General features: G+C 39.0%; 53 protein-coding genes, 1 tRNA gene, 1 rRNA gene and 2 pseudogenes (1 of these 57 running past the window's edge). 22 read left to right on the plus strand and 35 right to left on the minus strand.

Annotated features, from left to right (window positions below):
* Window positions 1–21: 21 nt before the first annotated feature.
* Window positions 22–98, minus strand: a tRNA-Ile gene (locus F985_RS04970).
* 59 nt (window positions 99–157) lie between these two features.
* A 16S ribosomal RNA gene (locus F985_RS04975) occupies window positions 158–1695 on the minus strand.
* Between the two features lie 572 nt (window positions 1696–2267).
* On the opposite strand from F985_RS04975, the gene F985_RS04980 reads away from it, so the two are divergent.
* From F985_RS04980 to F985_RS05010, 7 genes are all read left to right on the plus strand, one after another.
* Window positions 2268–3167 (plus strand): MlaA family lipoprotein, encoded by a 900-nt coding sequence (locus tag F985_RS04980; RefSeq protein WP_004698532.1) that lies wholly within the window; start codon window positions 2268–2270, stop codon window positions 3165–3167.
* Between the two features lie 115 nt (window positions 3168–3282).
* Window positions 3283–4251, plus strand: coding sequence for an RsbU family protein phosphatase GigA (gigA, locus tag F985_RS04985; RefSeq protein WP_004698533.1), 969 nt, complete (start codon window positions 3283–3285; stop codon window positions 4249–4251).
* 102 nt (window positions 4252–4353) lie between these two features.
* Window positions 4354–4875 (plus strand): anti-anti-sigma factor GigB, encoded by a 522-nt coding sequence (gene gigB / locus F985_RS04990; RefSeq protein WP_000103065.1) that lies wholly within the window; start codon window positions 4354–4356, stop codon window positions 4873–4875.
* Between the two features lie 26 nt (window positions 4876–4901).
* Complete coding sequence (locus F985_RS04995) at window positions 4902–5726, plus strand: carbon-nitrogen hydrolase family protein (protein ID WP_004698535.1); 825 nt, start codon at window positions 4902–4904, stop codon at window positions 5724–5726.
* Between the two features lie 14 nt (window positions 5727–5740).
* A complete protein-coding gene (locus F985_RS05000) occupies window positions 5741–6118 on the plus strand; it encodes a DUF4951 domain-containing protein (RefSeq protein ID WP_004698537.1) in 378 nt (125 codons plus the stop codon).
* Between the two features lie 159 nt (window positions 6119–6277).
* Window positions 6278–6715 carry a MarR family winged helix-turn-helix transcriptional regulator gene (locus F985_RS05005; RefSeq protein ID WP_004698539.1) on the plus strand — a complete coding sequence of 146 codons (438 nt, stop codon included), beginning with the start codon at window positions 6278–6280 and terminating at the stop codon, window positions 6713–6715.
* 87 nt (window positions 6716–6802) lie between these two features.
* On the plus strand, window positions 6803–7234 hold the full coding sequence (locus F985_RS05010) for an organic hydroperoxide resistance protein (RefSeq protein ID WP_004698547.1): 432 nt from the start codon (window positions 6803–6805) through the stop codon (window positions 7232–7234).
* 56 nt (window positions 7235–7290) lie between these two features.
* Here F985_RS05010 and gspE read toward each other — a convergent pair whose 3' ends face one another.
* Window positions 7291–8781 carry a type II secretion system ATPase GspE gene (gene gspE, locus F985_RS05015; RefSeq protein ID WP_004698548.1) on the minus strand — a complete coding sequence of 497 codons (1491 nt, stop codon included), beginning with the start codon at window positions 8779–8781 and terminating at the stop codon, window positions 7291–7293.
* A gap of 96 nt (window positions 8782–8877) precedes the next feature.
* Between gspE and F985_RS05020 the strand changes: the two genes are divergently transcribed.
* Together F985_RS05020 and F985_RS05025 are read left to right on the plus strand one after the other, a co-directional pair.
* Window positions 8878–9699: a hypothetical protein gene (locus F985_RS05020; RefSeq protein WP_004698550.1), complete on the plus strand. Its 822-nt coding sequence runs from the start codon at window positions 8878–8880 to the stop codon at window positions 9697–9699.
* A 9-nt stretch (window positions 9700–9708) separates the two neighbouring features.
* A complete protein-coding gene (locus F985_RS05025; RefSeq protein ID WP_004698552.1) occupies window positions 9709–10626 on the plus strand; it encodes a mechanosensitive ion channel family protein in 918 nt (305 codons plus the stop codon).
* On the opposite strand, the gene F985_RS05030 is transcribed toward F985_RS05025, so the two are convergent.
* The gene (locus F985_RS05030) at window positions 10616–13429 is read right to left on the minus strand and encodes a DUF2339 domain-containing protein (RefSeq protein ID WP_004698554.1); all 2814 of its coding nucleotides are present in this window, start codon (window positions 13427–13429) and stop codon (window positions 10616–10618) included. The genes F985_RS05025 and F985_RS05030 overlap by 11 nt on opposite strands.
* 154 nt (window positions 13430–13583) lie before the next feature.
* Here F985_RS05030 and polA point away from each other — a divergent pair, with 154 nt between their 5' ends.
* Window positions 13584–16355, plus strand: a complete 2772-nt coding sequence (gene polA, locus F985_RS05035; protein WP_004698556.1) for a DNA polymerase I — start codon at window positions 13584–13586, stop codon at window positions 16353–16355.
* Window positions 16356–16416: 61 nt separating this feature from the next.
* On the opposite strand, the gene F985_RS05040 is transcribed toward polA, so the two are convergent.
* From F985_RS05040 to ppx, 5 genes are read right to left on the minus strand one after another with little or no spacing between them, the layout of a single operon-like run.
* Complete coding sequence (locus F985_RS05040; protein ID WP_002054582.1) at window positions 16417–16986, minus strand: YggT family protein; 570 nt, start codon at window positions 16984–16986, stop codon at window positions 16417–16419.
* A 21-nt stretch (window positions 16987–17007) separates the two neighbouring features.
* Window positions 17008–17844, minus strand: a complete 837-nt coding sequence (gene proC / locus F985_RS05045; protein WP_081401233.1) for a pyrroline-5-carboxylate reductase — start codon at window positions 17842–17844, stop codon at window positions 17008–17010.
* On the minus strand, window positions 17819–19219 hold the full coding sequence (tilS, locus tag F985_RS05050; RefSeq protein ID WP_081401234.1) for a tRNA lysidine(34) synthetase TilS: 1401 nt from the start codon (window positions 19217–19219) through the stop codon (window positions 17819–17821). The genes proC and tilS overlap by 26 nt, the downstream gene beginning before the upstream one ends.
* Window positions 19156–19977, minus strand: coding sequence for an acetyl-CoA carboxylase carboxyltransferase subunit alpha (locus tag F985_RS05055; protein ID WP_004698563.1), 822 nt, complete (start codon window positions 19975–19977; stop codon window positions 19156–19158). Before F985_RS05055 ends, tilS begins: the two co-directional genes overlap by 64 nt.
* An 18-nt stretch (window positions 19978–19995) precedes the next feature.
* Window positions 19996–21516 carry an exopolyphosphatase gene (ppx, locus tag F985_RS05060; RefSeq protein ID WP_004698565.1) on the minus strand — a complete coding sequence of 507 codons (1521 nt, stop codon included), beginning with the start codon at window positions 21514–21516 and terminating at the stop codon, window positions 19996–19998.
* A gap of 279 nt (window positions 21517–21795) precedes the next feature.
* Here ppx and trxA point away from each other — a divergent pair, with 279 nt between their 5' ends.
* Together trxA and rho are read left to right on the plus strand one after the other, a co-directional pair.
* On the plus strand, window positions 21796–22122 hold the full coding sequence (gene trxA, locus F985_RS05065; protein WP_002054512.1) for a thioredoxin: 327 nt from the start codon (window positions 21796–21798) through the stop codon (window positions 22120–22122).
* 320 nt (window positions 22123–22442) lie between these two features.
* Window positions 22443–23711, plus strand: a complete 1269-nt coding sequence (gene rho / locus F985_RS05070; protein ID WP_001054522.1) for a transcription termination factor Rho — start codon at window positions 22443–22445, stop codon at window positions 23709–23711.
* A gap of 185 nt (window positions 23712–23896) precedes the next feature.
* Here the strand turns inward: rho and F985_RS24980 are convergent, their stop codons facing one another.
* Window positions 23897–24031: a hypothetical protein gene (locus tag F985_RS24980; protein ID WP_077162702.1), complete on the minus strand. Its 135-nt coding sequence runs from the start codon at window positions 24029–24031 to the stop codon at window positions 23897–23899.
* Between the two features lie 93 nt (window positions 24032–24124).
* Between F985_RS24980 and F985_RS05075 the strand changes: the two genes are divergently transcribed.
* Window positions 24125–24388, plus strand: a complete 264-nt coding sequence (locus F985_RS05075) for a hypothetical protein (protein WP_004698569.1) — start codon at window positions 24125–24127, stop codon at window positions 24386–24388.
* 169 nt (window positions 24389–24557) lie between these two features.
* On the opposite strand, the gene F985_RS05080 is transcribed toward F985_RS05075, so the two are convergent.
* Genes F985_RS05080 through pheS form a run of 3 tightly spaced genes read right to left on the minus strand, consistent with a single transcriptional unit; the run spans window position 24558 to window position 28245 of the window.
* Window positions 24558–24854, minus strand: a complete 297-nt coding sequence (locus tag F985_RS05080) for an integration host factor subunit alpha (RefSeq protein WP_000126166.1) — start codon at window positions 24852–24854, stop codon at window positions 24558–24560.
* The gene (gene pheT, locus F985_RS05085; RefSeq protein ID WP_004698571.1) at window positions 24851–27232 is read right to left on the minus strand and encodes a phenylalanine--tRNA ligase subunit beta; all 2382 of its coding nucleotides are present in this window, start codon (window positions 27230–27232) and stop codon (window positions 24851–24853) included. Before pheT ends, F985_RS05080 begins: the two co-directional genes overlap by 4 nt.
* 32 nt (window positions 27233–27264) lie before the next feature.
* Complete coding sequence (gene pheS, locus F985_RS05090) at window positions 27265–28245, minus strand: phenylalanine--tRNA ligase subunit alpha (RefSeq protein ID WP_002054514.1); 981 nt, start codon at window positions 28243–28245, stop codon at window positions 27265–27267.
* 157 nt (window positions 28246–28402) lie between these two features.
* Between pheS and F985_RS05095 the strand changes: the two genes are divergently transcribed.
* Window positions 28403–29404: a hypothetical protein gene (locus F985_RS05095; RefSeq protein ID WP_004698574.1), complete on the plus strand. Its 1002-nt coding sequence runs from the start codon at window positions 28403–28405 to the stop codon at window positions 29402–29404.
* Window positions 29405–29410: 6 nt separating this feature from the next.
* On the opposite strand, the gene F985_RS05100 is transcribed toward F985_RS05095, so the two are convergent.
* From F985_RS05100 to F985_RS26040, 5 genes and pseudogenes are all read right to left on the minus strand, one after another.
* Window positions 29411–29914, minus strand: a complete 504-nt coding sequence (locus F985_RS05100; protein WP_004698576.1) for a GNAT family N-acetyltransferase — start codon at window positions 29912–29914, stop codon at window positions 29411–29413.
* A 57-nt stretch (window positions 29915–29971) separates the two neighbouring features.
* A complete protein-coding gene (locus F985_RS05105; protein ID WP_004698579.1) occupies window positions 29972–30529 on the minus strand; it encodes an NADAR family protein in 558 nt (185 codons plus the stop codon).
* A gap of 91 nt (window positions 30530–30620) precedes the next feature.
* The gene (gene rplT, locus F985_RS05110) at window positions 30621–30980 is read right to left on the minus strand and encodes a 50S ribosomal protein L20 (RefSeq protein ID WP_000124858.1); all 360 of its coding nucleotides are present in this window, start codon (window positions 30978–30980) and stop codon (window positions 30621–30623) included.
* 11 nt (window positions 30981–30991) lie between these two features.
* Window positions 30992–31186, minus strand: a complete 195-nt coding sequence (gene rpmI / locus F985_RS05115; protein ID WP_002054552.1) for a 50S ribosomal protein L35 — start codon at window positions 31184–31186, stop codon at window positions 30992–30994.
* Between the two features lie 11 nt (window positions 31187–31197).
* Window positions 31198–31305: pseudogene (locus tag F985_RS26040) on the minus strand (hypothetical protein); the annotation flags it as partial.
* 129 nt (window positions 31306–31434) lie between these two features.
* Here F985_RS26040 and nreB point away from each other — a divergent pair.
* Window positions 31435–32685, plus strand: a complete 1251-nt coding sequence (nreB, locus tag F985_RS05120) for a nickel resistance MFS transporter NreB (protein ID WP_004698582.1) — start codon at window positions 31435–31437, stop codon at window positions 32683–32685.
* Window positions 32686–32725: 40 nt separating this feature from the next.
* Here the strand turns inward: nreB and F985_RS05125 are convergent, their stop codons facing one another.
* The 4 genes from F985_RS05125 to thrS form a co-directional block, all read right to left on the minus strand.
* On the minus strand, window positions 32726–33154 hold the full coding sequence (locus F985_RS05125; protein WP_004698584.1) for a YqaA family protein: 429 nt from the start codon (window positions 33152–33154) through the stop codon (window positions 32726–32728).
* Window positions 33155–33205: 51 nt separating this feature from the next.
* Window positions 33206–33826: a glutathione S-transferase N-terminal domain-containing protein gene (locus F985_RS05130; RefSeq protein ID WP_004698586.1), complete on the minus strand. Its 621-nt coding sequence runs from the start codon at window positions 33824–33826 to the stop codon at window positions 33206–33208.
* A gap of 204 nt (window positions 33827–34030) precedes the next feature.
* Complete coding sequence (gene infC, locus F985_RS0104135; RefSeq protein ID WP_077162708.1) at window positions 34031–34582, minus strand: translation initiation factor IF-3; 552 nt, start codon at window positions 34580–34582, stop codon at window positions 34031–34033.
* A gap of 5 nt (window positions 34583–34587) precedes the next feature.
* The gene (gene thrS, locus F985_RS05135) at window positions 34588–36510 is read right to left on the minus strand and encodes a threonine--tRNA ligase (RefSeq protein ID WP_004698590.1); all 1923 of its coding nucleotides are present in this window, start codon (window positions 36508–36510) and stop codon (window positions 34588–34590) included.
* Window positions 36511–36921: 411 nt separating this feature from the next.
* Here thrS and F985_RS05140 point away from each other — a divergent pair, with 411 nt between their 5' ends.
* Window positions 36922–38550 carry an acyl-CoA synthetase gene (locus F985_RS05140; protein WP_004698591.1) on the plus strand — a complete coding sequence of 543 codons (1629 nt, stop codon included), beginning with the start codon at window positions 36922–36924 and terminating at the stop codon, window positions 38548–38550.
* Window positions 38551–38605: 55 nt separating this feature from the next.
* On the opposite strand, the gene yjgA is transcribed toward F985_RS05140, so the two are convergent.
* The 9 genes from yjgA to mazG all read right to left on the minus strand — a co-directional run bounded on the left by yjgA (window position 38606) and on the right by mazG (window position 45243).
* Window positions 38606–39142 (minus strand): ribosome biogenesis factor YjgA, encoded by a 537-nt coding sequence (gene yjgA / locus F985_RS05145; protein ID WP_004698595.1) that lies wholly within the window; start codon window positions 39140–39142, stop codon window positions 38606–38608.
* 2 nt (window positions 39143–39144) lie between these two features.
* The gene (locus F985_RS05150; RefSeq protein ID WP_025469051.1) at window positions 39145–39414 is read right to left on the minus strand and encodes an HPr family phosphocarrier protein; all 270 of its coding nucleotides are present in this window, start codon (window positions 39412–39414) and stop codon (window positions 39145–39147) included.
* On the minus strand, window positions 39411–40262 hold the full coding sequence (rapZ, locus tag F985_RS05155) for an RNase adapter RapZ (RefSeq protein WP_004698599.1): 852 nt from the start codon (window positions 40260–40262) through the stop codon (window positions 39411–39413). Before rapZ ends, F985_RS05150 begins: the two co-directional genes overlap by 4 nt.
* 22 nt (window positions 40263–40284) lie before the next feature.
* Window positions 40285–41133, minus strand: coding sequence for a pantoate--beta-alanine ligase (gene panC, locus F985_RS05160; protein WP_004698600.1), 849 nt, complete (start codon window positions 41131–41133; stop codon window positions 40285–40287).
* Between the two features lie 3 nt (window positions 41134–41136).
* Window positions 41137–41946 (minus strand): 3-methyl-2-oxobutanoate hydroxymethyltransferase, encoded by an 810-nt coding sequence (gene panB / locus F985_RS05165; RefSeq protein ID WP_004698602.1) that lies wholly within the window; start codon window positions 41944–41946, stop codon window positions 41137–41139.
* Between the two features lie 43 nt (window positions 41947–41989).
* Window positions 41990–42472 (minus strand): 2-amino-4-hydroxy-6-hydroxymethyldihydropteridine diphosphokinase, encoded by a 483-nt coding sequence (gene folK / locus F985_RS05170; RefSeq protein ID WP_004698604.1) that lies wholly within the window; start codon window positions 42470–42472, stop codon window positions 41990–41992.
* The gene (gene pcnB / locus F985_RS05175) at window positions 42469–43932 is read right to left on the minus strand and encodes a polynucleotide adenylyltransferase PcnB (protein WP_004698606.1); all 1464 of its coding nucleotides are present in this window, start codon (window positions 43930–43932) and stop codon (window positions 42469–42471) included. Before pcnB ends, folK begins: the two co-directional genes overlap by 4 nt.
* Window positions 43933–44057: 125 nt before the next feature.
* Window positions 44058–44468 carry a ComEA family DNA-binding protein gene (locus F985_RS05180; RefSeq protein ID WP_004698609.1) on the minus strand — a complete coding sequence of 137 codons (411 nt, stop codon included), beginning with the start codon at window positions 44466–44468 and terminating at the stop codon, window positions 44058–44060.
* A complete protein-coding gene (mazG, locus tag F985_RS05185) occupies window positions 44437–45243 on the minus strand; it encodes a nucleoside triphosphate pyrophosphohydrolase (RefSeq protein WP_004698610.1) in 807 nt (268 codons plus the stop codon). The genes F985_RS05180 and mazG overlap by 32 nt, the downstream gene beginning before the upstream one ends.
* 112 nt (window positions 45244–45355) lie before the next feature.
* Here mazG and F985_RS05190 point away from each other — a divergent pair, with 112 nt between their 5' ends.
* The 5 genes and pseudogenes from F985_RS05190 to F985_RS05210 all read left to right on the plus strand — a co-directional run bounded on the left by F985_RS05190 (window position 45356) and on the right by F985_RS05210 (window position 50078).
* Window positions 45356–46129 carry an SDR family oxidoreductase gene (locus F985_RS05190; protein WP_004698612.1) on the plus strand — a complete coding sequence of 258 codons (774 nt, stop codon included), beginning with the start codon at window positions 45356–45358 and terminating at the stop codon, window positions 46127–46129.
* A 459-nt stretch (window positions 46130–46588) separates the two neighbouring features.
* Window positions 46589–47883: pseudogene (locus F985_RS05195) on the plus strand (COG3014 family protein).
* Window positions 47884–47902: 19 nt separating this feature from the next.
* A complete protein-coding gene (locus tag F985_RS05200) occupies window positions 47903–48313 on the plus strand; it encodes a YcfL family putative periplasmic lipoprotein (RefSeq protein ID WP_004698617.1) in 411 nt (136 codons plus the stop codon).
* A gap of 85 nt (window positions 48314–48398) precedes the next feature.
* Window positions 48399–49001 carry a penicillin-binding protein activator LpoB gene (lpoB, locus tag F985_RS05205; protein ID WP_004698619.1) on the plus strand — a complete coding sequence of 201 codons (603 nt, stop codon included), beginning with the start codon at window positions 48399–48401 and terminating at the stop codon, window positions 48999–49001.
* Between the two features lie 75 nt (window positions 49002–49076).
* Window positions 49077–50078, plus strand: a complete 1002-nt coding sequence (locus tag F985_RS05210; protein WP_004698621.1) for a CsgG/HfaB family protein — start codon at window positions 49077–49079, stop codon at window positions 50076–50078.
* Window positions 50079–50120: 42 nt separating this feature from the next.
* On the opposite strand, the gene F985_RS05215 is transcribed toward F985_RS05210, so the two are convergent.
* Genes F985_RS05215 through cysM form a run of 4 tightly spaced genes read right to left on the minus strand, consistent with a single transcriptional unit; the run spans window position 50121 to window position 55622 of the window.
* A complete protein-coding gene (locus F985_RS05215; protein ID WP_004698623.1) occupies window positions 50121–52427 on the minus strand; it encodes a RelA/SpoT family protein in 2307 nt (768 codons plus the stop codon).
* Between the two features lie 30 nt (window positions 52428–52457).
* Window positions 52458–53849 (minus strand): 23S rRNA (uracil(1939)-C(5))-methyltransferase RlmD, encoded by a 1392-nt coding sequence (gene rlmD / locus F985_RS05220; RefSeq protein ID WP_004698625.1) that lies wholly within the window; start codon window positions 53847–53849, stop codon window positions 52458–52460.
* 9 nt (window positions 53850–53858) lie between these two features.
* The gene (locus F985_RS05225) at window positions 53859–54677 is read right to left on the minus strand and encodes a 3'-5' exonuclease (protein WP_004698627.1); all 819 of its coding nucleotides are present in this window, start codon (window positions 54675–54677) and stop codon (window positions 53859–53861) included.
* A 12-nt stretch (window positions 54678–54689) separates the two neighbouring features.
* Window positions 54690–55622 (minus strand): cysteine synthase CysM, encoded by a 933-nt coding sequence (cysM, locus tag F985_RS05230; RefSeq protein WP_004698628.1) that lies wholly within the window; start codon window positions 55620–55622, stop codon window positions 54690–54692.
* Window positions 55623–55794: 172 nt separating this feature from the next.
* On the opposite strand from cysM, the gene F985_RS05235 reads away from it, so the two are divergent.
* Window positions 55795–57671: the 5' portion of a GacS-like sensor histidine kinase gene (locus tag F985_RS05235; RefSeq protein WP_004698629.1), read on the plus strand. Its footprint extends 931 nt past the window's final position; only the first 1877 of its 2808 coding nucleotides appear in the window; the start codon lies at window positions 55795–55797; its stop codon lies off the right edge, out of view.

Genomic DNA, 57671 nt, shown 5'->3' on the forward strand with positions numbered 1-57671 from the left:
AACTTCAACCAGTCAAAGTCATGGTGGGTCTGACAAGACTTGAACTTGTGACCCCACGCTTATCAAGCGTGTGCTCTAACCAACTGAGCTACAGACCCTCAGATACATCTATGAAGAACAACTTGTTGTGGATTCTTACCAATCGTCAATCTTTCGTTAAGGAGGTGATCCAGCCGCAGGTTCCCCTACGGCTACCTTGTTACGACTTCACCCCAGTCATCGGCCACACCGTGGTAACCGCCCTCTTTGCAGTTAGGCTAGCTACTTCTGGTGCAACAAACTCCCATGGTGTGACGGGCGGTGTGTACAAGGCCCGGGAACGTATTCACCGCGGCATTCTGATCCGCGATTACTAGCGATTCCGACTTCATGGAGTCGAGTTGCAGACTCCAATCCGGACTACGATCGGCTTTTTGAGATTAGCATCACATCGCTGTGTAGCAACCCTTTGTACCGACCATTGTAGCACGTGTGTAGCCCTGGCCGTAAGGGCCATGATGACTTGACGTCGTCCCCGCCTTCCTCCAGTTTGTCACTGGCAGTATCCTTAAAGTTCCCGACATTACTCGCTGGCAAATAAGGAAAAGGGTTGCGCTCGTTGCGGGACTTAACCCAACATCTCACGACACGAGCTGACGACAGCCATGCAGCACCTGTATGTAAGTTCCCGAAGGCACCAATCCATCTCTGGAAAGTTCTTACTATGTCAAGGCCAGGTAAGGTTCTTCGCGTTGCATCGAATTAAACCACATGCTCCACCGCTTGTGCGGGCCCCCGTCAATTCATTTGAGTTTTAGTCTTGCGACCGTACTCCCCAGGCGGTCTACTTATCGCGTTAGCTGCGCCACTAAAGCCTCAAAGGCCCCAACGGCTAGTAGACATCGTTTACGGCATGGACTACCAGGGTATCTAATCCTGTTTGCTCCCCATGCTTTCGCACCTCAGCGTCAGTGTTAGGCCAGATGGCTGCCTTCGCCATCGGTATTCCTCCAGATCTCTACGCATTTCACCGCTACACCTGGAATTCTACCATCCTCTCCCACACTCTAGCTAACCAGTATCGAATGCAATTCCCAAGTTAAGCTCGGGGATTTCACATTTGACTTAATTAGCCGCCTACGCGCGCTTTACGCCCAGTAAATCCGATTAACGCTTGCACCCTCTGTATTACCGCGGCTGCTGGCACAGAGTTAGCCGGTGCTTATTCTGCGAGTAACGTCCACTATCTCTAGGTATTAACTAAAGTAGCCTCCTCCTCGCTTAAAGTGCTTTACAACCATAAGGCCTTCTTCACACACGCGGCATGGCTGGATCAGGGTTCCCCCCATTGTCCAATATTCCCCACTGCTGCCTCCCGTAGGAGTCTGGGCCGTGTCTCAGTCCCAGTGTGGCGGATCATCCTCTCAGACCCGCTACAGATCGTCGCCTTGGTAGGCCTTTACCCCACCAACTAGCTAATCCGACTTAGGCTCATCTATTAGCGCAAGGTCCGAAGATCCCCTGCTTTCTCCCGTAGGACGTATGCGGTATTAGCATCCCTTTCGAGATGTTGTCCCCCACTAATAGGCAGATTCCTAAGCATTACTCACCCGTCCGCCGCTAGGTTCAGTAGCAAGCTACCTCTCTCCGCTCGACTTGCATGTGTTAAGCCTGCCGCCAGCGTTCAATCTGAGCCATGATCAAACTCTTCAGTTAAAATCATTTTGCACCTTATTTAAAGACAAGGTGCCAATTCTGGCTCATCAATTACTGACTTAAATTTCGCTCAAATAAACTTCGAGTAATTTAAACCAATCAATCAATGAAAATTATTTCGATTAATCAATCAGTAAAAATCCACACAAGTTGTTCTTCAATTCTCTTAATGATCTTCTTCCTGGTTCGTCACCAGCAAGCTAGGTCGGCTATATTACTCTTAATCTCTTAAAAGTCAACAGGTAATTTCGATATTTTTTAAAACTTATTTTCCAAACCACCTTATCATCAAATTCATCACTTAAAGCAACCAACTTAATAACAAGTAACTGTTTTTCAACAAGTTTCTATCTGCATCACCGCCGATGGATGTGCATTATAGGCCATTAAATTCCCTTTGCAATACCTTTCTCATATTTTATTATTCAAGCGGTCATTTTTTCGGCTTTTTCGCCATATTTCTATATTATTTGACCAATTTTACATTGATAATAGGTTATCGCTTCTGTATTAAAATATATCTCTATCCAACTGCATATTATAGATAGCCTGGCTAGCGGTTAAGGAATTATATGAATTATTCTAATTTACTATTATCGAGCTTATTAACTGTTGGTATTTATACATCAGCACACGCTCAAGAAAATCTTACTGAAGGATCTACCGCGAGTTCGGAAGATGTCGCTTCGACAGAGGATCAGCAGAGCCGCCCCCGCTCACAAATTATTAAAGACTTGAAAGGTCTAAAAGCTAAAGATTTAAAAATCAATGCAAACGCTGCTCAACCTGACACAGTAAAAGATCCATTACAGTCATTAAACCGCCCGATTTATTCTTTTAATGACATGCTAGATCGCAATTTTTTACGTCCCGTTGCAGTTCAATATAATGAAAAAACACCAGAAGATGTTCGCGGCTCTTATCGCCAGTTCCGCAAAAACCTGGGTGAGCCATGGAATGCTGTTAACCAACTCATTCAAGGTCGCCCTGGTCGCGCAGTAAAAACACTAGGTCGATTTACTGTGAATACCTTAACAACTTTAGGTTTAGCTGACCCTGCTAGTCGCTTAGGGCTTCCACCTGAAGACGAAAGTTTTGGCGTAACTCTTGGTTACTATGGTGTTCCTTCAGGACCCTTCCTAATGCTACCTTTCTTTGGCCCAAGTACTTTACGTGATGGTTTAGGCTTAGCTGTAGACTCTCAAGCTCGTCCACAAAAGTATATTATGGATAACCAAGATGGTTTGTATTGGTCAACCAACGTCTTACAAGCTGTTGATACACGTGCCCAGTATTTAGATTTGGATCAAACGATACAAGGCGATCAATATGCGATGATTCGCGACTTGTATCTTCAACGAAAGGCATTCCAGATTGCCGAGAAAAAAGGTAATTCAGCAGACGTATCTTTCATCGATGATGACGAATCTGAAGATGTTCCAGATGATAGCCAACCTAAAAGCAAGAAATAATTAAAGAGGAAAGCAAGGTATTGTATCTACCATATAGAAAGGCAATACCTTGATTTTGATTATACATCCTCTATGATGGATAAAATGATCTTGAAAAAGGACAATCATATCTTCTATGTATTTCATTAAACCGACACGCTCTATCCCTTTCTTAGAGCAAGCTCTGGATTCACTTCCAGACTTACAAGTCATTCACATAGATGATCTCGATTTATACGATCCAACAATTATCGCAATTGCTGATGTACAAGATTTCCTGACTTATAAATGGCGTTTACCTACCATTGTGATTGCTTTTGAACATGAAGGTAGTGCATTAGCTCAGGCATGGGAGGCAGGTGCTCTTGCTGGATGGGTATGGAACCAGTTACCTCAAGATCTGAATAAAGCATTAACAAGAATTGATGCTCAATATAAACGCAATCAAGATAGTCGCGACTTACCTTCGGCAGCAGAATTACAAAAACGTTTACTACCGAATCCTATTGATTTACTAAATTATGAAGTTGAAACTTTTTTCCAACCTTCCGCATATCTATCAGGTGACTGGTATGACTATTGGAAATTAAACGATAAAGAAGTTTTATTTTACCTTGCCGATGTATCAGGACACGGTGTAACAAGCAGTTTATTAACTTCATGGATGGCTGCATTTCATGGGCGCTCAAAAACTCCCCGACAGTTGATTAAAAAATTAAATGGAATGCTCGTTCAAGAGAATATTGAAAAACATATTACGATCGTGGTCGGTATTTTAAATCTTGAAACGCATAATCTTCGCTGGTCTAGTGCAGGTCACTACCCTCCTCCAATTATTTTTGAACCAAATCAACCTCCAAAAATTTTAACGACTAGTAGTTTCCCTTTGGGTTTAACAGATGAATTGGAAGTTGAAGAACATGTATGTACATTAAATCGTCATGCGCGTTTCATTGTTTGTTCAGATGGAGCACTAGAACCATTTGATGGCGGATTGAATGATCAGTTTCAACAATTGGTTCAACATTTGCAAAATCAATCATTCCAAGCCCCTGATCATGTTGCTGATGACATTGCCATCTTTAGTCTTTGTCGAATGAATTAATTTAAAAATCAATCAATTAAAAAATATACGACTTAAGGACTCTTGAGTCTGAGATGGCACTATGTGATAATTTTTCTATCCTTCTCTGAAAATGGCATTTATATGTCAACAGGTCATGTTGAATATGCAAGCTTAAATGGAACGCATATTTTCAAACTTATTGGTGAAGTGCGAGCCCATTCTTGTATAAGTCTAGACAAACTTTTAAACAGAATTGAACAGCAAGAGAATGTTGTTGGTGCAATCGTTGATTTAACCCAAACAACATTTATTGATAGTACTGTATTAGGCATCTTAGCTAAGCTAGGCTTAAAACTGAAACAGACTCATCATATTCAAGCTGTGATGCTATCTACCAATCCAGATATCACAACCTTAGCCAACAGCATGGGGCTAGGGCAGGTTTTTGTCATTCTGAATTATTGTGGCGATCCTAACGTTTGTACTTTGACGCTAACGGATGAACACATTACTCATAATGCAATGCTAAGAACCGTGCTGGATGCACACAAGACATTGATGAAACTTAATGCAAACAATCAGAATATGTTTGAGCCACTTGTTAAGCAATTGCAGAAAGAACAAGACACGCTTGAACAAGTATCTGATAAGCAAAATGCCTAAATTTTATTGCTAATCTGGATTTGTATATGACTCTTGTTTCAGTTGTTCAAATGAATTCTCAAGATGACATTGAAAGCAACTTTCAAATAATCGAGTCATTGATTCAGCAAAGCAAAGCTCAAAATGCCAGCTTAATTGTTTTTCCAGAAAACTTTGTATGTTTCGCTGCTGGTAAACAGCGTGAAACAGCTGAGCAATTTGAATCAATTCAGCAAAGACTTGAGAAACTTGCGCATCAATATCAAATTTGGATTGTTGCTGGCACTTTACCGTGCCCATTTCGTCCAGATGGTTCTATCATACAAGATGGCCGTGTGCGCACAGTAAGCTTATGTATTAGTCCAGAAAGGACAGAAGCACGTTACGACAAAATACATTTATTTGATGTTCAAGTTGGCGATGCTGTCGGTGGATATCAAGAATCCCGCTTCTTTGAACCTGGAACAGACGTTGTAGTCACATCTACCCCTTTTGGCAATATCGGGCTAATGGTATGTTATGACTTGCGTTTTCCTGAGTTAGCTTTAACCTTGAGACAACAAGGTGCTCATCTATTGACTGCACCAGCAGCATTTACCTATACAACAGGGCAAATGCACTGGCAGCTTTTATTACAAGCACGTGCGATGGATAGTCAATGTTATGTTTTAGGGGCAGCACAGCAAGGTTGGCATGGAGAAAAACGTCAAACTTGGGGACATGCAGGAGCAACTGATAGCCGTGGACAAGTTTTAAGTATGATTGAACATGAAGGTAATGGTTTAATTACTGTACCTTTTGATTTAACTGCTCAAGAGCTTGTTCGTACATCAATGCCTTTAATGACGCATCGTAAATTAATTCACTATTAAAAGCTTAATTATTCATGTGGAAATATTTAATTAGCATTTTTTGCTTAGGGGCAAATATTCACTGTTATGCAGCTGAATTTGGTGCAACAAATCATTTTGTTTCTCCAAACTTACAGCTTAAACAAGATGTCCTTCCACCTACTCCTAAAAATATCCCTCTCCCTGCTTTTGGACAACGGATTATTGGTTGGGGAACCGGTGCAGAAGGTGCGAGACAACGTTTAGAGAATATTCAACCTGCTGATGTTTCTATGATTAAAAAACAAGGAACAACCTTAGAAATGATTACAGCTTGGCAAGATTTCTATGAACAAGAACAGCAACGTAATGAAAATAACCCAACTGCAAAATATCGTGCTCGTTTAATGAAGAAAATTGCCGATCTCTGGTAACTGTTCCAAATTCATATTTTAAAGTTATAGAGTAATCTTTCGATTACTCTTTTTTTTGCGTTATCTCATTTTTATCAATAGCTCAGAATTATGAGCATTTAAGAAATCAGACATAAAGCGATATACTAGAAAAGCATCTTTTAGTTTTCTGAGGAATATATGGACCAAGACTGTCAAAATTTAAAGCTTGAGAATCAATTATGTTTCCTCATTTACTCAACAAATTTAGCTCTTAATCAGCTTTATCGAAAACTTTTGACTCCATTAGGCATTACTTATCCTCAATATTTGGTGATGTTGGTTCTATGGGAAAAAGATGAGATCACTGTTTCAGAAATTGGCAACAAACTATTTTTAGAATCTTCTACCTTAACTCCCATTTTAAAAAAATTAGAAGCAATGCAACTTGTGAATCGCACGCGTTCAAAAGAAGATGAACGCCAAGTGATTATTACACTAAGTAAAAAAGGGAAAAAACTTAAAGAACAAGCCGTAAATATTCCAGCTCATATTTTAGAAGCAAGTTCTTGTGACATGACCACCCTACTTGGTCTGAAAGATCAGCTGACACAACTTCGTACAAATATAGCTAAATAATCACCCATTTTTTTACAATTTTGGCTTGTTAAAATAATTAAGTCGTGTACGATATATTTGTATTCAATTTAATTTAGGAATTATAAGATGTCTTTAGAAAAAGTTGTGTATCGTGCAAAAGCTAAAGCAACTGGTGGCCGTGATGGTCGTGCAACTTCATCAGACGGTGTGTTAGACGTACAACTTGGTGTACCTAAAGAAATGGGCGGTGCTGGTGGTGCCGTAACCAACCCAGAACAATTATTTGCAGCTGGTTATTCAGCATGCTTTTTGGGTGCTTTAAAGTTTGTTGCAAACCGCGACAAATTTAATATTAGCAAAGATGCCTATGTTGAAGGTGAAGTCGGTATTGGTCCAATTCCTACAGGTTTTAGTATTGAAGTAACGTTAAATGTTTACTTAATCGGTATGGATCGTGAAGAAGCTGAAAAATTAGTGGAAGCAGCTCATATTGTTTGTCCATATTCAAATGCGACTCGCAATAATATTGATGTGACTTTTAATATTGTGACTGAATAAGTTTTGATATTTCAAAAATGCCCGAATCAAATCGGGCATTTTTTATATCTTCCAAATTATGCTTCACTTGCCTCATTGGTTACTCGAAGCACTTCTTCAAGTGTAGTTTTACCTGAAAGCACTTTACGCAAGCCATCATCACGAATTGAACCTGAATACTGGCGAGCATGGTTTTCTAATTCATATTCAGCGGCATTGCCATGAATAAGGCGACGCATAGGTTCATCAACAGGTACAATTTCATAAATAGCCGTACGACCATTAAACCCTAAATGTGAGCAATGATCACACCCTTTGGCTTCAGGTAACTTTAAAGCTGGCTCATGCGAGATATGTTGAAAAACCTGCTTTTCAAAAGTATCGGCTTCACGCCATGTCATACAATGTGGACATAAAGTACGAACCAAACGTTGAGCAACTACCCCAATTAAAGAGCTTGATAATAAGAACGGTTCAATCCCCATATCTTTAAGCCGAGTAACCGCACCAATAGCAGTATTGGTATGTAGTGTTGATAAAACCAAATGACCTGTTAGTGATGCCTGTACTGCAATTTCTGCTGTTTCTAAATCACGAATCTCACCAACCATGACCACATCAGGATCTTGACGTAACATTGCTTTTAAAGCACGAGCAAATGTCATATCCACTTTGGTATTCACTTGGGTTTGACCAATACCTTCGAGTTGATATTCGATAGGATCTTCGGCAGTTAAGATATTTCGGGTATTGTCATTTAGATCAGATAGAGCTGCATATAAAGTTGTTGTTTTACCCGAACCCGTAGGCCCTGTGACTAAAATAATGCCGTGTGGACGATGTACCAATTGTGTTAAACGTTCATAGTCATTTGCCATTAAACCCAAGTGAGTCATATTGAGCCGACCCGCTTGTTTATCGAGTAAACGCATAACAACCCTTTCACCATGTGACGATGGCAAAGTTGAAACACGGACATCAACTTCACGGCCAGCAAGACGTAAAGAAATACGTCCATCTTGCGGTACACGCTTTTCGGCAATATCGAGTTTCGCCATAACTTTAATACGTGAAACAAGTAACGGAGCTAGTTCACGGCGTGGCTGTACAATTTCACGCAATTGACCATCTACCCGTAAACGAACAGATAGTTTTTTTTCGAAAGCTTCAATATGAATATCTGAAGCCCCTACCCGAATTGCCTCTGAAAGTAATGCATTAATAAGACGAACAATAGGTGCATCATCTTCTTGATCCATTAAGTCTTCTGTTTCAGGAACTTGATCGGCAAGACTCAATAAATCTGGATGATCTTCTAAACCAGCCGCAACTTGTTGCGATTCCCCAGTGTCGCCTGCGTAACTCGTACTTAATAGGCTGTTAAACTCTTGTTCAGTACATAACTGATAATGTGCAGGCTTCCCCAAAATTCGTCTTGCTTCCTGCAATGCAATTTTTTCTGTATTTTGACGTCTAACAATGAAAACTTGATCACCGTCATAACGAAATAAAACACCATGACGCTTGGCAAAACTATATGGAACTTGTATTTGTTTCAATATTTGCATCACAATTTATAATGATGAGTAAGATGATTTTGAGTGTACTCTAAGCAGATTACAGCGTGAAGTCTGTTTAACAACTCGGTAGAGGAATTTTACGTCTTGTTTGAAAATAATGAATATCAGCCTCGCCCCCAAAATTCTTTAAAATGGTGGGGTGAACAGCACTTTGAAATTAACCAATCCAAAGCATGGCAATTTGGTTCAATGCTCTTTCGTTTAACGCGTGGGATAAAAGAATGGCGTATCGAATATTATCGTCCTTCTCTTCAAGATGATAATGAGCAAGATTGGCATCCAGTTGCCGACCCACATTTTGCTTTTCCACATAATGTTCAAGTCGAACGTTATATGTTTCGGAAGACCAATTCAGAATTTTTACTTATGCCACGTCTGGCAGATCGTTCTGTGGTTATCAAACCTATTGATCCGATTTATATTCCAGCAGGTCAGCGAGGAACACTTTATATTAGTACGCCTCTCTGGATTGCTGGTTTAGTTGAAAGTCAGCATGAGCCTTTATTTGAAATTCCTGTAATTCAGCCTAAAGATACATGGTTTGGGCCTAATGCACAGCAAGGTGAAATTTGCTATGCAACCTCTGTTGATGGACGTACTGATTTAAACTTGTTAACACCACGTGCGTTTCGTGCGGTTACACCCATTGATTTTCACAATACAAGTAACCATCAATTACGGTTTGATCGTATGAATGTACCAGTAACTGCCCTACCTCTTTTTTATAGTGAAAGTACTGGTCGTTTATGGACTTCTCAAATTAAAGTTTATTATGAGGGCTCTGACCGTCCTGCCCGTATTCGTATTGAAAATCGTACACCACCCCTTGCTGGTGAAGTGACTTATGTTCATCCCCCGCGGTCACCTGGTGGTGCACTATTTAATATGTTTGATTCATTCTTTTAAGGGGGTTATATGGCTGATACAAATATTCCGAAAGAAATCGCTTATAGTCTCAAAAGTATATTTACCAATGTTAATACCGAACGTATTAGTGAAATTTTAGTCGGTGTTGTGCTTTGCTTTATTGGTTTTGTTCTTGCACGCATTATTTCAAATACATTTATTAGAACTATTGGCTCACGCTTTAATGCTCATCAACGTTTAGTGTGGCGTCGTGGTATTTTTTATTTTATTTTCTTACTCTTCATTATGACGAGTTTAAAAGAGGCAGGATTTAAACTTAGTGTATTTCTTGGAGCAGCAGGGATTTTAACAGTAGCACTTGGTTTTGCTTCACAAACATCAGCCAGTAACTTAATTAGTGGTCTATTTTTGATTGGGGAAGGTTCATTTGAAGTCGGTGATACCATTCAAATTACCCTCATTCGTGGCAATACCATTGAAGGTGAAGTCATTTCAATTGACTTACTCTCGGTTAAGCTACTCACGCTCGACAATGTTTATATTCGTTTGCCGAATGAACAACTTATTCGTGCGCCTGTACACAACTTATCTAAATATCCGATACGGCGTATTCCAATTACACTCGCCATTAACTTTCACGAAGACATTATTAAAGTTCGCGAAGTGTTACTAAATGTGGCAGCTAATTATCCACTCGTATTAGATGACCCAAAACCTGCGGTAACTGTGACTGCATTTAGAGAGTCATCGATTGAGCTTTTATTTGCGATGTGGTGTCGTCAAGAAAATTCTTTAAAAGTTCGAGATGAGATGCAAGAACGTATCCGAAATGGCTTTTTAGATAATCAAATTGAAATTCCTGTTCCTAAAATGGGATTAATTGATCGTCCATCTACTGTTTTTGCTGAAGATGATATCGATCAATACAGCAACCAGAAAGAGTTAAAACAAGAGCCTAAAGCTTAGGCTCTTGATTCTTCTGCACAGAGGATGATGGTGGTAATGGTGCAAGATAAGCAATAATCAGCATTACCCCACCTGCTCCAATAAATGAAATAACTCGAGTTAATGTTGCACTTTGCGATAGATCAAGCAAAATCAGCTTTAATACAACAATCCCTAAAAGTGCAGCACCTACAAACCAGAGTTGACGAATCATTTTCCGACTAGAGTATGTGGTCAATACAAATGCCAGAATAACCCAAAGTAGTGTCAGGCTTAATTGGACTATCCCATTTGTCCAAATTGCCACGCTCCATAGTGGTGTCGCCCAGTAGTGGTGCAAGCCCCGAACGACCACACTACTGAACACCAACAGTCCCACTAAAATTGTTGTAATTTTAAAAGTCCACTCCAGTGACTTATCTTGATCAAAATCATGTTGATAAATAATAAAGAGTAGACCTGCAAATCCCGCAATTGAAAGTAAGTCAGTTAAGTTAAATAAAGGAACAAAATATAGGTACTCGGCAGAATGAATATCAACACTCATCGCAAGCAACCACAATAAGCTCAAACACCACACCGGAATTTGATGCAACAACGTCGTTTTATGAGCTTTATATGCCCAAAGTGAATACCCCCCTGGAACAAAAGCCAAAGCCACAATTGGCATTTGCGGAAAAATAGCCATACCCACTATCGCTAATACTAACCAGCTTAAACCAGCCCAGACTTTTAAGTAGCTAGACTCCCCCGACTGCGGTTGAGCGATAATAAATAAACCACTAAGAAGAATAGTACTAACAAGGAAAGTAATTTGCTGTAATGAATCTACCCATTTAAACAACGTAAAAACTTGACTTGTAAAGGCTTCACCCAAAATTAGTAACAGTAACAGACTAATTAAAAGTAACTGTAAACTTTCCCATTGGACGCGAAGCTTATAATGAATAACTGCACTAAATATTGCGATTAGGGCTATGGCAAACATCAAATATGGGCTTAAGGCATGATGATGCCATGCCATTATTTCTACACCTGCTACAGCACCCGCATACATACCTAGACATAAGAAAATGCCACTAAACATGCTTGCACTGAAATAACGTTGTTCTTTACTGTTGTATTGCAGTAAATAAAAAGCTGAAATGAATTGAGCAATTGCATAAATGCTAGTGCTTAGCGTTGGGAACTCTTCATTTGCCCAAACCTGATAAAACAGTGCAAGTGAGCTAAGTAAAACTAAAACTACACCAATATATCGGCTTAAACGGTAGCGCTCAGTTACTCCCCAAACGATTAAAGCCGTACCTTGTGCAACCCAACCAATAGCAGTCCAATGTGCCCCTTTCGCGAGTGGAAAAATTAAGGCAAAAAAAGCAACGGAAAGAATGAAAAAGCTTTTGGCAAGAACTGAAAGTTGTGGATGGGATTTTTTAATCCAATAAGTTAATACCGCATAAGTACCCGCTAATACAGCAGCGCCAATCGTCAAAGCTTGGGTAGACTCATGAACTAAATAAGCATGAAGCGTAAAACCCAGTACAGGCACACTAAAAATAAGACCAACATCTAACAGTGGAGGTAAACGAATACCCACTTGTTTATCATGTTCTGAAACCCGCGATATATTTTGGCTATAACGAACACTTAACCAAATAAACAAAGCAATATGACACCATAAGATCCAGTCTAATGTGTCAAATTTTGCTGGCTCAGCATAAAATGCGATTGCACTACCACCAATAAACATCGTGGCAAAGAAAGCAATCTGATTTAGGATTTTCCAAGGCTGAATAAAATTAACAGCAGCCACTGCAAGATTAATGACGAAGTAATAACTAAATAGAAAAATTACATCTGGGCGATATTGCGGAATAATTAAAGGAGCCGCATAAGCCATACCGAGTGCTAATATTGCCAAATAAATTGCTTGTTGTTTTAAGCTAAGGAATACTGTAATTGCTAATAAAATAGCAAATAAAATACTCGCTGTAGTGATATTGGCAATGACACTAAAATGATGTGAGAACACAAGTGTCAGGAATACAACCGCAAGCCCTACACCCTGCAATGCCACAGCAAAAAGCTGGTTTTTCTTTTGCAAGGTATACCCAAATGCTGTTAACACAGCTCCAGCAAGAGCAATAAAACCAAGTTTTACACCTAGGCTTAACTGCCAGTGCTCACTTGCAAAACGTAATAACAACACTACTCCAACCATCAGCACAGCAACAGCAACTCTTAAAATTGGATTACCATGAACCATCCAATCGACTGCTGGTTGCCACCATGCGCTTTGTACATGAGCTATTTGTTGTTCTTGATTTGAAGCTATTGTTTCAGGTAAAGCTGGCTTGACTGGCTCAACGATATTTTTTGGATCAACTTGCTCTATCGCTGGAGTTATAGCTTCTGTTTGTAGAGTATCGTTTACACGAACAGTTTGTTTTGCTGACTCAAGGAACAATAGACGAGTATGAAATGTACTAATAGTTTGAATCAAACATAATAATAAAACCAGTAATGCCCCACCAGCAATCCACATCCAATGATTGATATAAGCAACTAATGCAACCAAGGCGGCTGCATAAATTACTGTTCTTTGTATGTGTATAGAATAAAGTGGCGTTTTCTGCTGAGAAAACTGTTGTTCTAAATGAATTAAACGCTGATGCAAATTTGATAAAAATTGAACTAATATGACAGTGAGCGCAATAGATAAAGCAACAACGGCGCTTTGAAATTTAAAACCAATTGAAATGGCTAAAAACAAAGTCAAAGCGATCAAAACGACGATCATTCCCTGTTTGTCTTTTTTATACATGGGCTTTGCAATATGACACCTTCATTACATGTCATCTTACTTCAAGCCAATACAAGCGTATATTTATACATACAAAATACTGCAAAAATCATAAACCTGCATTCATAGCCGTTTTCACGTAAAATACCCCTAATTCAAATTAAGGAATTGTTCAATGCCACCATTTGTCTTGGTTGATGGGTCCTATTTTTTATTTCGTGCATATCATGCATTACCACCATTGACGACCTCTACAGGGTTACATACCAATGCAATACGTGGGGCAATTTCTGCCATTCAAAAATTAATGCGCCGTATGCAGCCAACACATATGGCTGTCATTTTTGATACGCCTGAGCCAACTTTCCGTCATAAGCTTTCACCTATTTATAAAGGTGATCGTCCAACCATGCCTGAAGAGTTATCTCAACAGATTCCATATTTGCATGCATTGATTAAAGCTCAAGGGATTCCTTTATATAGTCTTCCGGGTGCAGAAGCAGATGACATTATCGGTACACTTGCTAAACGTGCCGTACTCGAAGGCCATCATGTCCTTATCTCAACTGGAGATAAAGACATGGCCCAGCTCGTCAATGACCATGTAAAATTAGAAGATAGCTTTAAAGATCGCGTCATGGATATCGACGGCGTATTTGAAAAATTTGGTGTTTGGCCAAATCAGATTATCGATTACTTAACCCTTATGGGCGATGCGTCTGATGGCATCATGGGTGTGCCTGGCGTGGGTGCAAAAACAGCAGCTAAGTTACTAACTGAATATGGCACTTTGGATAATATCATTGCTAATGTAGACCAGCTTAAAGGCAAACTGAGCCAAAATATTAAAGACAATTTAGACAATATTAAGCTTGATCACCAATTAGCCAGTATTGTGTGTGATCTTCCTTTAGAACTCGACTGGCATGAATTAAAGCTTACTGATCCAAACGTAGAGGCTTTGCGTAATCTATACACTGAGCTTGAGTTTAGAAACCAATTACAATCGCTTGATCATCCAAACAACCCAAATAGTTCAAGCTACAAACAGCAAGCTTCACAGACTATTGTTCAAAATGAAGTTAAACCTGCTGAAACGATAGAAACCGAAGATCAAGCCAGCTTAACTAGTCAAGATGACCAGCTTGGAACTGCAAATTATCATACTGTTTTAACTCAAGAAGCTTGGGATCAACTCTGGCAACGCATGCAAAATGCTGATCATTTTGCTATTGATACAGAGACCACAAGTCTTGATTACCGTATTGCAGAAATGGTCGGTTTTTCAATCGCCTTTGATGCACAAGATGCCTACTATGTGCCTTTAGCGCATAACTATGAAAATGCACCACAACAACTGAACCGTGAACAAATTCTAGCTCAAATTAAGCCTGTGCTAGAAAATGAAGCGGTTAAAAAAATCGGTCATCACCTTAAATATGACGCCCATATTTTTGCAAACCACGGTATAGAGCTTAAAGGCTGGTATTTCGATAGCATGCTGGCATCGTATGTACTAAATGCAGCTGCTACTCGTCATGGTATGGATGATGTTGCTCGTGTCTACTTAAGTCACTTAACCACGACTTTTGAACAAATTGCTGGTAAAGGTGCAAAGCAGAAAACTTTTAATCAAATTGAGATTGAAGTTGCTGCTCATTATGCAGCCGAAGATGCACATGTGACCTATCGTTTATATGAAGTCCTTTCAAATAAACTTAAAGCACATCCTGAGCTAGAAAATATTTTATATAACATTGAAATGCCAGTTGCCCGAATTTTGTCAGGCATGGAAGAAGATGGTATTCGCCTAGATCATGCATTCTTAGACAAGTTAAGTGTTGAATTTGCAAAAACAATGGAAGGGCTTGAAAATCAAGCGATGGAAATTGCAGATGAAACTTTTAATATTGCTTCACCTAAACAAGTAGGCGAAATCCTATTTGATAAATTAGGAATCAAAGGTGGTAAAAAAACTGCAACTGGGCAATACAGCACCAGTGAAAGTGTTTTAGAAAAAATTGAACATCCTTTAGCGGAAATTATTCTAGAACATCGTGGTTTGGCAAAGCTAAAAAGTACCTATACTGACCGTTTAGTTGAGCAATCTCATAACGATACGCATCGCGTACATACGAGTTATCACCAAGCACTCACAGCGACAGGTCGTCTCTCCTCTTCTGATCCGAATTTACAAAATATTCCAATTCGTAGACAAATTGGCCGTCAAATTCGTAAGGCATTCATTGCACCAGAAGGACGAGTTTTACTAGCAGCCGATTACTCGCAAATTGAACTTCGTTTAATGGCTCATTTTTCTCAAGATGAAGCATTAGTACATGCATTCCAGCATGGGCAAGACGTTCACCGTCGTACTGCTGCCGAAGTATTAGGTATTGCAATTGAAGATGTAACCAATGACCAACGCCGCCAAGCGAAAGCAGTTAACTTTGGTCTACTGTATGGTATGTCTGAGTTTGGCTTAATTCGTCAATTAGGCTTCACACGTCAAGAATCGCAAAATTATATTAAGCAATATTTCCAACGCTATCCTGGTATTTACGAATATATGCAACGCACACGTCAAGTTGCATCAGAACAAGGCTTTGTGGAAACCATTTTAGGTCGTCGTCTATATACACCAGATATTGATGCAAGAAATGTGATGGTGCGTAAGGCTGCCGAACGTGCTGCAATTAATGCGCCTTTACAAGGTAGTGCGGCTGATATTATTAAACTTGCAATGATTGAAGTTGATAAAATCTTGCCAAAAGATCAAGCCAAGCTACTACTTCAAGTACACGATGAATTAGTATTTGAAGCTAATCAAAATATTGCTGAGGAACTTTCCAAACAAATCGCAAAAGTCATGGAATCTGTTGTAGAAATTTCCGTACCGTTAGTGGTTGAAGTTGGGCAAGGACAAAACTGGGATGACGCACACTAAGTCATCAATAAACCAATAAAAAAAGGGCTGTGAAATACAGCCCTTTTTTTATCGTCTCAACTTAAAGTCCAGTTAAAAGAACTTTAGCGACTTCATTCATTAAGATCTCGGCAATATAGAGTGCCAAGAATGCCAAAATTGGAGATAAATCAATCATTCCCATATTAGGCAACAAACGACGGAATGGTGCCAGTAATGGTTCAGCTAAATCTTGAATCACCTCAATATAAGGTGAACGCGATTGAGTGAACATAACCACCCAACTCAAAATGATTGTCGCAAAAATTAAATAACGGCAGAAACGAATCAAATCTTGAATCATGGTCACAAATGTCAGAATCACTAAATGAATCGGACTATTTGGCATTGAGCCAGAAAGATACATTACACCGAAAATTTTCAGTAAATATAAAATAATTAAAAGAACTAACGCGGCTAAATTGAATCGGCCTTTTGCGACCGTTGGAAAAATTCGGCCAAAAATATCAACAATTTTCGTCGCTTTTACTGTCGATAAAACCACAGGATTATAAGGACTTACTGCCGCCAATTGCATTAAAAAACGGAAAAAGACCAATAAAATCGCGACATTAATTAAAATTCCAAAAATTAGCGCAGAATTTGCACCCATAGTTGTCTTATCCTATTTAAGCTATTTTGCACTGTCACTCAGTTCTTGAGCCAACTCTTGACTACGCTTCTGTGCAGCAGCCAATGCAGATTGAATATTTTGGGAGATTTGTGCACGGTCAAAAACTTCAAGTGCAGCTTGTGTCGTACCATTTGGTGATGTCACATTCTTACGAAGTTCAGATGGAGTATTTGAACTCGTAATTGCCATTTGAGCTGCACCTAATGCCGTTTGAAGAGTTAAAGCAGTGGCAACTTTTTCATCAAGTCCTAAATTTTTACCAGCACGGATCATACTTTCCATGAGATAGAAAAAATATGCAGGACCTGAACCAGAAACCGCTGTTACCGCATCAATTTGAGCTTCGGAGTTTACCCAAATTGTTAAGCCTGTGGCTGCTAAAATCTGACTCGTTAATTCACGATCAGAAGTACCAACTACATCAGTCGCATAAATACCATGTGCGCCTGTTTGAACTAATGCCGGTGTATTTGGCATAACGCGAACAATTCGGTTGCTATCAATTAAGTTTGATATCGTTTGAATTTCAGCACCAGCAATAATTGATATAACCAATTTATCTGATAAAAGTCCTTTTAGAGGACGCAAAACAGTTGCCAAAACTTGTGGTTTTACTGCCAATACAACGACATCCGCATTTTTAATTGCAGCAACATTATCTTGTGTTACATGAACTTCTTTTTCTTGTAATAAATGGCGGATTTGTTCAACTGGATCTGAAACGGTAATACGTGTTGGCGGTAAACCTCTTGAAATCAGGCCACCAATCAACGCTTGGGCCATATTACCACCACCAATAAAACAGATATTACTATTTACTGCACTTGTCATAACCATATTCGCCATTTACCAGATCACAAGAATGAGAAATTAAATCTGGTTGCCATCCTCCTTGCTCACAATACGGAGACTGAGCCAACCAAAATCCTTTCGGTGTAAAAACCCCAAGCATAACATTATCTATGACTAATATTTGAATTGTATGACGAAGCCAAGGCAAAATATGTGCTTCTTGAATTGCTTTTTTTAACGGCCATTGCCCAACACGACCATATAAATGGACTTTTTCACCGCCTTGACGTCGAATTATTTTCAATTCTTTATTTAGTAAAGAATGACTCAAACCAATTTCTTTAGACAGAATATGAAAAAGTCCAGAAGGCCCCTGCCATTTTTCTTCTAATTTAAATACATGCTCGAGTTCAGCTTCAACCGGATTTAATGTTTCAGCAAGAAAATCTTGCTTACTTAATCTATAAAGGTAATTTTGATAACGGACATAGTAAAACTGATTCCAGTGCAAAGCGGCTTGCGCATCAGACTTTGAATTAATTACTTCACTCTTTAACCGCTCAACCATTTCAAATGCAGGCCGATATTGTCTATCACCTTTCATCCAAACAGAAAGTAATTGACGCTGACGTGCAGATGTCAACTCTAGTAATTTAGTTAAATCTAAACACTCAGCCGTGCCACAATGTTCTAAATCAACTTTTAAAACTTCTTCTAAAATTTCAGAAGCGTCTTGCATCAGGTAACTGGTTCGGCTTAAAGCCTGCTGCATTTTCGGAAATCGTTTTTGTAAGAATGGCCAAAGCTCTTCACGTGACCACGCCCGATCATAATGAATATCATAATTTGTAGGATCATTTACATACTCAATTTCAAGTTGAGCGGTCCAAGCAGCAATTTGTTCACGAGTTAAATCTAAAAAAGGACGCCAAATCGCCAAATCTACACGATAATCAATAGACTGCATAGCTGCAAGTCCATCAACACCAGCTCCCGACAACAATCTTAATATAACTGTTTCGGCTTGATCTTGTTGATGGTGTGCAAGCACTAAAGTTTCATTAGGTTGTAAATGCTGTAGATAAGCTTGATAACGTGCCTGACGTGCTTGAGCTTCCAAATTACCATCAGTAACTTGGACTTTTTGAATAATATAAGGGATATTTAAACTTATTGCTTGATTGGCAACTAGTTTCGACCATTCTGCACTTTGTTCTTGCAGTTGATGATCAATGTGAATTACTCGGATCTTTTGAGGGAAAATTTGAAACATCAAATGTAGCAGCAGCATTGAATCCATGCCGCCACTACATCCAATAAGAAAAGAGCTATTCTCTGAAAACTCTTGAGACTGCTTTAAGACGCTATGCCTAAATTTTCGCTGCCAAACTTCATTAAACGTTGATAACGTGCTTCGCATCGTTCATTTGCATCCATTGGTAGCAATTCATCTAAAGCTTGCTTCAAAACTACTTTTAGATTTTGCATAACACGCTCAGGGTCTAAATGAGCCCCTTCGCCTTCATCTACTACATATTCAACAATACCTAAAGATTGCAGCTTATCTGCTGTCAAACCTAAAGCTTCACTTGCTTGAGCAGCTTTTTCAGCAGTCTTCCACAAAATAGATGCACAACCTTCTGGTGAAATAACAGAATAAATACTATGAGATAGCATAATTACTCGGTCAGCAACACCAATACCTAAAGCACCACCAGAACCGCCTTCACCGAGTACTGTTGCAACTACAGGAACTTTCAAACTTGAAAGTTGAGCAAGACTCGTTGCAATTGCTTCAGCTTGTCCACGCTCTTCAGCACCAACACCTGGGTAAGCGCCCATAGTATCAATAAATGTAAAGACTGGAAGATTAAAACGCTCAGCCATATCTAATAAACGCTGAGATTTACGGTAACCTTCTGGGTTCGCCATACCAAAGTTGTGCTTTAATTTTTCACGGGTACTACGACCACGGTGTTGTCCAATGACCATCACAGGTTGACCGTCAAAACGAGCAAGACCACCTACCATCGCACCATCGTCACCAAACAAACGATCACCATGCAAGGCATCAAACTCTGTAAAGATTTCACCGACATAATCTAGAAATTGCGGACGATCAGGATGACGTGCAATTTGAACCGTTGTCCACGCTTTGGACTGAGTAGCTTTTTTCATAGGTCGAATATTATCCCTTTAATCGATAAATTTTTCCGACTGAATATTCAATTCAATGTCCCAATGCTTAAACTGCTCTTGCTCATCATGCAAGTCGGCAACTAACAATGGCCATTGTTTGGCATCACCAGAAACACTAAGCTGCCATTGTTGATCATTTATGATGGTTAATTCAATGGCAGGAAGCATCTGATCACTGCGACTATGATTGAGTAAAACTGCAAGGCGAAGTAATAAACTTAAGTAAAGTAATTTATTACCGCCAGCCTTCAAAACTTCATTTTTTACATCATTACGTAATTTACGTCGATGGTGAGCAACTAAATGTGAAAGATGATTTTGATCAATTTGTGAGAAACCAGGAATATCAGAATGCTGTAATAAATAAGCACCATGACGATGGTAACCACCATGACTAATTGCTAAACCAATTTCATGCAAATAGGCTGCTCTACGTAGTAAGTCACTGTCTTCACTGGTTAAATTAAGTGATTTTGCAACACCATCAAATAAATGTTGGGCTGTATTTACGACACGTTCTGCTTGTTTAGGATCGGCGTTATAGCGCCCCATTAAGGCCTGTACACTACGATCACGAATATCTTCATGCTTGAAACGACCTAACAGGTCATACATGACCCCTTCACGTAATGCACCATCAGAATATGCCAAACGTTCAATTTCTAAAACTTCAAAAACTGCGTACAAAATTGCCAATCCGGCTGGCAAAACTGCTCGTCGATCTTCTCGTAAACCTTCAAAATCAATTTCAGAAATATTTTTGAACTTAAGTAGTTTATCTTTGAGTTTATATAGGCCTTCTCGAGTGACATTTTCTTGCTCGTCACTTAACCCCATATTCACCATAATTTGACGGCAAGCTTTAATCGTTCCACTTGAGCCAACAACAGTATCCCAACCTTCCATCTTATAAGTCGTTGCGATTGCTGAAAGTTCTTTACGGGCAGCAACTACAGCTTTATCAAAGGCTTTTTGTGTGATTTCACCATCAGCGAAATAAGCTTTTGTATACGCCACACATCCCATTTGTAATGATTCGGTATAAATTGGCTCAAACTCTTCGCCAATAATAAACTCGGTAGATCCCCCACCAATATCTACAACTAAACGACGTCCACCATTAGCCATCGTGTGAGATACACCAAGATAAATCAAACGAGCTTCTTCACGACCCGCAATAATTTCAATAGGTTTTGGTAAAATTTCGGCTGCTTTTTGAATAAATTCATGACCATTTTTAGCCTGACGTAAAGCGTTCGTTGCCACAATTCTTAAACGATTAGGTTGAACCGAACTTAAACGTCCAACGAAACGAGCTAAACATGCTAATCCACGTTGTTGCGCTGCTTCTGTTAGGTTTTTATTTTCATCCAGACCAGCTGCAAGCTGTACTTTCTCTGACATTGAAGCCACTTTTTTAACTTCACCGTGATCTACCCGTGCAATCGCAAGGTGAAAACTGTTCGACCCCATATCTATGGCAGCAAGTAATTCTTCATCAATCAGAAAGTCAGACATTATTGAACTAAACCCATAACAATTCACGCCTAGAGTAATTCACAAGAATGCAATTGAAAAGCCATTTTCATCAACATTTATTAGCCATCGATATTTTTCTATTTGTTAAACGATTGTACAAGCCGATGATGAATATCGTGAGCATCCATTAGACAAATTTAGTTAAGCCTTGAATAATAGCATCAAACCCTTACATTGAACTAAGTAGCTATGTAATACTGATAGAGATTATATCCTCACACAGTGATAGCACTTTTTTCTAAAAATTGGAGCCGTACCATGTCTGCGACTATTGTAAATACAACTGATGATAACTTCCAAGCAGATGTTCTTGATGCTGAAACACCTGTACTTGTTGACTTCTGGGCAGGTTGGTGTGCACCTTGTAAAGCCATTGCACCTGTTCTTGAAGATTTATCAAGTGAATATGCTGGTAAAGTAAAAATCGTTAAAGTTGACGTGACTTCTTGTGAAGATACTGCAGTAAAATACAATATCCGTAATATTCCTGCTCTATTACTTTTCAAAAATGGTGAAGTAGTAGCTCAACAAATCGGTGCTGTACCTCGTTCTAAACTCGTTAGCTTTATTGACGAAAACGTTTAAAACGAAACGTTATAGATGAAAATACGCTATACCTATATAGCGTATTTTTTTCGGCTATAAATTGACAAATTAGCTGATCTCACTTATATTGCATGCTCAAGAGGCACTGAAGGGAATCGTCTTCTGTCCGGCTTCTTACAAGACACAAACATAAAGATCGCCACTCGGCAACAGAAATTGTTTTTTCACATTTCTCTTCGAAACAGTTAATCAGACTTCTGAATTGTTATTGTGTAAATACAATTGCGATACTCTTTTTTGTATGCGAGCGATTTTTCTTCTTTTAAACCACACTCTACTCTTTCCTAATTCTGACCCTTATGAATTTAACTGAACTCAAGAAAAAACCAATCGGCGAACTAATTAAAATTGCTGAATTTATGGGCCTTGAAGGTATGGCTCGTAACCGAAAGCAAGATATTATCTTTGCCATCTTGAAACGCCATGCAATGAATGGCGAAGAAATTTTTGGTGACGGCGTTCTTGAAATTCTCTCTGATGGTTTTGGTTTTTTGCGCTCTGCCGCAGGTTCGTATTTAGCAGGTCCGGATGATATTTATGTGAGTCCTTCACAAATCCGACGCTTTAACTTGCGTACAGGTGATACCATCACAGGTACTATTCGCCCTCCAAAAGAAGGTGAGCGTTATTTTGCGTTGCTCAAAGTTAATCAAATTAACTATGACACGCCAGAAAATTCTCGAAATAAAATTTTATTTGAAAACTTAACTCCTCTTTTCCCAACCGAACAATTGGTTATGGAACTAGGTAATGGTACGACAGAAGACTTAACTGCTCGTGTTGTCGACTTAGTTGCCCCAATTGGTAAAGGTCAACGTTCAATTATTGTTGCACCGCCTAAAGCGGGTAAAACAATGTTACTTCAAAACATTGCGCAATCTATTGTTAGAAACAATCCGGAAGTGTTCCTTATTGTTTTACTTATTGATGAGCGTCCAGAAGAAGTAACTGAAATGGAGCGTACTGTACGCGGTGAAGTTGTTGCCTCAACATTTGATGAAGCACCTGCACGTCACGTACAAGTTGCAGAAATGGTGATTGAAAAAGCAAAACGTCTTGTTGAACATAAAAAAGATGTTGTGATTTTGCTTGACTCTATTACACGTTTAGCTCGTGCATACAACACTGTAATTCCTTCATCTGGCAAGGTACTAACAGGTGGTGTAGATGCTCACGCATTAGAACGTCCTAAACGTTTCTTTGGTGCTGCCCGTAACATCGAAGAAGGTGGTTCTTTAACGATCATTTCTACTGCGCTTATTGAAACTGGCAGTAAAATGGACGATGTAATTTACGAAGAATTCAAAGGTACTGGTAACCAAGAAATTACACTTGATCGCCGTATTGCTGAAAAGCGTGTCTTCCCTGCCATGAATATCAAAAAGTCTGGCACACGTCGCGAAGAACGTTTAATGGATGAAGATAAATTACGTAAAGTCTGGATTCTCCGCAAACTTCTTCACCCTATGGATGAATTGGCTGCTATGGAATTCTTACTTGATCGTATGAAAGAAACCAAAACAAATGATGATTTCTTTGATCAAATGAAACGTAAAGCTTCAACTTAATCAATTTTATTATCATTGAGAAAAGCTACTCTATTGAGTAGCTTTTTATTTGGTTGACAAGCTTTACACAAAAATACATTTTGTTGTTTTCTATGTAAGAATATATTTAAGTTTTTGAAAACAAATATTTTTAGTATAAAAAAATTAGGTTTTTTAGTAGTTTACTTATACCTTTTCCAATATGTTTAATCTAATTGATTGTTTTTTTCTGTTAAAAAACAGCCTGTTTTTTCGTTTTTTCTGCGCTTTTTTGACAGGTGACAGTAGTATTTCAACATTCGCAGTGATAGCATAGCGGCAGACCAGTTAGACTGCTCCATGCGTTGTTACCTAGCTACGTTTAGGAATAATAAAAGCAAAACAGCCTAACTTAGGTTTTTTTAATCTCAAATTTTTTTTGTGAGAGTGATGCCATGTTATTCAAAAAATTCGCTGTTGCTGCTGCTGTTGCCGCTACTTTAGCTTTCGTTGGTTGTTCTAAGAAAGAAGAAGCTCCAGCTGCTGCTGCTGCATCTGAAGCTGTAGCTGCTGCTTCTGAAGCTACTGCTGCTGCATCTGAAGCTGCTGTTGCTGTTGACGCTGCTGCTTCTGAAACTGCTGCTGCTTCTGACGCTGCTGCTTCTGCTTCTGACGCTGCTGCTGCTGCTACTGACGCTGCTGCTTCTGCTGCACACTAATCTATACTCTAGATTAGATAAAAAAGAGGACTTTATGTCCTCTTTTTTTATGCTTAAATTTTATAATTTAAACAAATACATATTCGATATATGATTTAAATGAATTTGATCGCTCCATAAAACATGTTAATTCTAAAGCTGTAAAAAAATTATGAATAAAAAAAGCAGATCAATCGATCTGCTCATTTCCAACGCGTTGTCTAAATTTCTGACCTGCTCTAAAGGTCACTACTCGGCGAGCAGAAATTGGAATTTCTTCGCCTGTTTTAGGATTGCGTCCTGGACGCTCGCGTTTATCTCTAAGTTCGAAATTACCAAAACCAGAAAGCTTAACCTGCTCACCCGCAATCAGCGCTTGGCTAATTTCGTCAAAGAACAACTCGACCATTTGTTTTGCTTCACGGCGATTTAAGCTGGTTAACTCACTTAAATGATCAGCCATGTCTGCTTTAGTTAGTGCTGTCATGAGGCCCTCAATGTCGCTTGATAAGTGTTTTCCAACACTTGGATTATATTGTCCATACCAGATTTAATTTCAGCATCTTCAAGCGTACGTGAAGGATGTTGCCATAGTAGTGCAAACGCTAATGAGCGTTTACCTTCTTCGACACCCTGCCCCGTATACACATCGAATAACCAAGTAGAGTCTAAAAGCTCTCCACCAGTTTTTTCGATTAACTGCTGAATATCTCTAACATTTATATTATCAGAGATTAAAAGCGCAATATCACGTCTAACCGAAGGAAAACGTGATAATTCTGTAAAATTAGATACATAAGATTGCAAAACTGCTGCCTGATCAAGCTCAGCAACCCAAGTTGTGCTCAAATCGAGTTCATTTTCTAAAGATGGGTGTAAACGGCCTAGGTAACCAATTGATTTACCATCAACTAAAATTTCAGCTGATTGTCCTGGATGTAACCAAGTACGCTCTGAACGAACATATTCAACTTTAACACGTCCAGCAGCTAAAACTTCTTCTACTTCACCTTTGAAGTCGAAGAAATCCATTGGCTGTGGCTTAGCATGCCATGATTCAGGTTCACGAGAACCTACAGCAATTAAAGCTAATGTCGGGATTTGCTTTAAGTCTTGAATAGACGTAGCATTTTGGTAATCAAAACGCAAACCAAGCTCAAAGAAACGCACACGGCTTTGCTGACGGTTTAGATTATATTGTACACAAGGAATTAAGCTAGAAAGCAACGTGCTACGCATAGCTGCCAAATCACTTGAGATTGGATTGGCAAGCATTAACGGGTTAACTTGTGGGTTGAGCTGCTTTTCAAGTTTTGCATCAGCAAAGCTAAAGCTGATTGCTTCTTGGTAACCCAAAGTCACTACTGTTTGGCGTAGTTGTGCAATTTCAAAACGATCTTGATACTTAGCAAGCTGAACATCCATACTTGGTAAGCTAATCTGAATATTGTCATACCCATCAATACGTGCAACTTCTTCAATCAAATCTTGATAAATTGCCATATCGTAACGATGTGATGGTGGAACTACGCTCCACTCACCTTCAGCTTTAACAGTTACTTTACACCCTAGTCGAGTTAAAGCATCTGTAATGAAATCAGCAGCAACTTGATATCCCAATAATTGGTCTACTTGAGCTTGCTTAAGTTCAATAGCTTCACGTTTTGGAAGTAAATCAGTTTTTTCAGCCACAGTGATAGGACCAAACTCACCACCCGCTAATTCTTGAATGAGCTGAGAAGCACGATTCATCGCAATTAATGGCAATTCAAAATCTACACCGCGTTCATAACGTTGCGAAGAATCTGTATGTAAACCAAAACGGCGAGCACGCCCAGCAATCGCAAGTGGAGCGAAGAATGCGCTCTCCAAGAAGATATCAGCTGTATCATCAGTTACACTTGAGGCTAGACCGCCCATAATACCAGCGATTGCTAGTGCTTTCTGGTCATCTGCAATCACCATTATATCTTCTTGCAACTCAACTTCTTGATCATTCAAAAGTTGCAACTTTTCTTGTGGCTGAGCTTGGCGAACGTGTACAGTTCCTTCGATTTTAGCTAAATCGAAAGCATGCATTGGTTGACCCAATTCCATAAGGACGTAGTTCGTTACATCAACCAAAATACTGTGAGTACGAATTCCTGAACGTGCTAAAGCTTGCTCCATCCACTCTGGGGTCGCAGCTTTTACATTCACGTTTTTAACTACACGTCCTAAATAGCGTGGAGCACCATCCGTGCTGATCACTACTTTTTTCTCATCAGTGATTGTGGCATCAACCGATTTAATTTCAGGTTCATTCATTTGCAGTTGGTTAATCACTGCAATTTCACGTGCGATACCACGGATACTGAAACAGTCACCACGGTTTGGCGTAATACTGATATCGATGACGTTATCATCAAGTTTTAAATATTCACGGATGTTTACCCCTACTGGAGCATCATCAGGTAACTCAAGTAAACCATCGATTTTATCTTCAAGATCAATTTCAGAAGCGCCGCACAGCATACCTTGTGATTCGATACCACGAAGCTTACCTTTTTTGATTTTAAAATCGCCTGGTAATACTGCGCCAATAGTTGCCACAGGTGCTTTCATTCCAGCACGAACGTTCGGTGCGCCACATACAATTTGCAGCGGTTCACCCGAACCAATATTCACTGTTGTTACACGCAGACGGTCTGCATCTGGATGTTGTTCAACTGTTAGAACCTCACCAACCACAACCCCAGTAAATGGCTTAGCAACAGGTGCTAGTTCATCTACCTCAAGACCAAGCATAGTCAACTGATCAGATAATGTATCACTATCAATTGCTGGGTTAACCCATGTGCGTAACCAATTTTCGCTAATCTTCATCTTTATAAACCTTATTTAATCCTGAAAAAATGTTAGGCAAATTGGCGTAAGAAACGCACATCATTTTGATAGAACATACGCAAGTCATTAATGCCATAACGCAACATTGCAAAACGCTCTACACCTAAACCAAAAGCAAAACCTTTGTATTTATCAGGATCAATACCCGCGGCACGCAATACATTTGGATGTACCATGCCACAGCCCAATACTTCTAACCAACGTCCACGCTCATCCATGATATCCACTTCTGCACTAGGCTCTGTAAATGGGAAATATGATGGGCGGAAACGTACTTTTAAATCTTTCTCAAAAAATTCATTCAGTAGGTTAATTAACAAACCTTTTAATTCAGCAAAACTGGTGTTCTCAGCAACGTACAAACCTTCGATTTGATGGAACATTGGCGAATGCGTTTGGTCTGAGTCACAGCGATATACACGGCCCGGACATACAATACGAATTGGCGGCTGGCTTGTTTCCATGGTACGAATTTGCACACCAGAAGTATGCGTACGCAACAAATGGTTTGCATCGAAATAGAAAGTATCGTGCATGGCACGTGCAGGATGGTGCCCAGGAATATTTAATGCTTCAAAGTTATGATAGTCATCTTCAACTTCCGGTCCTGTTGCAACTGTAAAACCAGCTTTAGTAAAGAACTGGCAAATACGTTCTTGTACTTGAGTAACAGGATGAACTGTACCAATGCGCTGTCCACGACCTGGTAAAGTAATATCAATGGTCTCATTTGCTAGTTTTTGCGCTAGCGCAGCTTGTTGTAATGCCGTTTGACGCTCAGTTAAAGCGCTATTAATTGTTTCTCGAACAGCATGAATCGCAGCACCTTGTACTTTACGTTCTTCAGGGTCCATTTTCCCTAATGCTTTCGATTGTTCTGCAAGCTGGCTTTTTTTCCCTGTAAATTGCACACGCACCTGATCAAGTGCAACAAGGTCTTGAGCTGCTGCAATGGCAGCAAGCGCTTCTGTGGTCAGGGCTTCCAGTGACATATTAACTCTCAAAGCAACAAATTTAAAAATATAATAAAACACTGCATTCTAACAGTTTTTCACCGTATTGATGAAGTTTATCCATCATGAAAAATGTATTAGGCAACAAAAAGATAAAACGTATAAAATAATACTATCGTCAATGAGATCAATTATTATGGCGCTCAATCAGATTTGGAAACAACAACTTACACTTGTGACCTACGGTAATGAATACCTTCGCCAGAATTTAAGCTTCAACCAATGGCGACAACATCATATTTTTGACCAACATAGTTTTCAGTTTCGTGACTTAATTTCACAGCATTTACTTGCTCAACATTTCCAAGTTTGGCTAGAAGCACTCAAAAAACAGGGAACAACCCAAATCTCTCTTCACTTATCAACCATCTTAAATGAAGAGCAAAACCCGAATAGTAATGTCGAGCTTTTACCTTATACCCATTTTATTGTGAGCCATCAAAATAATAAAAAAATCGCATGGATTTTTGGCCAGGAGCTTGCCGAATGGTACAGCAGCGATAACGAATTTGAAGCGCCTTTAAATCAGCGTAGTGATTTACGTTTAGAAACTTTCTGGCGTTTTGAGCTAAACGAAAAATTATCTAAGAAAGTTGATGCTGACTTAAAAGCACCTCAATGGGATGAAATTGCTGACTTTATGGAAACTGAGTTATTTCGAAGTAAGTATGCAGCAGGTTTTGAAGAACCAGAATTTCAGAAAAAATATTTTGATGGGTCAAGACATCAAATTTCAGTAGATCATCAACCAACTCTTGCTCTTATTCCTGAAAACTACCCAGCAGATTGTGCACATCAACTTCTCTACCGCACTCAGGCTTTATCAGATTATTTAGAGCAGAAGAAACGCACAGCAAATGATCCTTTAGGGGAAGACTTAGACCAAGAGCAAATTATTAACTTAAGAAATTTTACTCACAAAACTGATGACCTGTTTGCAAAGTTTATTGTGAAAGCAGCAAATCATTATCAAACAGCTCAATTAAAACCTGTTGAGAAACCCTCTCCTTTTGATGCAACAAATGAGCCCGTAACTCAATTAAAAGCACCTCATCATAAAGCTGGTGGAACAGGGGTAATTAAGCTTATTGTTCTAACCGTTATTATTTGTGCCTTAGCTTATTATTTTGGACTTTAATCTTAATTAAAGTTCCCATTGATAAAGTAACTCTGTTATTCCGAAGCCGAACTCTGGTAGTTCGGCTTCACCAATTAACTTTGCTCCCATTTTTTCATAGAAGAAGCGACTCGGATTTTTATTAAAAACCTCTAAACGAATAAAAGCATAACCTTGATTTAAAGCACATTGATAGAACTTTTGGAATAACTCACGGCCTACACCTTGTTTTTGAACTTCTTTTAAAAGATAAAAAGCAAGAATTTCAGCAATATTACTCTCTGGGTTTAAGTAACCATCGAGAAAGCCTTTTACTATTCCATTTTCAGAATAGATAAATAACTCATGATCAGGACTTTTGATGATTTCTTTCCATAACTGTTCTTTATCTAGCACGTTAAGCTCATCTAATATTTCCTGCTTAATCATACATGTATAGGTTTCTTTCCAACACTGCACATGTACCTCTGCAATAGATAATGCATCCTTAAAAGTAGCTATACGAATTTCTCTTTCGTTTAGTGATCGCAATTCGTTCTCCTCATGTCACTACTTTTAAAGTGAAGCACCAATTTGTTTCATACAAACTTATTCAGCTAAAAACCACTCTCGAACATGCATTAAAGCAAATCCCAACAAATTTAGACCTTGCCATAGAGATGGATCTTCAATATCTGGATGGTCTTGGGCCATACCAATACCCCAAATTTTATCGACAGGAGATGCTTCAACCAAAATACGGTCTTTCGTTGCCAATAAGAATTTTTTCAATTCAGGATGCTGTGAAAATTTAGCAAAATTCGCCTGCACCACGATGTCAAAACGTTTTTCTCGCCATATCTGTTCGTCATAATTACGTACTTTACGGCCGAGTTGCTTTGCTTCATTCGGATTTTTAACCTGCAAAATTCGTGCAAAAATTTCTTCATCATTAAATAATTTTGCTTTTTGCGCCATCATATAGTGCTCAGCAGTAAAGTACTCGACACCTTCTACTTTGAATTGCGCTGGGAACCACTGGCTAAAACAGCTCTTATCAACAAGATTAGCTTGGTTAGGAGTATGCCCCCAAAAATATAAGTATTTATACTGGTGACCTTGCTGTACTTTTTGAATTAAATCATTTAGAAATTTTTCGTCTTTCATCATTTATCTCTGATTATTTTCTCTTTTTAAAATAGGACCACTAAAAATAAAAAAGACCGCTAAAAAGCGGTCTTTCTTTGAATCTCTAAGCTTATGCAGCTAATGCGCCTTTAGCTTTTTCAGCTAAAGCAGCAAATGCTACTGCATCATGCATAGCGATGTCAGCTAATACGCGACGGTCGATGATCACTTGAGCTTTTTTCAAGCCATCGATCATACGGCTGTAAGACAAACCGTTTTGACGAGCACCAGCATTGATACGCGCAATCCATAGAGCACGGAATTGACGTTTCTTTTGACGGCGGTCACGGTAAGCGTATTGACCAGCTTTGATTACCGCTTGGAACGCTACGCGGTAAACGCGTGAACGAGCACCATAGTAACCTTTAGCGCGAGCAAGAATTTTTTTGTGACGACGATGAGCCACTACACCACGTTTTACACGAGCCATTTATAATCTCCTTAGATGTATGGGCACATACGACGAACTGAATTCATGTCAGAAACATGAACCATTACACAGCCGCGTAATTGACGGATACGTTTAGCAGATTTTTTGGTCAAGATGTGGCGCTTGAACGCTTGTTTACGCTTAAAACCGTTTGCAGTCGCTTTGAAGCGTTTAGCTGCACCACGGCGAGTTTTTAACTTAGCCATAGTAACCTCTTTTAGGCACCTGTTCGGCGCGATCGCACCATTGCAAAATCGACCTGCAGGTAAGGAAGCGCGTATTTTATAGCATGCTGACTAAAATTAAAACTACTCTTAGCATTTTTTTAGATTACCAACTTAACAAACTAAAAAATTCATATCATTTTTTAGAAGGTAGTCATTGCTAATAAATTCAGCATCGTGGCTTATTTCACTCTATAATATGTTCAAATTATCAACATACGATATTTCAAATGCAGAAACATGATGCATTCGCTGCACTGCGCTATAGAGATTTCTCTATTGTTACCATTAATCAATTTTGCTTAACGTTAGCAATTTTGATTCAAGAAATTATTGTTGCTTATTCACTTTATCAAATTACCAAAGACCCTCTAACTTTAGGCTTAATTGGATTAGCAGAAGCCATTCCATTTATTGCCCTATCGCTTTGGGGTGGCTATTTTGCTGATAAATTTAATAAACAGATCATTATGAAAATCTGTTTATTTTTCTCAGTGCCTCTACCTTTAGTTTTGTGGCTGCTGTTTCATTTACATGGTTTAGGCCATATCAGCGTAAATTTCCTTTCTTGGGGTATTTATGCAGTGATTTTTGGCTTAGGTACCATACGTGGGTTTTACAATCCCTCTGCCACATCATTGAAACCATTCTTAATTCCACGCGAGCTTTATGCCAATGGCGCAACATGGACAACGATTGGTTGGCAAAGTGGCGTGATTATTGGGCCTATGCTAGGTGGGTTTATGCTTGCTTACTTAGGCAGAGAAACCAGTCTTTTTAGTGTTGCAGCCCTACTTAGCATCTGTTTTATTCTCATTAATTTATTACAAAAAAGAAGCTTTCCTAAAATTGAAACTACCAATGTATTAGAAAGCTTAGGTGATGGTTTCCGCTTTATTTGGAAAACCAAAATCGTTCTCTGGGCTATTTCTCTAGACCTTGCCTCTGTTTTATTTGGAGGTGTGATTGCCCTATTGCCTATCTTTGCAGAAGATATTTTAAAAGTGGGACCAGAAGGCTTAGGTTATTTACGTGCAGCCCCATCTATTGGTGCCCTCATTACCATGATTGCTTTGACTCGTTTTCCTCCAACTCAACACGCATGGCGTAACATGCTACTCGCAGTTGCTGGGTTTGGTATATTTACGATTCTTTTCGCTTTCTCAAACAATATGTGGTTATCACTATTTGCACTGGCGATGACAGGTGCTTGTGACAGTATTTCAGTTGTGGTTAGACAAACCATTTTGCAAATTTTCCCGCCAGAAAATATGCGTGGTCGCGTTGCGGCTGTAAATGGAATGTTCGTTTCATCTAGTAATGAATTGGGTGCATTTGAATCAGGCCTAGCAGCTAAATATTTGGGAACGATTGCCGCGACTATTTTTGGTGGTTGTATGACACTTGCAGTGGTCACGTTCTGTTGGTTAAAAACCAACGACCTATTTAAAGTCGACATTACCAAAAGCTCAGAAGACTAATTAAATCCTTTTAATAAAAGCATCTTCGGATGCTTTTACTTTAAATAAAGTCTGTAATTACCCAATAAATGAAAATATAACGCCCAGCCTTAGCAATAAGAACCATAAATAAAAAGCGCCAAAAATTTTCTTTGAACAAGCCAGCAACCAAAGTAATTGGATCACCAATCACAGGTGTCCAACTTAAAAGAAGCGAATAAAAGCCATACTTATGATAAAAACGTTGAGCTTGTTCTAAACGTTTTTCAGAAACTGGGAACCATTTTTTATGTTTAAACTGTTCTATTTTTAAACCTAACCACCAGTTCACACATGAACCAAGTACATTTCCGAAAGTAGCAATCGAAATGAGAAGAAAAGCGGAATGTTGATTTTTTAATAATAAAGCAGCGAGTACAGCTTCTGATTGTAGCGGTAATAATGTAGCAGCCCCAAAAGCACTCAAAAAAAGTAAAAAGTAACTTAGCATTCTAATTAAACCAAACTACCTTTCACTTTATTTATTACCTATCAAGTAAAATTAGATGACTTTAATTGATAATGCTTTTTGCACCGCAGGACGCGCTGTTAAACGGACAATGTATTCTTGCACATATGGATAATCCTCTAATTGAATACCCTGCCATTCATAGCGCAAAATCCAAGGTAAAATTGCCATATCCGCAATTGAGTATTCGCCTGCAACAAACTTTTGCCCTATAAGCTGTTTGTTTAATACACTATATAGGCGTTTAGTTTCATTCAAATAACGTTCTATGGCGTAAGGAATTTTCTCTGGTGCAAAACGGTTAAAATGATGATTTTGTCCTAACATCGGGCCTAAACCACCCATTTGCCACATAAGCCATTGTTCTACTTCAACTCGCTCTTGCTCGTCGGTTGGATAGAACAAGCCAGTTTTTCGACCTAAATATTGTAAGATTGCGCCTGATTCAAATACTGAAATTGGCTCACCACGAGGACCATCCTGATCAACAATTGCAGGAATTTTATTATTTGGAGAGATTCTTAGGAAGTCGGGTTGAAATTGATCATTTTCTAAAATATTAATTGGATAAAGAGTGTAATCCAGTCCCATTTCTTCTAAGGCAATTGTGATTTTATGTCCATTGGGTGTGCCCCAATAATATAGATCAATCATTCTATTTTCCTATTCATCGTTATCATGACTGCGTCTTGCGTTATATCATGTTTGGGTAATACAATAATATTTCCAACACCAAAAAACACATAAAATTTGAGAATAACTTTGGTTCAAAAAGTTATTAAATCGCACTTTAAAGGAACTAAACCACAAAATGACAAGCAAAAAAAAGCACTGCTTTTGCAGTGCTTTTTTTGAGTATTACTTTTTCTTTTTAGGTCCAAGTAACATACCCATTTGTCGACCTTCCATTTTCGGAGCTTGCTCTACAACCCCAAACTCAGCTACATCTGCTTCAATTTTTTGTAATTGAGCTAAACCAAGTTGTTGGTGAGCCATTTCACGACCACGGAAACGTAAGGTGATTTTGACTTTATTGCCTTCTTCAAGGAACTTCAAAATAGCACGAAGCTTAACTTGATAATCACCTACATCAGTTGCTGGGCGTAGTTTGATTTCCTTCACTTGCACTTGATGCTGTTTTTTCTTGGCATCTTTTTGCTTCTGTTTCAGGTCAAACAAGTGCTTGTTGTAATCCATGATTTTACAAACAGGCGGCTCAGCGTTTGCGACAATCTCAACAAGGTCAAGATCTGCATCCTCAGCAGCACGCAGTGCTTCATTTAATGAAACAATTCCTTTTTGCTCACCATCAGCAGCGACGAGGCGTACTTCTTTTGCACGGATCTCATCGTTAATTGCTGGACGGTTACTCTTTGCACCTTGTTGTTGGTTACGGTCAGGCTGTTTAATCTTTCTTACTCCACAATATACCGGCCACGTTCGGCGACGGCAGATTTCACTAAGTCAATGAAAGCATCCACTGACATAGTACCTAAATTTTTTCCTGAGCGAGTACGTACATTCACTGTACCTTCTTCAACTTCTCGATCACCAAGAACTAACAGGTAAGGAATGCGCTCTAGAGTACGCTCACGAATCTTAAATCCGATTTTTTCATTTCTCAAGTCAGAAATAGCGCGAAGGCCATTTTCCTTGAGTTTTGCCACAACTTGATCACTTGCTTCAGCTTGAGCGTCGGTAATGTTCATCACACATGCTTGTACAGGTGACAACCAAGGCGGCATAAAACCAGCGTAGTGTTCAATTAGTATACCAATAAAACGCTCAAAACTACCAAGAATTGCACGGTGCAACATTACAGGCTGATCACGTTCGTTTTCTTCAGTTACATAAGAAGCGTCTAAACGAACGGGCAAGTTGAAGTCACACTGAATGGTACCACATTGCCATACACGACCAAGACAGTCTTTTAAAGAGAACTCAATCTTTGGACCATAGAATGCACCTTCACCCGGCTGCAACTCCCATTTAAGACCAGCTTCATCTAAAGCATCTGCTAAAGATTTTTCAGCTAAATCCCAAAGTGCGTCGTCACCTACACGCTTTTCCGGACGAGTAGACAACTTCATTTGAACTTCTTCAAAGCCAAAGTCTTTATAAACATCTAAAGTGAGTTTAATAAAGTCTGCAACCTCTTTTCCGATCTGTTCTTTAGTACAGAAGATATGTGCATCATCTTGGGTAAAGCCACGAACACGCATAATACCGTGTAAAGAACCAGATGGTTCATTACGGTGACAAGAACCAAACTCAGCTAAACGAATTGGTAAATCACGGTAAGATTTCAAGCCTTGGTTGAACACTTGAACGTGACAAGGACAGTTCATTGGTTTTACAGCATAGTTACGACTTTCTGAATGAGTCGTAAACATATTTTCTGCATAGTTTGCTGCATGGCCAGATTTCTCCCAAAGCGTAAAGTCTACGATTTGTGGAGTTTTAATTTCTTGGTAACCATTGTCTTGCTGAACTTTACGCATGTACTGCTCTAGTACTTGATAAATAGTCCAACCATTTGCATGCCAGAACACCATACCCGGTGCTTCTTCTTGCATATGGAACAAGTCTAACGCTTTACCAATTTTACGATGGTCACGCTTTTCAGCTTCTTCAATACGCTTGATATAAGCTGCTAACTGTTTTTTATCAGCCCAAGCAGTACCATAAATACGTTGAAGCTGTTCATTCTTCGCATCACCACGCCAGTAAGCGCCAGAGATTTTTGTAAGTTTGAATGATTTTAAAAATTTAGTATTTGGTACGTGCGGACCACGACACATATCTAAATAATCTTGATGGTAGTACAAGCCCATTTGTGTTTCTTCAGGCATGTCTGCAATCAAGCGTAATTTATATTCTTCACCGCGTGCAGTAAATTCAGCAATGACTTCATCACGTGGTGTCATTTTTTTAACAACATCGTAATCTTGGTCGATGAGCTTTTTCATACGCTCTTCGATCGCTGCCATGTCATCTAATGTGAAAGGACGTGGCATCCAGATATCGTAATAAAAACCTTCTTCGATGACTGGACCAATCACCATTTTAGCTTCAGGGAAAAGCTGCTTTACAGCATGCCCTACAAGGTGTGCACAAGAATGGCGAATGATCTCAAGACCTTCTTCATCTTTTGGAGTGATAATTTGTAAGGTCGAGTCTTCGGTAATTAAGTCACATGCATCAACTAGGCGATCATTTACTCGTCCAGCAACGGTGTTTTTTGCTAAACCAGGCCCAATACTTTGAGCGACTTCCATAACAGATACAGGGTGATCAAAACTTTTTTGATCGCCATTTGGCAATGTGATAATTGGCATAAAAAAATCCTTAAGGAGTGATGCCCTATACGAAGGAGCATTTCACCGCGAGATTATGATCGAGGCGAACCTCAAAATATAAAAACGGTGTAAATCAAAATTAAAAACCAGAAAGATTTTACACTTGTTCACGCCAAGTGAAAACCTTTGTGCTCATAAAATCATAAATAGATGTTGGTTATACGGTAAACAGCAATAAGTGACTTTCGTAAGTGTTTCTCATAAATTTTAAGAAATACATAAATAGGATAATTATTCATCAGAACTGATTTAACATGATGGAAATAGCATTTGTGCTCATTTTCTGACTGAGGGGTATTTCTGTTTAAGACTAAAGCATTAATGCTTTGATTAATATTAAGTCATATTTTCAAAGAATGAATTAAAAAATAGAACATGGAGTTGTTTCACATGGTTAGTGCATACGATGAATTACCACGTACACAAGCAAACTTTGTTGCGTTATCCCCTTTGCGGTATTTAGAACGGGCAGCTTATATATATCCGGATCAGGTTTCGATTATTCATGGCAATCGCTATATTTCGTGGAAAGAAACTTATAAACGTTGTCGGCAATTTGCCTCTCAGCTTCAACAATTAGGTATTACTAAAAATGATACTGTTTCTGTATTATTGCCCAATATACCCGCAATGATCGAAGCGCATTTTGCTGTACCTATGGCTGGTGCTGTTCTTAATACATTAAATACTCGTTTAGATGCTAAAACCATCGCCTTTATGCTAGAGCATGCTGAAACTAAAGTACTTTTAGTTGACCCAGAGTTTGTTAATTTAGCCAGAGAAGCTCTCTCACTGATTCCTAACCAACGTATTATTGTGATTGATGTGGCTGATGAAGAATATGAGGGTGAAAATCAATTTCTTGGTTCATTTGAATATGAAGAATGGATTGCTCAAGGTGATGCCAATTTCGAATGGCATTTGCCGCAAGATGAGTGGGATGCGATTAGCTTAAATTACACCTCTGGGACAACAGGCAACCCTAAGGGCGTGGTTTATCACCACCGTGGGGCTTACTTAAATGCAGCGAGCAATATTCTAGCTTGTGGCATGAAACCTCGAGCCGTTTATTTATGGACGCTTCCTCTATTCCATTGTAATGGCTGGTGCTTTGCATGGAGTATTGCAGCCAGTGGTGGAACCAATATTTGTTTACGCAAAGTTGACCCTGAACTGGCTATGCAACTTATTGCAAGACATAAAGTTGATTATTTCTGCGGTGCTCCAATTGTGCTGTCCATGATTATTAACCTACCTAAAGAAAAACAGCCGAACTTAGAACATCATGTAGAAGTTATGGTTGCGGGAGCAGCTCCTCCTGTCGCTGTGATTGAAGGTATGCGAAATATTGGAATTAATGTAAACCACGTTTATGGTTTAACAGAAACTTATGGACCATCCGCGCTTTGTGCCTCTCAAGCAGGATGGAGCGATCTTTCTATTACAGAGCAAGCACAACTACATTCACGTCAGGGCGTGCCTTACCCACTTCAGGACAGTATGCGAGTGCTAGACCCTGAAACTATGCAACCTGTACCAAATGACGGTGAAACCATGGGAGAAATCATGTTCCGTGGCAATATTGTGATGAAGGGATATTTAAAAAATCCAAAAGCAACTGAAGAGGCATTTGCAGGTGGTTGGTTCCACACTGGAGATTTAGCAGTTTGTCATCCAGATGGTTATGCAAAAATTACGGATCGTTCCAAAGATATTATTATTTCCGGTGGAGAGAATATTTCATCTTTAGAAGTTGAGGATGTCTTATATAAGCATCCCGCAGTTTTAACAGCTGCTGTTGTGGCAAAACCCGATGAACGTTGGCAAGAAGTACCATGTGCATTTATTGAATTAAAAACAGGTGCTACAGCAACTCCTGAAGAAATTATTGCACACTGCCAAAAAGAGCTTGCTCGCTTTAAAGTTCCTAAGGATGTGGTCATTACCGAAATTCCAAAGACATCAACAGGCAAATTACAAAAATTTATCTTGCGTGAATGGGCAAAAGAGCGCGTTTAAATATTTTCAAATAAAAAAGCGACGTATTGAACGTCGCTTTTTTATTTGAAAGGTATTAGCCTTGATCTGACAATAAAGCAATTTGTTGCACGTAGTTAATAAACTTCTTTTTAGATGCTTCAAGATCTGCTTCTGCAACTTGCTGAGTTTTATCACGGTTAATTCTTAACACATGTTGACGCAAAGTATGACGCTCTGATGCATTATAAATTTTGCTAAACTCATTGATTGCAGGATCACCCTGTTCAATCATACGATCTACCCAACGCATAAGTTGAGCTTGCTTTTTCGCACCTTGTTGAGGTGTCAAATAAGACAAAATGACTGTCTCATCTTCATTACGCAAGAGTTTACCAACACGCTGAAACTGGCGACGGCGTGCTTCAAACGAACTAATATTCTGGACTTCTAAAAGAGCATCAATTAAACGCTCATCAACCGGAAGTTTTTGAATTTGTTTGATAGAAAGTTGTGCTAACTGCTCACCTAAAGCAGCCATACGTTGAACTGCTTTTTTCTGTTCGGTTTTACTTGCACGTCCTTCTAAAGAATCAAAATCTTCTTCAGTATAACGCTGGGGACGACGTGCCACGATTAATCTGCCTCATAAAATTTTGCGGCGAATAACGCCTGTACTTCGTTTAATGCCTGTCCTTCGTCAGCGCCATCAATGACCAAACGTAAAGTGGTCCCTTTACCTGCACCTAACATCAGTAACGACATAATATTCTTTGCATCTACCAAATGATCGCCCTTACCAATCTGAATTGACGAACGAAACTTCGTAGTGACCTCTATCAGTTTTCCTGATGCACGTGCATGTAAACCGAGTTTATTAATTACATCAACAGTTGTGTCTATCATGACCAGTGCTTCATTTCTCTGTGTAAGACCTGAACAGTCCATTCTGCCTCAAGTGCTTGTTTTAGTCTATCTACCATATAAACTGAACGATGCTGGCCGCCTGTGCAACCTATTGAAATCGTCATATAGTGACGATGCCCTTCAGCAAATGCCGGCAACCATTTTTTTAAGAAGTGGTGTATGTCCTCAAACATTTCATTTGCTTGCGGACTTGCTTCTAAAAACTGTCTTACTGGCTCATCTAAACCAGAAAAACGGCGTAATTCTAAATCCCAATGTGGATTTGGTAAATGCCGTACGTCAAAAACATAGTCAGCATCTAAAGGAATGCCATGTTTATAACCAAATGACTGCAATATAACAATCAGGTTATCCGACTGCCCTAATTTTGACAGCAAGATATGTTTTAAATCATGAACACTTTTATCTGTGGTATCAATATGAACAGTGGCACGGAACAGAATTGGAATCAGCAACTGCTTTTCTTCATGAATACACTGTAAAAGGCTTTTGAAACGGTTCGCCAGCGGATGCGGGCGACGTGAAGCACTAAATCGAGCAATTAAATCTTGATCTTGTGTTGTCAGATAAATCACATCAACCGTACCATGCTTTTGCAATTGCTCAAAAACATGATCGAACTCTTGCATATCTGCCCGTGTACTTCGGACATCTACACCTAAAGCGAGTTGTTCAAGATTATTTTCATGATCTAGCTTTGCCACAATTTCAGGCAGCAATGCCAAAGGTAAATTATCAATACAGTAATAGCCCAAATCTTCCAACACTTGAAGAGCTGAAGATTTTCCTGAACCAGACTGTCCTGTCACGATAAGTATACGCTTCATGGCATGGCTGTCCTTTTATGTATTATTGAGATGTAAAGGCAACTTGTAAATTATCAATTAAACGTGTCCCACCCAACTTAGCCGCAACAAACAACACAATATTACGATCAAATTGAGTAACAGGTAACAGATTTGACTGACGAGCTTCCACATAATCCACAACAAAACCATTGTCTGTCAACAACGTTTTTAAATCTGCCAAGACTTGTTGCAAATCCTTACCTTGATGCAATTGTTCTTCAGCTTGCTTTAGACCTTGATAGATGACTGGTGCCGTTTGACGCTGTTCAGGCGTCAAATAACCATTACGCGAACTCAATGCCAGACCATCTGCGGCACGAACAATAGGCACACCAATAACTTCTAACGGAATGTTTAAGTCTTGAACAAACTGGCGAATTACAGCTAACTGTTGATAATCTTTTTGACCAAAGAAAGCATAGTTTGGCTGCACAATATTAAAGAGTTTTGTGACAACCAGCGCTACACCATCAAAATGTCCTGGGCGTGAACTACCACACAAGTCATCCGTAATTTGACTAACACTAATGTTAGTTAAACGAGGCTGTGTACCGTACATTTGCTCGACTGAAGGTGCGAAAACGATGTCACAGCCAACATCTGCAAGTAGACGGCTATCTTGCTCCAAAGTACGTGGATAGTTATCAAAATCTTCACCCGGACCAAATTGGGTCGGATTCACAAAGATACTTACAACCACAACATCACATAACTTCTTTGCTTCACGAACAAGTGTGAGATGGCCTTCATGTAGATTTCCCATAGTTGGGACAAAACCAATGATTTTACGTGCAGCTCTAGCAGGATTTAAAGAAGCAGCTAAGCCTTGTATAGTGGTTTCTGTTTTCATGAATTACAGCTCAACATTGAAAGTATGTTCTTTGGCAGGGAACGACTGATCTTGTACAGCAGCATGAAAAGATTTAAAAGCATCTAAAATAGCTGTTTCACCAGACTGTTCTTTCATGAAGTTACGCACAAAACGTGCAACCTTACCAAACGTCAAACCTAACATGTCCTGTACAACCAATACCTGACCGTCAGTCGCATTACCTGCCCCAATACCAATCACTGGAGTATTTGGGAACAGCTCAGCAATTTCTTGGCCTAGTTGCGCAGGAACACATTCAAGCAATAGTACCGCTGCTCCAGCTTCAACCACAGCCGTACAGTCAGCAATCAGTTGATCCGCAGCTTCACGTGTTCTAGCTTGTAACTTATAACCACCAAACACATGCACAGATTGAGGTGTTAAACCTAAATGAACGCATACAGGTACACCATTACGCGTTAACACTTGTACCGTTTCACTTAGCCATGCACCGCCTTCGATTTTGATCATCTGGGCACCAGCTTGCATAACTGTTTTCGCATTCTGCAAAGCATCGTTTAAAGTGGCATAACTCATAAATGGTAAATCAGTCATAATCAATGCATGCTGGTTACCACGGCGCACCGCCGCCGTATGATAAGCCATGTCTTCAACAGTTACAGGTAACGTTGAATCACGACCTTGAATTGCCATTCCAAGAGAATCACCAATTAAGATAGTATCAATTTCAGCAAGTTCCATTGCTTTTGCCATACTTGCATCGTAACAAGTTAGACAAGAGAACTTACGTCCTTCGGCTTTAAATTTTCTTAAGTCACTAAGACTAATCATGATGGTATCCTCTACAGGAGTTTGCAGAACGTATAAGTCAGGCTTAAGCCCAAGACTCATCAGCAAGTACAGTCAGCGTCGGCTGCTGTAAGAGTTCTAAATTTTTAAGTGGCTGATCATTAATATGTAAATCAGCATCTAAATCTAATAAAGGAATCACAACAAAATCTCTTTGCAGTATTCCTACATGCGGCACAGTTAAGCGCTCATTTTGTATTTTTTCATTGCCATAAATCAGTAGATCAAGATCTAAAGTTCGCTCACCCCAATGACGTAGTCTCACACGCCCAGCTTCCTGTTCAAAGCGCTGGAGCTGGTCAAGTAAGTCAAGCGGAAGTAACTCGGTTTTTAGCTGAGCGACTGCATTTAGATAGTTAGGTTGATCTTGAGGACCCATGGGTGGGCTTTGATACAGTTTGGAGACCTTCACTTCACCAATAGATTTAAGCTTAGCTATTGCTTCAGACAAAATCTGGCGTGAGTCACCTAGGTTACTTCCTAAGCCAATATACGTGGTTACTGTCATTGTGTAGGTCCAAAAATAACTTGGCTCAAATCACGTTGTACCCGCTTGCGCTTTAAAATTGGGTGATCACTCGTCATGTTAGCTTGTGATGCAGAAGATTTTTCCATAAAGCGATCAACAGACTGCTCTTGTCGTGAGCGTTCTTTCTTACCACGACGGCTTCGAGGTTCTGGAACGTCTACCAAAGGCTCAATTTCTACATCAACTCTATTGCTTTCAATCGGTTCAGCAGCAACCTTACGACGACTTTTCGCTTTTTGACGATTATATTGGCTAATCGCAGCTTCTTTTTCGTCATTTGACATTTCTTGGTAAGCATCCCACCAACTCCCCATTCCTTGCGTTGTGTCATCACCTGACTTTTCACGAAGTAATAAGAAGTCAAAACCTGCACGGAAACGTGCATGGCTTGCCAATGCTTCAATTTGCTGTGGCTTTGGATTAAGCAATCGTGTTTGCATTTCCCAAACTTCACGAATAAAAGTTTCAGCAAAACGAGGAATGACTGTACGTGTGGCTTGACGTTTTAAAACATCTAAACCAGCCTGCGCACGAGTTTCTGCTGGAACCACACCTTTTGTTAAATAAAAATCACAGCGTTCTAAAAATGGCTGCCACAATAAAACCGCATAGAAAAATGCTGGATTAATGGTTTTACCAATTTGAATACGTTGATCTGTATTTTTTGCAGCGCGTTGAATAAATGGCGTCAGATCTGGACGAATATCAGCAAAAAGCTGCTTCCACACGCCAAATTCAATTAGCATTGGTAATACACGTGCCAAATGACCCATTGTGAAAAGCTTCTGAGACTCATCGTATAAACGGTGCGGAGAAACATCACGAAGTAACTGTGTCATCTCAACATCAAAAATATCGAGAATATTTGAGTCAATCTTGAAATTTAGCTTCGCTGCAAAACGTAATGTCCGTAGCATACGCACCGGATCTTCTTCAAAACGTTGTGCAGGATCACCCAATAAACGTAAAGTCTTATTTTTGACATCATCAATTGCTTTACAAAAATCGAGCACAATACCCTTACGTGGTTGGTAGTAAAGCGTATTGATAGAAAAATCGCGTCGAGCAAAGTCCTGCTCTATTGTTCCCCAGTTATTGTCACGCAAAATCATGCCAGAAGCGTTGGTGACTGCTTTTTTAGGAGGGGCACGGAAAGTCGCAACTTCAATTAGCTCACGCCCTGAATAGACATGTGCCAATTCAAATCGACGGCCAATAATTCGGCATCGACGACCAAAAACCTCTTTAATTTGAGAAGGTGTTGCATTGGTGACTGCATCGAAATCTTTAGGATTGAGTCCTAGCATTAAATCACGGACACCACCCCCAACAATATAAGCCTCATAGCCTGCTTTGTTCAGACTATCGATCACATCTAAAATCGAAGAAGGAAGTTGGGCTGTGGACAAACCACATTTTGACGCTCGCAAGGTTTGCAAAAGACGCTGTCTCCTACGTCAGGACGTAAATAACAAGTTGTCGCTAATCATAGCTCTAACACACACAAAGGGCAATTTGATTCTCTTTAGATTGCGCAGGAAATGATAATTGACGAACAGAACTTTTATAAGGCTAAACGCGATTTATTTTTTTCAAAAATAGCAGGCCCGATTCCTTTGACATTTTTAATTTCGTCAATATTTTTAAAACTTCCGTTCTTCTGTCTATATTCTACAATCGCTTGCGCCTTTTTCTCACCTACGCCTTTTAACTGCTGAAACTCATTTACAGTGGCCTGATTCAAGTGAATTTGCCCTGTAGAATCATTAGAACTCTTAGTATAAGAATTTTTAGAACCATAAGAATGAGAAGGCTTAGAGATGTTTAACTTTTGGTCATACATCTGCTGTTTAGCCTTCCATTCCTGAAAGTTTTGATCAAAAGATTGAGCAAAAACCGAAGGTGAAATTACCCCTAAGCACAACATCATTAAAATAAAACAATTATTTTTCCAAATTCTCATGCTGTATCGCATGTCGTTTTTCCCCTGAATGTAATTGTCGTTTTGCTTGGTTCCACAATTCATCCATCTCGGACAAAGTCATGTCTTCTAATGTTCTTTGGTGTTTTATGGCTTGCTCTTCAATAAAAGCAAAACGACTTCTAAATTTATGTATGGTTGATAAAAGTGAAGTTTCACTTGAAATGTTAAGTTTACGTCCTACATTGACTAATGAAAACAGACAATCTCCAAATTCGTCTTGAATTTCATTAATATTTTGACTTTTAAGCGCCTCTTTGAACTCACCCAATTCTTCTTCTAGTTTTGCATAAGCATCTTCTACTGTTTCAAAGTCAAAACCGACTTTTGCGACATTTTTTTGAATTTCCTGTGCTTGAGACAGTGCAGGACCATGTTTAATTTCATCTAATCTTGATTGCGGCTTGCCTTGCTTTTCTTGTTGTTTAATTTGTTTCCATAGCTCACTGACTTGTTCGGGTGTTAAGTTATTAAATTGATCAGCTTGAAACACATGTGGATGACGTCTTATTAATTTTTCACTAATTGCCTTAACTACATCTTGAAAATTGAACGCCCCTTGCTCACTAAACATTTGTGATTGAAATACAACTTGTAGTAGCAAATCACCCAACTCATTTCGAATCTCATCAATATCGCCCTGACGAATGGCAGCTTCGACTTCATATGCTTCTTCAATCGCATATTTAGTTAGTGACATTGGGGTTTGTTTTTGATCCCACGGACATTTTTCACGTAGCTCTTGCATAATTTTAAGCAATTTATCCATGGTAACCCTCAAGTTTAAAAAGTCGGTCAGTAAATTTACAATTCTAATTTGCTAGGATCAAAATTAAAGCGGCAAATCATTCGTCATATTGTAACGATAAAGAGAAAAAAAGATGAAACATAGCATTCTGATTAGTGGCGCAGCTCAAGGTATTAGAGCAGAAATTGCACGAGTATTTTATAAACAAGGATATAAAGTAGGCATTTATGATATTAACGAATCACTTGCTCAAAGCTTAGCAACAGAGTTAGGTCCCAATGCATGCGCTGGCTATTTAGATGTTAGTGATTACAGCCAGTGGCAACTTATATTAAAAGAATTTACCGACTGGGCTGGCGAGCTTAATATTTTGGTGAATAACGCAGGAATTTTATATTCTGGGGCCTTTGAACACATCGATATCAATTCACACCAAAGAACAATCAATATTAATGTAAACGGTGTAATTAACGGTTGCCATGCTGCACTGCCCTATTTAAAGCAAGCTTCTTTTGCACGAGTTATTAATCTTTCTTCGGCTTCTGCAATTTACGGACAAGCTGACCTTATTTCTTATTCCGCCAGTAAGTTTGCAGTTCGAGGAATTACCGAAGGTTTAGATGTGGAATGGAAAAAATATGGTATTCGTGTTTTAGATGTGATGCCTTTATTTGTACAAACTGCGATGGTCAATAATATGGACGCGGGTAGTATTCAAAATATGGGCGTTGACTTAACTCCAAATGATATTGCTCAGCAAGTCCTTTCACTTGTCGAAAAAAAAGCTCATTTCTGGACACCTACGCACACTCCTGTTGGTATAAAAACCAAATTGCTTTATCAACTCTCAACGATAAGCCCACAGTTTTTAAATCGGTTAACTAATATTTATTTATCGAGAAAGTAGCTTATAAAAAAGGCCGTCAATTGACGGCCTTTTTTATAGATTATTTATTTAGATAAATTGTATTAATTAGAAAAACCTTCCAATGTTTAAAAAGCAGACTAATTAAAAGTAACAATTTCATTAAATTAACACCTATTCTACTTTATGAAATTATTTAAAATTATGATGCATAAAAAATAGACTTTCATTTTCTTTGATTTACATAAAATTATTTTAATTAGTTTGTTTTACAAACAAATAAATCATTAAAAAATATTTTTAAAATAGAACTCAAAGCTATATTCCATAAGACTTTATAAATAATTTCATTAGAAAAATAAAGATTTAATAATAAAAAAAATGATTGAAATGGTTAGTTTATAAAATTATATTGCGTTTATTTTTGTAAACTTATAGGTGTTTTTTGTGAAAATTATTCCCGAAAAAGGACATTTTAAACTCCATAAAACACTTCTTAATATTTTTTTACTCACTCCCCTTGCTTCAATCACACACGCTGGCTTTTTTGATGACTACAACCAAACCGCACAGAATTTTCGTGCAAATGTCACACAACCAATTACAGAAGAAACGCTCAAATTCTTAGATAAAAAAGCGAAAGGAAGTGATGCTGCACTTTACTTACTTGAAAAAGCCCGATTACAACAGACAAACCATCAATATGAAGAAAGTGAAAAATCTTTTGAAGCTGCATTTGTCTTATTAGAACAGCGCAATAATAAAGCGAAAATAAGCGCCTCTGAACTTGGATTCAAAGCTCTTTCAATTGTGAGCAATGACAGTGTGATTCCTTATAAAATTCCAGAGTATGAACAAGTACTAGCACATGTCTATCAGGCAATAAATTTTATAGCACTGAATAATACCGAGAGTGCAGGAGTTGAAATGCGTATTGCTCAACGTATTCAACGAGAAATTGAACTTGCCCATACCAAAGAAACAGAAAAAGCTAAACAGAAAGCTGGAATAGATACTTCCGAGAGTCTAGATGAAGCTTTCGCTGGATTAGATACAATTGCTGGGAAAATTAAAAACACCTATCAAAATGCTTACGCCTTTTATATGGCTGCGACACTTTGGGAAGCTTTGGGAGAAGAAAATGATGCTCTCGTCGATTTCAAAAAAGCTTATGAATTACAACCCAATGAATTTATTAAAAATGATGTTAAACGTTTAGATTCAGCTTCTAATAAAAAATCTGGACAGTATCCCGTTGTTATTTTTCTAGAACAGGGTTTAGTACCGCAAAAAATCTCGAATACTCTTGCTCTCCCAACTCCAGATGGTTTGGTCAATATTTCTTTTGCTAGTTACAACCCCTCTACTTATAGCAGTCCAGCAAGTCTTCAGGTTCTAGTAAATGGTAGATCTGTGACGAATACATCGACATTAACAGATATAGGTGCTTTAGCAGTAAAAACGCTAAAAGAAAACGTAGCAGCCAATATGGCTACGCAGATTACACGCACGACAGCAAAATATATGGTTCAAAAAGAACTCGGAAATCGTCTCGGCGCTATCGGTCAAATTGCTGGAAATATTTACAACACTGCTTCAGAAAAAGCCGATGTACGTGCGTGGAATACATTACCAGGTAATGCTCAATTTGCTCGCCTACACATACTATCCAGCTTAAAAATGCTTATACGGTTCAAGAAGTCAGCATTGATGTTAAACCAAATCAAACCGTCTTTATTCATGGCATTGATGCAAATCAAGAAATTTTAACAGATAGTTTTTCAATTACTCATTAATTATTAAAGGATTCTCAAAATGAAAAAGACCATAATTTGTTTGAGTCTATTCACAATTACATCTGTACTTTTTACAGGTTGTACAGCTCCTAATGCTATGCAAACAAAAACTGACCCTACTACAGGTAATAGTGCGGTACGCACCCAAACTAATAATCCTATTTTAGCTACGCGTATTGGCGTTAGTCGAGTCAACATGACGACTCTAGGTGACATTAAACGAGCATCTCTTGCCCTAAAAAATGGTTGGTTCTATGCGCAAAGTTTCCAATACAAAATTGTATGGTTTGATGCAGAAGGAACGGAGATCAATCCAGAAGGTGCTATTTGGAAACCTATTTCATTACAAGGTCGCGAAGTTAAGACAGTCCAATCGGTTGCCCCTAATCCTGGTGCAGTTGATGTTTTGATTTATATGAAAAAAGACTAACCCCCATGGGAAATTAAACTTTTATCCTTAATTTCCCTGCACAAAATTCACAATATTGTTTGAAATATAGAGACAGGATATTTAAATGAAATTTAAATCACTACTACTGATTACGACCATCAGCAGTGCTGCACTTTTTTCAGGCTGTGCTTCACAAAGTGTTAGTTATGGCGATGCACAATCTGTTGAAACGTTAACCAAAGATTTTGGTTCTACAGACTTACAGCAAATTTCCACAAAAATGGTGGATGACATGCTGGCTTTCCCAACAATTATTGATATGACTAAAAATCGTCGTCCAGTTTTATTCGTTGATAAGATCAAGAATAAATCCCAAGAACATATCGATACTGAATCTATCACCGATACCATTCAAAACCGTTTAATTAATTCTGGCAAATTCCGTTTTGTAGATATGACTTCTGTAGGTGCTGTTGCAGATCAAATGGCTTATCAACAACGTAGTGGAATGGTAGATAAACGCACAGCTGTACAAGCTGGCTCACAGATTGGTGCTGAATATATGCTAAATGGTAATTTATCTAGCATTGTAAAAAATTCAGGTGGAAAAAGTGATGTTTACTACAAATTTACTTTAAAACTACTGAATTTAAAAACAGGTATTGTGGAGTGGACCAGTGAAAAAGAAATCCGTAAATCTGCAAAGAAATCAACTTTCGGCTTATAAGCATTTCTAGTTAATTACTTTCTAGCATGGCACTTTTTTACCTGTTGCCATGCTATATGAATAAAAAGAGCCTTTATGAGAACAATATTTTGTGCAGTTCTATTAAGTGTAACTGCAACCTCAAGTTTTGCTGCTTTACAAGAAGTTATGAAAGAAGCTTCTGGTAGTGGACCAACACAACAACAAGCTATTGCAGAAGCTTTACTCACCGCAGCCCAATCTGTAAATGGAACCAAAGTCAGCCCACAAGTAGGAATGGCCGAAGAAGTTAATATGGTCATGACAAATCAGCATTGGTCATATCAAGGTAAAAGCTCACCTGTTTTTAGTGTTCAAACAGAATCATCTGGTGCTATCAATCGCTTTCAAGTTCTCAGCGTTTCAGGTTCAGGTAAAAACTACAAAGCTCGGGTTCGAGCTTATATTGCTAAATATCAATCAAGTGTAGCTGATCAACATTTACGTAGAATTGCTGTTTTTCCATTTCAAGTTGTTGAGTCAAAATTTAACTTAGCTTCAGAGGAAAATCCATATGAGTTCGTGCAAGAAGTAGCGGACCTCATTGGCACACAAATGGTAAATTCAAAACAGCTCAGCTTAGTGAGTCGGGACTATGTTGATGAAATGGCAACAGAAAATGCATTCCTTGCATGGGATGGTGCTCCAGCAGAAATGGCAAGATTAGCCCAAAAAGTAGGTGCGGACTATATCCTTGTAGGTAGAATTAATGAGGCTCGTACTGTACAAGGTCAATCTTTCTACGGTGCAGTTTCCGCTGAACGAGATGCGATCAAACTCAATTGGCGTGTAATCGAAGTAAATACAGGTAAAATTGCAGCAGCTGGTTCTATCAAGCAACCACTTCAAACAAATATCGGTAATTTAGTTACCCAAGACACTCTTCCATCTAGTGCAGAAATTTTTGCAGATCAAGTGGTTAATGATGTATTACGTGGTTTATCTTTAAGACCGAACTTTTCTCAGAATCCAGATAGTTTTGATAATCAAGTAAATTCTTCTCCTTTATCAGATGCTGATCTTCCCGCTGGTTCTAGCGAAAAACCAATTCATTGGTAAATAAAAAAGGCCGTCAATTGACGGCCTTTTTACTTAGTTTATTTAAACACCTTGAATCATGCGTCGTGCGCTGATAATCCCTGGTTGCTGCTCTAAACGGGCCAACAACCGTGAAAGCTGAGCCAAACCTTTCACCTCAATGAGCAACTTCATATTGGCAATACCATCAGCCTCAGAAATTGTATTCACCTGACGGATATTAATTTGGTCAGAGAAAATCACTTGAGTTAAGTCTTTGAGTAAGCCACGACGATCATAAGCTTCAACTACAATTTGAACACTTTGACCACGAGTTGGCTGCATTTCCCAATCAGCTTCAACAGCACGTTCTGGCTCTTGCTTGATCATACGCTGATAATCAGAACACAAGACTTTGTGAATACTTACGCCACGGTTCAATGTGATATAGCCAGCAATTGATTCACCATGGACTGGTTGGCAACACTGTGCAATATGTAGCTCTACGTTGTCTAAACCATCAATCAAAATACCATGTGCAGACAAAGTATGGCTGGCACGTGGGTTTAATGTTGGCTTAAGTACCAGTTCTGGCTCATCCTGATCAAGATGCATTTGACGATTAATCTGGTTAATCAAGGCATGTAGGCTTATATCACCGCTAACCAGATTAACCAAAATATCATCGCCTGTTTTCACATTAAAATGTGATGAATAGTCGTTGAGATCGATACTCTTCGGGTGAATCGCCAATCGAGACAATTCTTTGTTCAGTAACTCACGACCAACTTCAAGGTTCTTGCTACGATCTTGCTGTCTAAACCAGTGACGTAGCTTGTCACGTGCACGAGATGTCTTGATATAACCTAGAGAATTCACCAACCAATCACGGTTTGGTTCACGGTCTTTCTTGGTTAAAATCTCAACCTGCTCACCTGTTTTTAGCGTATAGGTTAATGGCACGTAGCGCTGGTTAACACGCGCTGCATAACATTTATTCCCTACTTCTGTATGTACATGATAAGCAAAGTCTAAAACAGTCGAACCACGTGGTAATTCTTTAATATCACCATCACGACTGAAAACATAAATCTTTTCAAACCCTTCAAAGTCTTGAAGCTGATCAAAGCCTTCTGTCTCGTCTTCGTTTTGATGTACAGTGGTTTCATTACGTTCTTGGTAATGTTCCAAAACAGCACGAAGCGAATGTAAACGATGGTTAAAAGAATGGTCGGTATTCTTTGAGCCTTCTTTATAGTTAAAGTGCGAACACACGCCTAATTCTGCTTCATCATGCATCTCATGAGTACGGATTTGTACTTCTAAAGATTTATTTTCAGCAATTACAGCAGTATGTAATGAGCGATAACCATTTGCTTTCGGGTTGGTAATATAGTCATCAAACTGGTGTGGAATATGACGCCAAATTTGATGAACAATACCTAATGAGTGATAACACTCAGGTACGCTATTGACCAACACACGTAAGGCACGAATATCATAAAGCTGATCGAAACTCAGGTTTTTACTTTTCATTTTTCGATAAATCGAATAAATGTGCTTTGCTCGACCTGTAATTTCAGCTTCAATACCGTAAGACGCTAACTCATTTTTTAAGCGATCAATCACGAACTGAATATAATGTTCACGTTCTAAACGCTTTTCATTGAGTAAAGAAGCAATCTCTTTATAACGGTCTGGTGCCAAATAGCGGAAAGCTAAATCTTCGAGTTCCCACTTAAGCTGTGCAATACCTAAACGGTGCGCTAATGGAGAATAAATAGTTAGAATTTCACGTGCGACACGCTCTTGACGCTCACGTGATGAGTTTGCAAGCTCTCGTAAAGAATAAGTACGCTCGGCTAACTTAATTAAAACAACACGAACATCTTCAGTCACAGAAATCAGCATTTTATAAATGCCGCTTAAATGTTCCCGCTGGTTATTATTAAAATGGTCTTCTAATCGTTTATTTTTTTCAATGAGCTCTGAAAGCTTACCCATTGCCAAAGTGCCTTTGACAAGGTTATAGACTTGCTCACCAAATTTGCGCCTCACTTCTTCTATATCAGTAATGTCCTCACGAACACTACGATAAAGCATCGCAGCAGATAAAGTATCTTCATCTACATGTAAATGCGCCAGAATATCAGCCATTCCAACACCAGTAGCAAATGTATTGGAACGATGATTAACCGTTGAATCTAACTCTTTTTGCAGGGTTAAATGCGCAACCTCTTCGAGTTGTTTAAGCTCTGCCCCATCTAATATTTCACGAACCCGATCCAACCATGAGGCTAAACCGACTTGTGTTTCGGCGGCATGCTCTACAGTCGTTTCCTCTGACAACTCAGTTAGTTGTTCAGGTAACTGTTCACGTACTGTGACCATACCATTCTCCTAGATATGTAACTCATGTTTTTAATCGTTTATCTCTTGAATTTTTTCAAATAAAGCAATTGATTCAACATGTTCTGTATGCGTAAACATGTCCATAACCGCTGCTTTTTTTAACTGGTACCCATGTTGAACCAAAACACCGGCATCCCTTGCTAGTGTTGCTGGATTACATGATACATAAACGATTCTTTTTGCTCCAAAGTTTGGTACATACTGCATAATTTCATATGCACCGGCACGAGGAGGATCAATCAATAATGCATCAAATCCTTGATTTGCCCAAGAATGATGCGAAAAATCTTTTGTTAAATCTTGTGAAAAGAAGGTTGCTTGCACCAAATTATTGCATTTTGCATTGTCTGCTGCTCGCTGCACCATTTCTTCACTAGCTTCCACACCAACAACCTGACCATTTGCACCAACACATCGTGCAAGTGGAAGCGAAAAATTACCTAATCCACAAAACAGATCGAGTACCCTTTCACCATCTTGTAATTGAAGCAATTCACATGCCAATTGTACCATTTGTTCATTTACTGTCGCATTGACCTGCGTAAAATCCAATGGCGAAAAAGCAAAATTTACCTCAAATGCATTTAAAGCATAATGTAAGCGCATAGCACCTTGCTCTTCATCAATACGACGAAGACTTTCAGGGCCTTTGGGTTGTAAATACAATTGCCAGCCTTTGTGTAACGCAAATTGTCTTAATTGGTTGACATCAGAATTATTTAATTTTTCTACATGACGAACCAATAAAGAAGTTTCCTCATCACCTTTTGCTAATTCTACATGACCAATATGCGCTTTGCCTTTTAGACTTTGGAGTAAAGTACGCAACTCTGGCAGGCTATCTGATAACTTTTTATCCAAAACACTACAAGTATGGATAGAAGTTAAGCGATTACTATGATGCTCACGAAACCCTAAAATCAAACGGTCTGGTTTTGGCAAATATCGCACACCAATACGAGCACGACGGCGATAATCACTTTGTAAAGAACGAATTGGTTCCAACCACTGTTCAGGTTGAATACCCGCAAAGTGTTGTAAATGTGATTGGAGTACATTTTGCTTTAAGCGAATTTGCTCATCTGGATGGATATGCTGCATGCTACAACCACCACAAATACCATAATGAGGGCAAACTGCCTCTACACGATTTGGTGAAGGTTCAGCTAAAAGCTCAATCATTTCAGCTTCTTCAAGACGTTTAGCTTCATGCGTGATTTGAGCCTTTACCATTTCGCCAGGCAACGCATAACGAATAAAAACTTTTTTACCATGCTTATCTGCCGGATGATCTGGATGAGAACCATAGTGCGCAATTCCTCGCCCCTCATGAGAAAGAGTTTCAACCTGAAAAATATATTCTAGTTGTTGAGCTTTGCGAGATTTGGCTTGCTGTTTCAAAGAATGAACCTAAAAATCTAAAGGATTAAAATAGTGGGACGTAAATTCGGTGTATTTCGAAGTACGTTGCCACACTTCAAGAAAATCGGCCTGTTGAGGCATAGTTTGTAAATATTCAATACTCGAACTAATCCAATGATTATGTTCATCTGCATTTAATTGGCCTTTTAGTACTAGCCAACGCAAATAAATGAACCATGTATTGAGTACATCACCTTCACAATAACTGGTTAATTTTAACCACTGTTGATTACGAACATATTCAGGAACATGATAACCCGATTCACCACGCTTACCCGGCAAACCTAAAATACAGGCGATATCGTCAAGCTTTTGGAAATTACGACCATTAAACATTGCCATAACATCCATTAAATCAATATGACGATGGTGATAACGGTTTTGGTAATTATTAAAACGTTTTTGACTATCAAGCTCACCTTGATCAAACAAGCCTGGCGCAGAAAGACCATGATACATGGCACGGAACAAAATAACCGGCAAAACAAATTGTGAGCCATTCCAACTTACTAAAGTCGGGTGGCGCTTATCAAAAATAGATAAAAACTTCTGTAAAATTTCAGCTTCTGAATAGTGCTCTCGACTAAAAGAAAACAGTCTAAAACCCGATTCATCAATCCATAGTCCAGAAATGCAAACAATTTTGTGCAATGGTAAACGCTGAAAATCCATGCCTGATTCTTGACGGCGGATTTTGGTGAGTGCCTGTTCGACATCCGCCTCTGGCAAATCAAGATGATATAAATGCGCTCCCGCTTTTAAATCAGTTAAAGTTTCAATGTCAAAAACTAAAGTTGGGAAACGCATTCTTTCTCTCAATTATGAGTTATCGTCCTGTACTGAAAACAAACCTGTAGATAAGTAGCGGTCGCCACGGTCACAGATAATGCAAACAATAACAGCATCCGGATTTTCTTCTGCAATCTTAATTGATGCCCAAACCGCACCACCTGAAGATGTACCAGCACTAATACCTTCCATACGTGCCAGTTTACGCATGGTTTTTTCAGCTTCAATTTGAGGAATATCAATAATTCGGTCTACACGAGTGCTATCAAAAATTGTAGGTAAATATTCTTTTGGCCAACGGCGAATACCCGCAATACTTGATCCATCTGCTGGTTGTAAACCCACAATCTGAATGTCTGGATTTTGTTCTTTTAAATATTTAGAAACACCCATAATGGTACCTGTTGTACCCATTGAGCTTACAAAGTGAGTAATTTTACCACCAGTTTGTTTCCAGATTTCAGGGCCTGTCGTAAGGTAATGAGCCTCGACATTATCAGGATTACCAAACTGATTTAGAACATGACCTTTGCCGTCTTTTTCCATTTGCAAAGCTAAATCGCGTGCGCCTTCCATACCTTGTTGGGGAGTCACTTCAATTAGTTCTGCACCATAGGCCAACATCGCATCTTTGCGTTCTTGACTCATGTTATTTGGCATAATAAGTTTCATTTTATAGCCACGCATTGCCGAAACCATAGCCAGCGCAATACCTGTATTACCGCTAGTTGCCTCAATTAACGTATCGCCCGGTTTAATTCGACCACGCTTTTCTGCCTGCATAATCATGTTGTAGGCGGGACGATCTTTTACAGAACCTGCTGGATTATTACCTTCCAATTTTGCTAAAACCGTTGCTTGCGTATGACAAGCCAAGCGCTGCAAACGGACTAGAGGTGTTTTACCTACATAGTGATCTAACAAAAATTCGTCGGCTAAAAAATCAGGTTGTGTATTACTCATGATCAACACCTAAATCGGGGTGGCACTATTGTATGAAAAAATGATCGGTACTGCACCCATTTCACTATGCTTTTTAATAAAAGTGATTAAAGCACGGTCAGTTATAAAATGCCGTCTGTTTTAAAATAAAGCGTGATAATATGCCCTACAGAGAGATCAATCTGATGTAGCCATGTCTAATTTCAATAAAACCTTATCGAAACGCTTACGTCTGAATCATGCATATGGGCAATTGATTGCTCTTATTTTTGTGCCCATGATGATTTTAACAGGGGTTGGCGCATTTCTGGTTTTAACTGAAACATCTCATTCGGCCAAGCAACAGCAGCTCCATCACGCTTCGGCTATTTTGGCTCGTTATAATGAAATTGCCAAAAACCTCTACACATTGGTAGAGCTAAAACCTGATGAATATGATCATGCACAAAACATTATGCAAAGCATGTTCAGTGAAAAAGATTTAAAGCGTGCTGCTTTAATTGATAGTAATGGTCAAACATACTTAAGTGTGGGTTACCGAGATAATCGTTACTGGCCCAACTTTACCCAAAGCAGTAGTTTCTTCGGCCCTATCTCTTACAACCATAACAATATCTATGGTATTCGAGTTACTAATACCACAGGAAAAACTCCTGTTTGGCTCGTGATTGAAATGGACAATCAGCCATTAGAGCTAGCACGCTATCGTATTCTGATCGCTTTAGTCATTACCAGCCTAATGACGTTATTGTTGCTTTTGCTCTGCCTAAATTTCTTCTCTCGCCGCTGGGTTGCACCGATGTACGAAATTCGGATGCAATTACAACGACTTAATGCAGACACTTTAGATCAGCACATGATCATTAACAGTACAGGCGAATTACGATTACTCCAACGTGATATTGCAAACGTAGTAAAACGCTTACATTTTAGTTTTTTAGAGCTTAAAGAACATACAGAACAAACCGAAGAAGACTTACGCAGAACATTAGACACTTTAGAAGTTCAAAACATTACTTACCGTCAGGCACGTGACCAAGCCATTTCATCAAATCAGGCAAAATCCGTTTTCCTTGCCAATATTAGTCATGAGCTTCGTACACCGCTTAACAGTATTGATGGCTTTATTCATTTATTGCTTCGCCAACAAAACCTAAGTAACGAACAAAATCTCTATCTACAAACTATTCGAAAATCTTCTGCCCACTTATTAGCATTAATTAACGATGTATTAGATTTCTCAAAAATTGATGCAGGTAAACTAGAACTTGAAACAGCACCTTTTGATTTAGAAGAAGCTATTTTCGATGTCATGGACATGTTGTCACCTTTGGCTGCCCAAAAGCATATTGCCATGGCATTTTATTATGCAGACAACATTCCTCAACAAGTCATTGGAGATGCTTTACGCTTTAAGCAAATTTTGACTAACCTAATTTCAAATGCAATCAAGTTCACCCCAGATGGTGAAATTATTGTTCGTGTCCGAATGGAACATGACGATATTGGTCAATGCTTACTTCATTTTAGCGTTCAAGATAGTGGTATTGGTTTAAGCGGCACAGACCGTAAGAAATTATTTGAGTCGTTTTCGCAAGGCGATGCCTCTGTTACACGTCAATTTGGTGGTACAGGCTTAGGTCTCGCGATCTCCAAACAACTGGTTCACCTCATGCATGGTCAAATTGGTTTTGAAGATAACCAAGAGCGTGCGCCAACAGAAAAAGGTTCAACATTCTGGTTTACTGCACAGTTTGCTGTAGATGAAGAACATGAGATAGAACATCCTCACTTCGAACATTTACAAGTCGTGTCTTATTTAGCGCATCCAGCAACGGCAAGTGTTTTACGCTACTATCTTGAAAATTATCAAGTTCCACATATCGAAACTCAATCGATTTTGGACTTATTTAGCCGCTTAAAACACCTCGACCAGAAAGACAATACATGGCTTGTTGTTGATCATAGCGGTGACACAGAGGCTCTACTTAAAGAAATTCGTAGCCGTTATCAAGGTAACCTAGCAGTTTACGGCTACCAAATGACACTTGAGCCAAACATGCTCACCGA

The sequence above is a fragment of the Acinetobacter seifertii genome, assembly GCF_000368065.1.
Taxonomy (GTDB): Bacteria; Pseudomonadota; Gammaproteobacteria; order Pseudomonadales; family Moraxellaceae; genus Acinetobacter; species Acinetobacter seifertii.

What these genes read in the sequence shown, in the direction of transcription:
- folK (WP_004698604.1), bottom strand. Translation starts at nt 42,472, where the DNA reads ATGACAGTAACCACGTATATTGGCTTAGGAAGTAACCTAGGTGACTCA.
- F985_RS05225 (WP_004698627.1), bottom strand. Translation starts at nt 54,677, where the DNA reads ATGCGTTTCCCAACTTTAGTTTTTGACATTGAAACTTTAACTGATTTA.
- F985_RS05130 (WP_004698586.1), bottom strand. Translation starts at nt 33,826, where the DNA reads ATGATTGATCTATATTATTGGGGCACACCCAATGGACATAAAATCACA.
- F985_RS05040 (WP_002054582.1), bottom strand. Translation starts at nt 16,986, where the DNA reads ATGGGTGCAAATTCTGCGCTAATTTTTGGAATTTTAATTAATGTCGCG.
- tilS (WP_081401234.1), bottom strand. Translation starts at nt 19,219, where the DNA reads ATGCGAAGCACGTTATCAACGTTTAATGAAGTTTGGCAGCGAAAATTT.
- F985_RS05105 (WP_004698579.1), bottom strand. Translation starts at nt 30,529, where the DNA reads ATGAAAGACGAAAAATTTCTAAATGATTTAATTCAAAAAGTACAGCAA.
- F985_RS05055 (WP_004698563.1), bottom strand. Translation starts at nt 19,977, where the DNA reads ATGAAAAAAGCTACTCAGTCCAAAGCGTGGACAACGGTTCAAATTGCA.
- trxA (WP_002054512.1), top strand. Translation starts at nt 21,796, where the DNA reads ATGTCTGCGACTATTGTAAATACAACTGATGATAACTTCCAAGCAGAT.
- gigB (WP_000103065.1), top strand. Translation starts at nt 4,354, where the DNA reads ATGTCAACAGGTCATGTTGAATATGCAAGCTTAAATGGAACGCATATT.
- F985_RS05180 (WP_004698609.1), bottom strand. Translation starts at nt 44,468, where the DNA reads ATGCGATACAGCATGAGAATTTGGAAAAATAATTGTTTTATTTTAATG.
- F985_RS05005 (WP_004698539.1), top strand. Translation starts at nt 6,278, where the DNA reads ATGGACCAAGACTGTCAAAATTTAAAGCTTGAGAATCAATTATGTTTC.
- ppx (WP_004698565.1), bottom strand. Translation starts at nt 21,516, where the DNA reads ATGTCTGACTTTCTGATTGATGAAGAATTACTTGCTGCCATAGATATG.
- mazG (WP_004698610.1), bottom strand. Translation starts at nt 45,243, where the DNA reads ATGGATAAATTGCTTAAAATTATGCAAGAGCTACGTGAAAAATGTCCG.
- rapZ (WP_004698599.1), bottom strand. Translation starts at nt 40,262, where the DNA reads ATGAAGCGTATACTTATCGTGACAGGACAGTCTGGTTCAGGAAAATCT.
- F985_RS05140 (WP_004698591.1), top strand. Translation starts at nt 36,922, where the DNA reads ATGGTTAGTGCATACGATGAATTACCACGTACACAAGCAAACTTTGTT.
- thrS (WP_004698590.1), bottom strand. Translation starts at nt 36,510, where the DNA reads ATGCCAATTATCACATTGCCAAATGGCGATCAAAAAAGTTTTGATCAC.
- rho (WP_001054522.1), top strand. Translation starts at nt 22,443, where the DNA reads ATGAATTTAACTGAACTCAAGAAAAAACCAATCGGCGAACTAATTAAA.
- F985_RS05190 (WP_004698612.1), top strand. Translation starts at nt 45,356, where the DNA reads ATGAAACATAGCATTCTGATTAGTGGCGCAGCTCAAGGTATTAGAGCA.
- F985_RS04995 (WP_004698535.1), top strand. Translation starts at nt 4,902, where the DNA reads ATGACTCTTGTTTCAGTTGTTCAAATGAATTCTCAAGATGACATTGAA.
- panC (WP_004698600.1), bottom strand. Translation starts at nt 41,133, where the DNA reads ATGAAAACAGAAACCACTATACAAGGCTTAGCTGCTTCTTTAAATCCT.
- pheS (WP_002054514.1), bottom strand. Translation starts at nt 28,245, where the DNA reads ATGTCACTGGAAGCCCTGACCACAGAAGCGCTTGCTGCCATTGCAGCA.
- nreB (WP_004698582.1), top strand. Translation starts at nt 31,435, where the DNA reads ATGCAGAAACATGATGCATTCGCTGCACTGCGCTATAGAGATTTCTCT.
- cysM (WP_004698628.1), bottom strand. Translation starts at nt 55,622, where the DNA reads ATGAGTAATACACAACCTGATTTTTTAGCCGACGAATTTTTGTTAGAT.
- pheT (WP_004698571.1), bottom strand. Translation starts at nt 27,232, where the DNA reads ATGAAGATTAGCGAAAATTGGTTACGCACATGGGTTAACCCAGCAATT.
- F985_RS05150 (WP_025469051.1), bottom strand. Translation starts at nt 39,414, where the DNA reads ATGATAGACACAACTGTTGATGTAATTAATAAACTCGGTTTACATGCA.
- rplT (WP_000124858.1), bottom strand. Translation starts at nt 30,980, where the DNA reads ATGGCTCGTGTAAAACGTGGTGTAGTGGCTCATCGTCGTCACAAAAAA.
- F985_RS05080 (WP_000126166.1), bottom strand. Translation starts at nt 24,854, where the DNA reads ATGACAGCACTAACTAAAGCAGACATGGCTGATCATTTAAGTGAGTTA.
- F985_RS05000 (WP_004698537.1), top strand. Translation starts at nt 5,741, where the DNA reads ATGTGGAAATATTTAATTAGCATTTTTTGCTTAGGGGCAAATATTCAC.
- F985_RS05200 (WP_004698617.1), top strand. Translation starts at nt 47,903, where the DNA reads ATGAAAAAGACCATAATTTGTTTGAGTCTATTCACAATTACATCTGTA.
- F985_RS05215 (WP_004698623.1), bottom strand. Translation starts at nt 52,427, where the DNA reads ATGGTCACAGTACGTGAACAGTTACCTGAACAACTAACTGAGTTGTCA.
- gigA (WP_004698533.1), top strand. Translation starts at nt 3,283, where the DNA reads ATGTATTTCATTAAACCGACACGCTCTATCCCTTTCTTAGAGCAAGCT.
- polA (WP_004698556.1), top strand. Translation starts at nt 13,584, where the DNA reads ATGCCACCATTTGTCTTGGTTGATGGGTCCTATTTTTTATTTCGTGCA.
- proC (WP_081401233.1), bottom strand. Translation starts at nt 17,844, where the DNA reads ATGGTTATGACAAGTGCAGTAAATAGTAATATCTGTTTTATTGGTGGT.
- gspE (WP_004698548.1), bottom strand. Translation starts at nt 8,781, where the DNA reads ATGCAAATATTGAAACAAATACAAGTTCCATATAGTTTTGCCAAGCGT.
- F985_RS24980 (WP_077162702.1), bottom strand. Translation starts at nt 24,031, where the DNA reads ATGGAGCAGTCTAACTGGTCTGCCGCTATGCTATCACTGCGAATGTTG.
- rpmI (WP_002054552.1), bottom strand. Translation starts at nt 31,186, where the DNA reads ATGGCTAAGTTAAAAACTCGCCGTGGTGCAGCTAAACGCTTCAAAGCG.
- F985_RS05125 (WP_004698584.1), bottom strand. Translation starts at nt 33,154, where the DNA reads ATGCTAAGTTACTTTTTACTTTTTTTGAGTGCTTTTGGGGCTGCTACA.
- F985_RS05075 (WP_004698569.1), top strand. Translation starts at nt 24,125, where the DNA reads ATGTTATTCAAAAAATTCGCTGTTGCTGCTGCTGTTGCCGCTACTTTA.
- F985_RS05095 (WP_004698574.1), top strand. Translation starts at nt 28,403, where the DNA reads ATGGCGCTCAATCAGATTTGGAAACAACAACTTACACTTGTGACCTAC.
- F985_RS05030 (WP_004698554.1), bottom strand. Translation starts at nt 13,429, where the DNA reads ATGTATAAAAAAGACAAACAGGGAATGATCGTCGTTTTGATCGCTTTG.
- F985_RS04980 (WP_004698532.1), top strand. Translation starts at nt 2,268, where the DNA reads ATGAATTATTCTAATTTACTATTATCGAGCTTATTAACTGTTGGTATT.
- lpoB (WP_004698619.1), top strand. Translation starts at nt 48,399, where the DNA reads ATGAAATTTAAATCACTACTACTGATTACGACCATCAGCAGTGCTGCA.
- F985_RS05010 (WP_004698547.1), top strand. Translation starts at nt 6,803, where the DNA reads ATGTCTTTAGAAAAAGTTGTGTATCGTGCAAAAGCTAAAGCAACTGGT.
- F985_RS05210 (WP_004698621.1), top strand. Translation starts at nt 49,077, where the DNA reads ATGAGAACAATATTTTGTGCAGTTCTATTAAGTGTAACTGCAACCTCA.
- F985_RS05025 (WP_004698552.1), top strand. Translation starts at nt 9,709, where the DNA reads ATGGCTGATACAAATATTCCGAAAGAAATCGCTTATAGTCTCAAAAGT.
- panB (WP_004698602.1), bottom strand. Translation starts at nt 41,946, where the DNA reads ATGATTAGTCTTAGTGACTTAAGAAAATTTAAAGCCGAAGGACGTAAG.